52 protein-coding genes (2 of these 52 running past the window's edge) are annotated in these 56,692 nt (G+C 62.2%); 38 read left to right on the top strand and 14 right to left on the bottom strand.

Features of this window, described 5'->3' with window-relative positions:
• Window positions 1-607, top strand: partial view of an anti-sigma factor domain-containing protein gene (locus ACIPO9_RS06020; protein ID WP_400606863.1) — the 3' portion only. Its footprint begins 101 nt before the window's first position; 607 of the gene's 708 nt are visible here — the last part of the coding sequence; the start codon falls outside the window, past its left edge; the stop codon is at window positions 605-607.
• Window positions 608-959: 352 nt separating this feature from the next.
• Here the strand turns inward: ACIPO9_RS06020 and ACIPO9_RS06015 are convergent, their stop codons facing one another.
• From ACIPO9_RS06015 to ACIPO9_RS06000, 4 genes are all read right to left on the bottom strand, one after another.
• Window positions 960-1,181, bottom strand: a complete 222-nt coding sequence (locus ACIPO9_RS06015) for a hypothetical protein (protein ID WP_274130976.1) — start codon at window positions 1,179-1,181, stop codon at window positions 960-962.
• Window positions 1,182-1,294: 113 nt separating this feature from the next.
• A complete protein-coding gene (locus ACIPO9_RS06010; RefSeq protein WP_274130975.1) occupies window positions 1,295-1,843 on the bottom strand; it encodes a cupin domain-containing protein in 549 nt (182 codons plus the stop codon).
• Window positions 1,844-1,989: 146 nt separating this feature from the next.
• Window positions 1,990-2,970: a D-erythronate dehydrogenase gene (denD, locus tag ACIPO9_RS06005; RefSeq protein WP_400779344.1), complete on the bottom strand. Its 981-nt coding sequence runs from the start codon at window positions 2,968-2,970 to the stop codon at window positions 1,990-1,992.
• 16 nt (window positions 2,971-2,986) lie between these two features.
• Window positions 2,987-4,297, bottom strand: coding sequence for an MFS transporter (locus ACIPO9_RS06000; RefSeq protein ID WP_400779342.1), 1,311 nt, complete (start codon window positions 4,295-4,297; stop codon window positions 2,987-2,989).
• 165 nt (window positions 4,298-4,462) lie between these two features.
• On the opposite strand from ACIPO9_RS06000, the gene ACIPO9_RS05995 reads away from it, so the two are divergent.
• Both ACIPO9_RS05995 and ACIPO9_RS05990 read left to right on the top strand, forming a co-directional pair.
• Complete coding sequence (locus ACIPO9_RS05995; RefSeq protein WP_274130971.1) at window positions 4,463-5,239, top strand: FadR/GntR family transcriptional regulator; 777 nt, start codon at window positions 4,463-4,465, stop codon at window positions 5,237-5,239.
• A 271-nt stretch (window positions 5,240-5,510) separates the two neighbouring features.
• Window positions 5,511-7,076 (top strand): methyl-accepting chemotaxis protein, encoded by a 1,566-nt coding sequence (locus tag ACIPO9_RS05990; protein WP_400779341.1) that lies wholly within the window; start codon window positions 5,511-5,513, stop codon window positions 7,074-7,076.
• Here the strand turns inward: ACIPO9_RS05990 and ACIPO9_RS05985 are convergent.
• From ACIPO9_RS05985 to ACIPO9_RS05975, 3 genes are all read right to left on the bottom strand, one after another.
• Window positions 7,073-8,992 (bottom strand): PAS domain S-box protein, encoded by a 1,920-nt coding sequence (locus ACIPO9_RS05985; RefSeq protein WP_400779339.1) that lies wholly within the window; start codon window positions 8,990-8,992, stop codon window positions 7,073-7,075. The genes ACIPO9_RS05990 and ACIPO9_RS05985 overlap by 4 nt on opposite strands.
• A gap of 66 nt (window positions 8,993-9,058) precedes the next feature.
• On the bottom strand, window positions 9,059-9,433 hold the full coding sequence (locus ACIPO9_RS05980; RefSeq protein ID WP_274130967.1) for a response regulator: 375 nt from the start codon (window positions 9,431-9,433) through the stop codon (window positions 9,059-9,061).
• Window positions 9,434-9,484: 51 nt separating this feature from the next.
• Window positions 9,485-10,906, bottom strand: coding sequence for an ATPase domain-containing protein (locus ACIPO9_RS05975; protein WP_400606877.1), 1,422 nt, complete (start codon window positions 10,904-10,906; stop codon window positions 9,485-9,487).
• 788 nt (window positions 10,907-11,694) lie between these two features.
• Between ACIPO9_RS05975 and arnB the strand changes: the two genes are divergently transcribed.
• The 8 genes from arnB to ACIPO9_RS05935 are packed head-to-tail and all read left to right on the top strand — an operon-like array spanning window position 11,695 to window position 20,519.
• Window positions 11,695-12,843: a UDP-4-amino-4-deoxy-L-arabinose aminotransferase gene (gene arnB, locus ACIPO9_RS05970; protein ID WP_400779337.1), complete on the top strand. Its 1,149-nt coding sequence runs from the start codon at window positions 11,695-11,697 to the stop codon at window positions 12,841-12,843.
• A complete protein-coding gene (gene arnC, locus ACIPO9_RS05965; protein ID WP_274130964.1) occupies window positions 12,840-13,850 on the top strand; it encodes an undecaprenyl-phosphate 4-deoxy-4-formamido-L-arabinose transferase in 1,011 nt (336 codons plus the stop codon). The genes arnB and arnC overlap by 4 nt, the downstream gene beginning before the upstream one ends.
• Window positions 13,847-15,838 carry a bifunctional UDP-4-amino-4-deoxy-L-arabinose formyltransferase/UDP-glucuronic acid oxidase ArnA gene (arnA, locus tag ACIPO9_RS05960; protein WP_400779336.1) on the top strand — a complete coding sequence of 664 codons (1,992 nt, stop codon included), beginning with the start codon at window positions 13,847-13,849 and terminating at the stop codon, window positions 15,836-15,838. The genes arnC and arnA overlap by 4 nt, the downstream gene beginning before the upstream one ends.
• A complete protein-coding gene (arnD, locus tag ACIPO9_RS05955) occupies window positions 15,838-16,722 on the top strand; it encodes a 4-deoxy-4-formamido-L-arabinose-phosphoundecaprenol deformylase (protein ID WP_400779335.1) in 885 nt (294 codons plus the stop codon). The genes arnA and arnD overlap by 1 nt, the downstream gene beginning before the upstream one ends.
• Window positions 16,719-18,365 (top strand): lipid IV(A) 4-amino-4-deoxy-L-arabinosyltransferase, encoded by a 1,647-nt coding sequence (gene arnT / locus ACIPO9_RS05950; RefSeq protein ID WP_400779333.1) that lies wholly within the window; start codon window positions 16,719-16,721, stop codon window positions 18,363-18,365. The genes arnD and arnT overlap by 4 nt, the downstream gene beginning before the upstream one ends.
• Window positions 18,362-18,706, top strand: coding sequence for a 4-amino-4-deoxy-L-arabinose-phosphoundecaprenol flippase subunit ArnE (arnE, locus tag ACIPO9_RS05945; protein WP_400779331.1), 345 nt, complete (start codon window positions 18,362-18,364; stop codon window positions 18,704-18,706). The genes arnT and arnE overlap by 4 nt, the downstream gene beginning before the upstream one ends.
• Window positions 18,703-19,128 carry a 4-amino-4-deoxy-L-arabinose-phosphoundecaprenol flippase subunit ArnF gene (arnF, locus tag ACIPO9_RS05940; RefSeq protein ID WP_400779329.1) on the top strand — a complete coding sequence of 142 codons (426 nt, stop codon included), beginning with the start codon at window positions 18,703-18,705 and terminating at the stop codon, window positions 19,126-19,128. Before arnE ends, arnF begins: the two co-directional genes overlap by 4 nt.
• Window positions 19,125-20,519, top strand: a complete 1,395-nt coding sequence (locus tag ACIPO9_RS05935; protein WP_274130958.1) for a UDP-glucose/GDP-mannose dehydrogenase family protein — start codon at window positions 19,125-19,127, stop codon at window positions 20,517-20,519. Before arnF ends, ACIPO9_RS05935 begins: the two co-directional genes overlap by 4 nt.
• Before the next feature lie 49 nt (window positions 20,520-20,568).
• On the opposite strand, the gene ACIPO9_RS05930 is transcribed toward ACIPO9_RS05935, so the two are convergent.
• Window positions 20,569-22,194, bottom strand: coding sequence for an ArnT family glycosyltransferase (locus ACIPO9_RS05930; protein ID WP_400779328.1), 1,626 nt, complete (start codon window positions 22,192-22,194; stop codon window positions 20,569-20,571).
• A gap of 529 nt (window positions 22,195-22,723) precedes the next feature.
• Between ACIPO9_RS05930 and ACIPO9_RS05925 the strand changes: the two genes are divergently transcribed.
• The gene (locus tag ACIPO9_RS05925) at window positions 22,724-23,407 is read left to right on the top strand and encodes a histidine phosphatase family protein (protein ID WP_400779326.1); all 684 of its coding nucleotides are present in this window, start codon (window positions 22,724-22,726) and stop codon (window positions 23,405-23,407) included.
• Complete coding sequence (locus ACIPO9_RS05920) at window positions 23,404-24,294, top strand: phosphatase PAP2 family protein (RefSeq protein WP_400779325.1); 891 nt, start codon at window positions 23,404-23,406, stop codon at window positions 24,292-24,294. Before ACIPO9_RS05925 ends, ACIPO9_RS05920 begins: the two co-directional genes overlap by 4 nt.
• Here the strand turns inward: ACIPO9_RS05920 and ACIPO9_RS05915 are convergent.
• Window positions 24,254-25,546: a sensor histidine kinase gene (locus ACIPO9_RS05915; RefSeq protein ID WP_400779324.1), complete on the bottom strand. Its 1,293-nt coding sequence runs from the start codon at window positions 25,544-25,546 to the stop codon at window positions 24,254-24,256. The two genes, ACIPO9_RS05920 and ACIPO9_RS05915, sit on opposite strands and share 41 nt — an antisense overlap.
• A 441-nt stretch (window positions 25,547-25,987) precedes the next feature.
• Between ACIPO9_RS05915 and ACIPO9_RS05910 the strand changes: the two genes are divergently transcribed.
• The 4 genes from ACIPO9_RS05910 to ACIPO9_RS05895 all read left to right on the top strand — a co-directional run bounded on the left by ACIPO9_RS05910 (window position 25,988) and on the right by ACIPO9_RS05895 (window position 31,791).
• The gene (locus tag ACIPO9_RS05910; protein ID WP_400779322.1) at window positions 25,988-27,910 is read left to right on the top strand and encodes an LTA synthase family protein; all 1,923 of its coding nucleotides are present in this window, start codon (window positions 25,988-25,990) and stop codon (window positions 27,908-27,910) included.
• Between the two features lie 208 nt (window positions 27,911-28,118).
• Window positions 28,119-29,126: an iron ABC transporter substrate-binding protein gene (locus tag ACIPO9_RS05905; protein ID WP_400779320.1), complete on the top strand. Its 1,008-nt coding sequence runs from the start codon at window positions 28,119-28,121 to the stop codon at window positions 29,124-29,126.
• A gap of 95 nt (window positions 29,127-29,221) precedes the next feature.
• Window positions 29,222-30,736 (top strand): ABC transporter permease, encoded by a 1,515-nt coding sequence (locus ACIPO9_RS05900; RefSeq protein WP_400779319.1) that lies wholly within the window; start codon window positions 29,222-29,224, stop codon window positions 30,734-30,736.
• Window positions 30,733-31,791 carry an ABC transporter ATP-binding protein gene (locus tag ACIPO9_RS05895; protein ID WP_400779317.1) on the top strand — a complete coding sequence of 353 codons (1,059 nt, stop codon included), beginning with the start codon at window positions 30,733-30,735 and terminating at the stop codon, window positions 31,789-31,791. Before ACIPO9_RS05900 ends, ACIPO9_RS05895 begins: the two co-directional genes overlap by 4 nt.
• 3 nt (window positions 31,792-31,794) lie before the next feature.
• Here ACIPO9_RS05895 and ACIPO9_RS05890 read toward each other — a convergent pair whose 3' ends face one another.
• Window positions 31,795-33,039: an MFS transporter gene (locus ACIPO9_RS05890; protein ID WP_400779316.1), complete on the bottom strand. Its 1,245-nt coding sequence runs from the start codon at window positions 33,037-33,039 to the stop codon at window positions 31,795-31,797.
• Window positions 33,040-33,305: 266 nt separating this feature from the next.
• Between ACIPO9_RS05890 and ACIPO9_RS05885 the strand changes: the two genes are divergently transcribed.
• From ACIPO9_RS05885 to ACIPO9_RS05875, 3 genes are all read left to right on the top strand, one after another.
• Window positions 33,306-33,578: a DUF2790 domain-containing protein gene (locus ACIPO9_RS05885; protein WP_274130950.1), complete on the top strand. Its 273-nt coding sequence runs from the start codon at window positions 33,306-33,308 to the stop codon at window positions 33,576-33,578.
• Between the two features lie 228 nt (window positions 33,579-33,806).
• Window positions 33,807-34,079, top strand: a complete 273-nt coding sequence (locus ACIPO9_RS05880; RefSeq protein WP_274130949.1) for a DUF2790 domain-containing protein — start codon at window positions 33,807-33,809, stop codon at window positions 34,077-34,079.
• A 236-nt stretch (window positions 34,080-34,315) separates the two neighbouring features.
• The gene (locus ACIPO9_RS05875; protein WP_274130948.1) at window positions 34,316-35,083 is read left to right on the top strand and encodes a 2-keto-4-pentenoate hydratase; all 768 of its coding nucleotides are present in this window, start codon (window positions 34,316-34,318) and stop codon (window positions 35,081-35,083) included.
• A 108-nt stretch (window positions 35,084-35,191) separates the two neighbouring features.
• Here ACIPO9_RS05875 and ACIPO9_RS05870 read toward each other — a convergent pair whose 3' ends face one another.
• Window positions 35,192-36,100: a LysR family transcriptional regulator gene (locus ACIPO9_RS05870; RefSeq protein WP_400779314.1), complete on the bottom strand. Its 909-nt coding sequence runs from the start codon at window positions 36,098-36,100 to the stop codon at window positions 35,192-35,194.
• A gap of 111 nt (window positions 36,101-36,211) precedes the next feature.
• On the opposite strand from ACIPO9_RS05870, the gene gcl reads away from it, so the two are divergent.
• From gcl to ACIPO9_RS05855, 3 genes are all read left to right on the top strand, one after another.
• A complete protein-coding gene (gcl, locus tag ACIPO9_RS05865; RefSeq protein ID WP_274130946.1) occupies window positions 36,212-37,987 on the top strand; it encodes a glyoxylate carboligase in 1,776 nt (591 codons plus the stop codon).
• A gap of 36 nt (window positions 37,988-38,023) precedes the next feature.
• Entirely contained in the window at window positions 38,024-38,806 is a 783-nt protein-coding gene (gene hyi, locus ACIPO9_RS05860; protein ID WP_400779312.1) for a hydroxypyruvate isomerase, read from the top strand.
• 127 nt (window positions 38,807-38,933) lie between these two features.
• Window positions 38,934-39,836 (top strand): 2-hydroxy-3-oxopropionate reductase, encoded by a 903-nt coding sequence (locus ACIPO9_RS05855; RefSeq protein WP_274130944.1) that lies wholly within the window; start codon window positions 38,934-38,936, stop codon window positions 39,834-39,836.
• Window positions 39,837-39,899: 63 nt separating this feature from the next.
• Here ACIPO9_RS05855 and ACIPO9_RS05850 read toward each other — a convergent pair whose 3' ends face one another.
• Window positions 39,900-41,228 (bottom strand): OprD family porin, encoded by a 1,329-nt coding sequence (locus ACIPO9_RS05850; RefSeq protein WP_274130943.1) that lies wholly within the window; start codon window positions 41,226-41,228, stop codon window positions 39,900-39,902.
• Between the two features lie 750 nt (window positions 41,229-41,978).
• Here ACIPO9_RS05850 and ACIPO9_RS05845 point away from each other — a divergent pair.
• From ACIPO9_RS05845 to ACIPO9_RS05805, 9 genes are all read left to right on the top strand, one after another.
• Window positions 41,979-42,560: a cytochrome b gene (locus ACIPO9_RS05845; protein ID WP_400779310.1), complete on the top strand. Its 582-nt coding sequence runs from the start codon at window positions 41,979-41,981 to the stop codon at window positions 42,558-42,560.
• Between the two features lie 152 nt (window positions 42,561-42,712).
• Window positions 42,713-43,213 (top strand): tetratricopeptide repeat protein, encoded by a 501-nt coding sequence (locus ACIPO9_RS05840; protein ID WP_400779854.1) that lies wholly within the window; start codon window positions 42,713-42,715, stop codon window positions 43,211-43,213.
• A gap of 65 nt (window positions 43,214-43,278) precedes the next feature.
• Window positions 43,279-43,776 carry an RNA polymerase sigma factor gene (locus ACIPO9_RS05835; RefSeq protein ID WP_274131141.1) on the top strand — a complete coding sequence of 166 codons (498 nt, stop codon included), beginning with the start codon at window positions 43,279-43,281 and terminating at the stop codon, window positions 43,774-43,776.
• On the top strand, window positions 43,773-44,561 hold the full coding sequence (locus ACIPO9_RS05830) for an anti-sigma factor (protein ID WP_274130941.1): 789 nt from the start codon (window positions 43,773-43,775) through the stop codon (window positions 44,559-44,561). The genes ACIPO9_RS05835 and ACIPO9_RS05830 overlap by 4 nt, the downstream gene beginning before the upstream one ends.
• Before the next feature lie 276 nt (window positions 44,562-44,837).
• A complete protein-coding gene (gene copC, locus ACIPO9_RS05825) occupies window positions 44,838-45,224 on the top strand; it encodes a copper homeostasis periplasmic binding protein CopC (protein WP_274130940.1) in 387 nt (128 codons plus the stop codon).
• 4 nt (window positions 45,225-45,228) lie between these two features.
• A complete protein-coding gene (copD, locus tag ACIPO9_RS05820; protein ID WP_400779308.1) occupies window positions 45,229-46,098 on the top strand; it encodes a copper homeostasis membrane protein CopD in 870 nt (289 codons plus the stop codon).
• 111 nt (window positions 46,099-46,209) lie between these two features.
• Window positions 46,210-47,316, top strand: a complete 1,107-nt coding sequence (ada, locus tag ACIPO9_RS05815; RefSeq protein ID WP_400779306.1) for a bifunctional DNA-binding transcriptional regulator/O6-methylguanine-DNA methyltransferase Ada — start codon at window positions 46,210-46,212, stop codon at window positions 47,314-47,316.
• A gap of 50 nt (window positions 47,317-47,366) precedes the next feature.
• The gene (locus tag ACIPO9_RS05810) at window positions 47,367-47,816 is read left to right on the top strand and encodes an antitoxin Xre/MbcA/ParS toxin-binding domain-containing protein (protein ID WP_274130935.1); all 450 of its coding nucleotides are present in this window, start codon (window positions 47,367-47,369) and stop codon (window positions 47,814-47,816) included.
• The gene (locus ACIPO9_RS05805; protein ID WP_400779305.1) at window positions 47,816-48,283 is read left to right on the top strand and encodes an RES family NAD+ phosphorylase; all 468 of its coding nucleotides are present in this window, start codon (window positions 47,816-47,818) and stop codon (window positions 48,281-48,283) included. Before ACIPO9_RS05810 ends, ACIPO9_RS05805 begins: the two co-directional genes overlap by 1 nt.
• Window positions 48,284-48,289: 6 nt before the next feature.
• On the opposite strand, the gene ACIPO9_RS05800 is transcribed toward ACIPO9_RS05805, so the two are convergent.
• Window positions 48,290-49,273, bottom strand: a complete 984-nt coding sequence (locus tag ACIPO9_RS05800; protein ID WP_400779304.1) for an MDR family oxidoreductase — start codon at window positions 49,271-49,273, stop codon at window positions 48,290-48,292.
• 60 nt (window positions 49,274-49,333) lie between these two features.
• Window positions 49,334-49,972, bottom strand: a complete 639-nt coding sequence (locus ACIPO9_RS05795) for a TetR/AcrR family transcriptional regulator (protein ID WP_400779302.1) — start codon at window positions 49,970-49,972, stop codon at window positions 49,334-49,336.
• Window positions 49,973-50,072: 100 nt separating this feature from the next.
• Between ACIPO9_RS05795 and ACIPO9_RS05790 the strand changes: the two genes are divergently transcribed.
• The 6 genes from ACIPO9_RS05790 to ACIPO9_RS05765 all read left to right on the top strand — a co-directional run.
• A complete protein-coding gene (locus ACIPO9_RS05790) occupies window positions 50,073-51,155 on the top strand; it encodes a nitronate monooxygenase family protein (RefSeq protein ID WP_274130930.1) in 1,083 nt (360 codons plus the stop codon).
• A gap of 142 nt (window positions 51,156-51,297) precedes the next feature.
• Window positions 51,298-52,065, top strand: a complete 768-nt coding sequence (gene modA, locus ACIPO9_RS05785) for a molybdate ABC transporter substrate-binding protein (protein ID WP_400779300.1) — start codon at window positions 51,298-51,300, stop codon at window positions 52,063-52,065.
• Window positions 52,066-52,746 carry a molybdate ABC transporter permease subunit gene (gene modB, locus ACIPO9_RS05780; RefSeq protein ID WP_274130927.1) on the top strand — a complete coding sequence of 227 codons (681 nt, stop codon included), beginning with the start codon at window positions 52,066-52,068 and terminating at the stop codon, window positions 52,744-52,746. It begins immediately after the preceding gene.
• A 3-nt stretch (window positions 52,747-52,749) separates the two neighbouring features.
• The gene (gene modC / locus ACIPO9_RS05775; RefSeq protein ID WP_400779298.1) at window positions 52,750-53,838 is read left to right on the top strand and encodes a molybdenum ABC transporter ATP-binding protein; all 1,089 of its coding nucleotides are present in this window, start codon (window positions 52,750-52,752) and stop codon (window positions 53,836-53,838) included.
• A 66-nt stretch (window positions 53,839-53,904) separates the two neighbouring features.
• Entirely contained in the window at window positions 53,905-54,963 is a 1,059-nt protein-coding gene (locus tag ACIPO9_RS05770) for a DNA topoisomerase IB (RefSeq protein WP_400779296.1), read from the top strand.
• A 64-nt stretch (window positions 54,964-55,027) separates the two neighbouring features.
• Window positions 55,028-56,692, top strand: the 5' portion of a protein-coding gene (locus ACIPO9_RS05765; protein WP_400779295.1) for an excinuclease ABC subunit A. The gene runs 912 nt beyond the window's last position; only the first 1,665 of its 2,577 coding nucleotides appear in the window; its start codon is at window positions 55,028-55,030; its stop codon lies beyond the right edge, outside the window.

The following is a 56,692-nucleotide window of genomic DNA, read 5'->3' as shown; positions in this document are numbered from 1 at the left end:
GATGCTGGTGCAGAGTGCGCCGGATCGGGCGTTATTGGCGGCCTGGCAGTCTCATTTTGCCGGTTGGCTCGCTCGCTTGCCCGCTGTCGAACCTCCGGACGGGGTCTGGCTGGCGATTCAGCAAGAGTTGTTTCCCGCAGAAGTTTCGCCGAACCAGCGGACAACGCCGGGCAACAATGCCGGGATCTGGCGCTGGACGACGGCCATCGCGCTGGCCGCTTCGCTGCTGTTGGCGGTGTTCATTCTCGTGCGGCCTGCCCCGCTTGCGCCGCCATCCATGATCGCACGCCTGGCGCAGGACGACGGCGCCGTGCTGTTCACCGCCACGGTGCAATCTCAAGGACGGCAAGTGTTGCTGGTGCCTACACGCAAGGCAGAGTGGCAGGACAGGAGCGCGCAAGCCTGGGTCATCGGCGGCGACGGCAAACCGCACTCGCTGGGGCTGCTGCCGACCGACAATGCCGTTGCGCTGTCGGTGCCTGCGGATCTGGCGGAGTTGTTGGCAAGCGGCGCGGTGCTGGCGGTATCGCTCGAGCCCCCAGCCGGCTCACCGACAGGATTGCCGACCGGCCCCGTCATCGCCACCGGCAGGATAACCGCCCTCTGATCATGCCCCTGTAGGAGCGCGCTTGCCCGCGACGGCGGTGTGTCAGGCACATCATCGTCGTCTGTTGTACCGCAATCGCGGGCAAGCGCGCTCCTACGGGGATCGTGGCGTTCGACGACTTTCGTTCAGACCACGATCAAACGGACATTGTGGCGTTCGACGATCTTCGTTCAGACCACGATCATACGGGCATTGTGTCGGTCGACGAATTTTGTTCAAACCCTAATCCGCTGTAGGAGCGCGCTTGCCCGCGACGGCGGTGGGTCAGGCACATCATCGTCGTCTGCCATACCGCAATCGCGGGCAAGCGCGCTCCTACGGGTGGTGGCATTTGGGCGATGGAGCAACAGGCTCAGATTTCGCCCGGATGCTCCGGCATCGGGGAATTGTTGCGCTCGACCTTTTCGACGTCCTTCTCCAGCGGCGCCTCATCATCGGGATCGAGGGGGATATCGTCGTCGCCGCCCACGGTGTCGGGCGGCATAGGAATGACATCCGGTCTGCCGGGTTCCAGTGGCTGGATGGAGTCCACTGCGTTTTCTGTACCGCCGGGTATGCCTGATGAAGCGTTCATGTTCACCTCGCCTGGTCACGAATCAGTCGCAACCTTTAAGGTTCGAATTCGCAGTTCACCCAGGGTTCGATGATTTTCCCGAACGGACTCCGGGCACGCCTCACCCGACAGCCTCAGAAGTTGGCCGGGGTGTTGGCGCTGATGATTTCTGCTTCGTCCTGGCCGATGTTGCGAAACCGGTGCGGCAACGTGGTCGGGAAATAGTAGCCGTCACCTGCGGTCAGGATGCTGATCTGGCCATCGACGGTAAGTTCGATGGTGCCGCGCGTCACCAACCCGCACTCCTCGCCCTGGGCATGCACGATGGGCTCTGCGCCGGAGCTGGCGCCGGGGGCGTACTGCTCGCGCAGCATGCGCATCTGGCGGCTGGGAACCGACGCGCCGATCAGCAACAGACGCAGGCCATCGCGGCCCAGGTCCGGCTGCTCACCGGCGCGGAAGATGTAGCGCTGTTCCTGTGGCGGCTGGTCGAACGAGAAAAAGTCCGCCAGGGTCATGGGGAAGCCTTCGAGCAGTTTCTTCAGGGAACTGACCGACGGGCTGACGCGATTCAACTCAATCAACGAGATCGTGCCATTGGCGACGCCGCTGCGTCTGGCCAGCTCTCGCTGGGACATCTTGTAGCTTTCCCGCACTAACTTGAGTCGTGACCCCGTATCCATGACAGCCCTTTGTTAAAGCCCGAGGGTATCGAGGGACGCGCCTTGACCGGGCACCTCCCCCACTTGATTGGGGGTGATTAGAGCACGTTTGGGCGCCGTGAACCTATACGCGCAAGCGACATCCACAGGTCGCTTGCGCACAGGCCCTACTCCACCTGCGGCGGATACTCGGCGATGAATTGCCCGATCACGTCGGCGAAGTCGTGGTCGGCGGTAAAGCCCAGGTCCTTGGCGTATCTGGCCGTGAATGATCCGGGCCAGGAGCCGACGATGCGCTCGATGGCCGGGTTTCGCTCATGACGAATACGGCTGACGACCTCGTCCTCTGCGGTGCGGCGCAGGGCGTCGATCATCTGCTGAACCGTGATCGACAGGCCAGGCATATTGATGACCCGACCCTGGGTCAACAGATCAGCCTTGAGCTCATGGCCGTGAATCAGGTTGGCAATGGCCTGGGCGGGTGACATCAGCCACAACGGCATGTCCAGCGCGACCGGGCAGACGCTCTCCTGTCCGTTGAGCGGTTCACGAATGATGCCGCTGGCAAAACTCGACGCCGCCATGTTCGGCTTGCCGGGGCGCACCACGATGGTCGGCATGCGCAGGCTGCGTCCATCGACGAAACCCCGGCGGCTGTAGTCGGCCAGCAGCAAGTCGTTCATGGCCTTTTGCGTGCCATAGGAGCTTTGCGGCGCCCAGACTTGATCGTCCTCGACCTGCGTCGGCAGTTGCCCGCCAAACACCGCCACCGAACTGGTCATCACCCACTTGGGGCACGTGCCAACCTTGCGGATGCGCTCGAGCAACTGCTGCGTGGCGCTGAAGTTGATGCGCATCCCCAGGTCGAAGTCCTGCTCGGCCTGGCTCGACACCACCGCTGCCAGATGGAAAATACTGTCAGTGTCGGCGTCGACCAGGCCTTCGAGCACCTGCGGGTCGGCGATGTCACCGCAAACCACTTTCACCCTCGCGTCATCGATGCCGGTCAGTGGCACTACATCGAACGCGACGATGCCGCGAATGCGCTGGGTCACGCCCTGGCGGTCTGTCAGGGTGCCGCGCTCAAGCAGCGCTTCGATCAGGCGGCGGCCCAGAAAGCCAGCCGCGCCAGTCACAAGAATGTTCATCAATAGCTCCTAATGCTCAGCGATTTACCAGTTTTGCAGGAATGCGGAAGACCAGTGCCGCGCCCAGAAACAGCGCGCTGGCCATGACGTACATGCCGATGGTGGTGCTTTGCGTCATGTCCTTGAGAAAGCCCATCAGGTACGGCGAGGCGAAACCGGCCAGGTTGCCGCAGGAGTTGATCAGCGCAATGCCAGCCGCTGCTGCGGTGCCACCCAGAAACGCAGTGGGCAACGGCCAGAACAGCGGCAGCGTGCTCAGAGCGCCCATCGCTCCCAGCGTCAGCCCGATCATCGACAGGGTGAAGTTGTCGCTCCAGGTCGCGGAAATGATCATCCCGATGCCGCCCACCACCGCGGTCAGCGCCAGGTGCCAGCGACGTTCGCGCAGCCGGTCGGCGTTGCGCGAGACCAGCAGCATGGTGACCACCGCCGCGCCATACGGAATGGCAGTCAGCAGACCGATTTGCAGGACATCGGTCACCCCGGCCTGACGCACCAGGGTCGGCAGCCAGAAGCCCACGGTGTAGAAACCGGCAATCAGGCAGAAGTAGATCGCGGTCAACAGCCAGATGCGTGGCTGGCGGAACACTTCACGCACGCTGTGCGCCTCGTGGCCATGGCTTTCGGCGTCGATGCGCGATTGCAACAGGTTCTTTTCTTCCTGGCTCAGCCAGCCGGCATGGGAAATCCGGTCGCTGAGGCAGAAGATCACCATGATCCCGACGAACACCGATGGCAGGCCTTCGATGAAGAACAGCCACTGCCAGCCGGCAAACCCGTGGGCGCCATGGAAGGCCGTCATCAGCCAGCCCGAGAGTGGCGCGCCGATCAAGCCGGACAGCGGCACGGCGGTGGCGAACAGCGCGAACATCTTTCCGCGCCGGTGCGTGGGGAACCAGTACGACAGGTACAGGATAACGCCCGGATAGAACCCCGCCTCGGCCAGGCCCAGCAGGAAGCGCATGATGTAGAAGGACATCGGCGTGGTGACGAAAGCCATGCACGAGGAAATCACGCCCCAACTGATCATGATCCGGGCGATCCACAGGCGTGCGCCGACCCGGTGCAGGATCAGGTTGCTGGGGATTTCCACGAGGAAGTAGGCAATGAAGAAGATGCCGGCGCCCAGGCCGTACACCGCTTCGGAGAAATGCAGGTCATCGGACATTTGCAGCTTGGCAAACCCGACGTTCACCCGGTCCAGATAGGCCACCAGGTAGCACAGCAACAGCAGCGGCAGAATCCGCCAGGCAGCCTTGCGGTAGGCCGCGTCTTCCGACACGACGGCCGAGGAGCCCGTCAGGTCCTGAGTCAGTGATTCACTCATGTCTTTCCCATCCCGTTGTTTTTGTAGTGGGGGTGATTTTTGGGGGTAGAACGGTGCGCGACGAAATAAGTAACATAATACGTCATACGAATTCAACAAGCGGTTGATGCGGGACGCTGGGACCGAAATGCAGTAACGTGCGCTGATTTGAAGCATGAGATCGCTATGGCTCACGTCGACCCTTTTTCTCTGCCCCCGCTTGCGCCGGCCCTCAAGGACGCATCCAAAGGCACCTTGGCCGATCAGGTGACGGCGGCGCTGAAAGCCCATATCGCCAGTGGCGAAGCCCTGCCCGGCTCGCGACTGCCGACGGAACCGGTGCTGTGCGAGCGCTATGGCGTGAGTCGCACGGTGGTGCGCGAGGCGATTTCCCGGCTCAAGTCCGCAGGCCTGGTCGAAGTGCGCCAAGGCAGCGGCACCGTGGTGTCGGAAGGCGCGCACATCAAGGCCTTCACCATCGACCTGGACGTGAGCGGCTCTATCGAGGCGGTGTTGCGGGTGACCGAACTGCGTCGCGGCATCGAAGGCGAAGCGGCGTCACTGGCGGCACAGCGTCACACCCCTGCCGGGCTTGAAGCCATCGAGCGCGCCCTCAAAGCCATCGACGAAGCCGAACAGGCCGGCCGCGACGGCGTCGAGGAGGACCTGGCGTTTCACTTGTCGATCTCCCACGCCACGGGCAACCCGCTGTTCCCGTCGCTGCACGACTTCATCGCCCAGTTCATCAAGGAAGCGATCCGCATCACCCGCTCCAACGAAGAGCGACGCAGCGAACTGGCCAGAACCGTGCGCATCGAGCACGTGGCGATCTACGACGCAATCGCCGCCAGCGACCCCAACGCCGCGCGCTTCGCCGCCCTCACTCACATCCACAACGCCGTCGAGCGGCTGAAAAGCGCGGACCCTGCTTTCTGGCAAAATCCAGGCTCGCGGGGGAGCTAAAAGACCGGAAATGACCGTTCGTCGTCATTTTCCAAATGAGAATTAGTTATACATTGGTTTTCACACAATCTTCACGTCCGAGGGTCCAGTCTGAACCCACTCCTTTTGATCCTCTTTAAAGCCCGTCTTCCCCAGCGGGCTTTTTTTCTGCGCGTTTTTTGCTTCATTTCCCAACGCTAAGCCCGCCCCGCCGCCTGTTTGCGCTCACCGATCAATGTTGTGCTACACCTATCAGCACGCACTGTTCAGCTATCAGGGATGACACGGTCTTATGCGTTTGAATATGCCGGTTACACAGCAGGAAAGGACTTTCGCTGCACATGAACGCCTGATCTCGACCACGGATCTGAGCAGCCGCATCACCTACTGCAATGACGCCTTTGTCGCCCTGAGCGGTTTTACCCGCGAAGAGCTGATCGGCCAGCCGCACAATCTGGTTCGTCACCCGGACATGCCGCCGTCGGTGTTCGCCCACATGTGGGAGACCATCAAACAGGGCAAGCCGTGGATGGGCGTGGTGAAAAATCGCGCCAAGAATGGCGACTTCTATTGGGTCAGTGCCTACGTCACCGCGATCTACGAGGACGGCAAGATCGCAGGTTTCGAATCGGTTCGCTCCTTGCCTACCCGCGATCAGGTGCGCCGCGCCCAGGCCCTGTACGCCCGGTTGCGTGACGGCAAGGCCGCTGTCTCCAGGGCGAGCACGGTGCGTTTTCACCTGCTGCGCCAGTTGCCGTTGCTCATCGCTGCGGTGGTGCTCGGCTTCTCGAATTACCTGCTCTCGGACCACGTCGAACTGGTGGTGATGCTGTTGACGCTGATCGCCCTGAGCGCCGTGCTGGAAATGCGCCAGAGCAAGTCCCTGCAGACCATTCTCAACGATCATCCCAAGGCCTTTACGGATCCTTTGATCGCCCTGACCTACAGCGACAACCGCGGGCCCCAGGCGCAACTGGATCTGGCGATGATCAGCGAAGAAGCGCGGTTGCAGGCGGCCTTGACCCGGCTTGCCGACGCCGGAGAAAGCGTCAAGCAACGTGCCGGGCAATCGGCGAGCCTGTCGTTGCTTCAGGCCGAGGCGCTGGATCAGCAGCGCAGCGAAACCGATCAGTCGGCCACCGCCATCACCCAGATGGCCGCGACCATTCAGGAAGTCACGCACAACGTACAGAATACCGCCCATGCGGCGCAGGAAGCCGACACCCTGGCCCAGCAAGGTCGCGGGCTGGCCGATGACAGCCTGCTGGCGATCCGGCACATGGCCAACTCCGTGACGGAGATCGGTCAGGCGGTGGGCGAACTGGCGGGCGCAACCCAGTCCATCGGCAGCGTGGTGGATGTCATCAACTCCATTGCCCAACAGACCAACCTGCTGGCACTCAACGCCGCCATCGAGGCGGCCCGCGCCGGTGAGCAAGGCCGGGGTTTTGCGGTGGTGGCCGACGAGGTGCGTTCCCTTGCCTCGCGTACACAGACTTCTACCGAACAGATTCAGGGCATCATCGGTGAACTGCGTGAAGGCGCAAGCCGTGCAGTGGCCACGGCAACCCGTGGCCAGGCGATGTCTCAGGACAGCGTGGCGAGCGTCGAGGCGGTGCAACAGGCGCTGAGTGGCATCAGCGAGGCCGTCACCCGCATCACCGGGATGAGCCAGCAGATGGCTTCGGCGTCCGAGCAACAAACCCATGTGGCCGAAAGCATCAACCAGCAGATCAACCGCATCGCCCAGTTGTGCGACCAGAGCGCAGGCCAGGCGCAGCAAGGCTCGACCATCAGCCGCGAGCTTGAGCAGATGGCGCAGTATCTGCACAGCCTGGCCGAGCGTTTTAACCGCTAACTGCGCAGTTGCGTGATCGCCCTGGCAAGTTCTGCCTGGCTGAACGGCTTGGGAAGACGTGAGAAGCCGGCAGCCGATGCCGGCGGTGTGTCGGTGAATGCCGAGCAGATGACGATGGCCAGAGCCGGAAACAGCTCACTGATCTGCGCGGCCAGTTCCGAGCCGCTCATGCCGGGCATGACCTGATCGGTGATGACCAGGTCGAAATCGTGCTCTTGCCGAATCAGCGCCAGCGCCTCTGCACCGTCGCCTGCGGCCATGGCCTGATGCCCGAGGTCCTCGATCATGGCCCGGGTGCTCAGCAGCACCAACGGGTCATCGTCCACCAGCAACACCTTGAGGCTGCGTGACGCCTTGGCGGTTTCGTCCGGCGCGGGCGCCCCGCTCCCGCCCTGCCCCAGCACGATGGTGGAAATCGGCAGCCACAGTTGCGCCGTGGTGCCCTTGCCCGGCTCGCTGCTCAGCACCAGTTTGCCACCGGACTGCGCCGCCAGCCCGTGGATCATCGACAACCCGAGCCCCGTCCCCTTGCCCAGCCCTTTGGTGGTGAAGAACGGCTCCATGGCCCGTTGCAGCACGGCCGGTTCCATCCCGGTACCGGTGTCGGCGACCGAGATGCAGACGAACGGATCGGCACACGCCGCAGTTGGCTCAAGGACGGCCTCGTTTGCGGATACGGTGATCTGTCCACCGTCGGGCATGGCGTCGCGGGCGTTGATCATGAGGTTCATGATCGCCATTTCCAGTTGCCCGGCATCGACGAACACCGGGCGCAGCATCAGCGGGAAACGGGTTTCCACACTGATGCGCGGCCCCAGGGAGCTGCCCAGCAGCTGCGACATGCCACGCACCAGCGCGACCACGTCCACGGGCTTGGGGTCCAGCTCCTGACGGCGGGCGAACGCCAGCATGCGCTGGGTCAACGATGAGCCGCGATGGGCCGCTGCCATGGCGTTGTCCAGCAGCGAATGGCTCTTGGGATCCTCGCCCAGGCGTTTCTTGACGATGCCCAGGCTGCCGAGGATCACTGTCAACAGGTTATTGAAGTCGTGGGCGATGCCGCCGGTAAGCTGGCCGATGGATTCCATCTTCTGCGCCTGGTACAGGGCTTCGCGGGCTTCCTTGAGCGCGGTCTGGGCCTGGACGCTGTCGGTGATGTCCCGGGTGATCTTGGCAAAACCGATGATCTGGCCAGCATCGTTGCGAATCGGGTCGATGACCACGTGCACCAGAAACCGCGTGCCGTCCTTGCGCACCCGCCAGCCCTGGCCTTCGTAGCGCCCTTCGCGCTCGGCGATGTCCAGCGAGCGCTGGGGCATTCCGGCCTCGGCGTCGGCGGGCTCGAAAAACAGCGAGAAGTGCTGGCCAATCACTTCTATAGGCTCGTAGCCCTTGATCCGCTGCGCACCGGCGTTCCAGGTGGTGATGATGCCCGTGGGGTCGAGCATGTACAGCGCATAGTCGGTCACGCCCTGTACCAGCAGGCTGAATTGCTGCTCGCTGTGGCGCAGTGCCTCCTGCGCCGCCCGACGTTCGGTGAGGTCACGGGTGACCTTGGCGAAACCGATCAGCGCGCCGTCCTGGTAGATAGGGTCGATGACCACCGACGCCCACAGCCGGCTGCCGTCCTTGCGCACGCGCCAGCCCTCGCCCTCGAACCGCCCCGAACTGGCAGCGATCCCCAGCGCCCGCGCGGGCATGCCGGCCTGGCGGTCTTCATCGGTGTAGAACAGGGAAAACGAACGCCCCAGGATCTCGGACTCTTCGTATTGCTTGATGCGTCGTGCGCCGGAATTCCAGCTGCGCACCAGGCCGTCGGTGTCGATCATGTAGATCGCATAATCGAAGACCGCATCGACCAGCAGGCGATAGCGGTCCTCTTGAGAAACCAGTACGGGTGACTCGGCTTGCTGCATGTCGGCCTCGGACAACGGGAATGGCGCGTGTTCGGTAGGTTGGCCTGATCCCGGACCGCTCCGGGATCAGTTCTTGTGACCGTCAGGCTTGACCAGCGCCGCGATGCTGGCCAGAACCGCCTGTATATCGAACGGCTTGTCGAACACTTCCACGAACAGGTCAGGCCGGGCGACACCCAGATGGCCCTGTGCACCGCTCATCAGCATGATCGGCAGCGACCCGAGCTTCTCGTGCTTGCGCACCTGTTCGGCCAGCTCGATGCCGTTCATGCCCGGCATCATGTAATCGGTGATGATCAGCTGCGGCTGTTCCCGCTCCAGGATACTCAACGCTCTCGCGCCGCTGCCTGCCGTCACGGTCAGATAGCCGACATCCTCCAGCGCGAAACTCAGGATATCGGCAATCAGGTACTCGTCATCGACAATCAATATCGTGGTCATGGCGCCCTCATTCCGCTCAATCGGTGACGAGCGTGCTGGCGAGCGCGACGGTTACGCGTTTGTGCTATCGCCAAGGGCATGGGTATCAACCTTCTTCACGTCCAGGCCTCGCGTACCGATGGTGACTTCAAGCAACGCGGGGTCGTAGGGATTGTCCCTGATTTTAAGAATGGAAAGCTGGCGCTTAAGTTCACGCGATGTCTGAACGAAACGCAGGAGCATCAGGTTATCGACGATGCACGAGAGGTCCGGGGCCGGGGCATCGATCTCCGAACCCAGCAACGTCAGCACTTCCCAGGAGGCGACGACAGTGACGTCCCGGGCCCGCAGCTCGTTCATCAGCGCCGTGTACAGGTCCAGCACCCGGGACTTGTCGGCGGCCGCGCGAGCCATGCCCGCCAGGCTGTCGATGAACACGCGCTTGACCGACCTCGCTTCCACGGTGCGCAGCAGGTCCAGTGCGATCTTGTCGATCGGCTCGGTGGTGATGGATTTCCAGACGATCGACAGAGCCCCGCTGTCTTCCAGGGCCTTGAAGTCCACACCCAGCGAGGCGGCCTTCATGCGCAGGCGCTGGGGCGACTCGTAGAAGCCGAAATACAGCCCCGGCTCCTCGAGCGTCGACTGCCCCAGGAAGCTGATGCCGAAAGAGGTCTTGCCTGAGCCCGATGGCCCGACCAGCAGCGATACCGAAGAGGTCATCAGCCCGCCGCCGATCAGCGGGTCCAGGGAGATCAGGCCACTGGAGACCATCGAAAAGGTCTCGCTGTCGCGAATCCCCGAGTGGGTGACAGTGCTTTCCAGCCGTGGGTAGACCACCAGGCCGTCTTCGGTGATTTCGCATTCATGGGCACCGGAAATCGCGCCGCTGCCGCGGGTCTTGCGCATCTTGATGCGGCGCACCGCCCTGCCGCCGACCAGCTCTTCGCCCAGTTCCAGCACGCCGTCGACCATGGTGTGCTCGGGGCTGCCGTCGTCCAGTTGCGAACTGGTGAGGAAAAACACCGTGCAGCCGGCGAAGGCGGCATGCCCCTGCAGATCGGAGATGAAACGCTTGGTGTTCAGCGGCGAGTCGGCCCGGGAGCGGGCGTTGAGCAGGCCGTCGAGAATCAGCACCGTGGACTTCTGCCGCACGATCTCGCGCCGCAGCAGCTTGACCACCTCGTCCAGACCGTCGTTTTCCATGGTGTCGAAGGCACTGACGAACTGGATCTGATCACCGACCTTGTCCTTGTCGAAGAAACTCAAGGTCGACAGGAACTGGAACAGGCGCTCGTGGGGCTCGGCCAGCAAGGTTGCAAACAGCACTCGCCCGCCGTTGCGGGCATGGTTAAAGCCTATCTGGTTCGCCAGGATCGTCTTGCCCGATCCAGGGCGCCCCTGAATGATGTACGAGGACCCTGCGACGAACCCTCCTTTCAACAGCTCATCCAGCCCTTCAATCCCGCTCTGAAGGCGTTTTAGCTGATTCAAATTTGCGTCCTCCACGTGAGGCGTTCGGCACGTCGTATCGTGCGGATCATGCGCACGCGTCATGCGGCCATTCTTTCGCGTTTGGAGGCGTATTCCAAGAACAATTATCTTTCGTGACGCAGGGTTGCGCGCGTTCAGGGCGAATGGCGGCTACCCGGGCGGGCATGAGGGGAAATCCGGCTTACATCGATTCGCATAACGCCCGCCGGCAACTTTTCAACTTTATGTTGCACCGTAACAAGTAGTGTGAGGCCTGGCGATACACTCCGCTCATCTGTATTACTTGGCGATTCTCTCTGTAACGGCTTTGTTATTTCGACGCATTTTCAGTTTTCGTTCAGCTTCATCGGCGTAGGCTCAATCGCATAGCCGAGAGAGGCCCGAGCGCATTCCAACGCCCTTTCGAAACCGCGCCCTGAAAGCTTGCAGCCCAGATAAACCGTGCCCTCAAGGAAAGCGGCGTAAAAGAATAGCCTGTTTTTATGACTTTTCCATTTCACTCGGTACAGTTGAGAAATACTTCGCAAAAAAATGGATTCTGGATGAAAAACCAACGCCCACTAAACGGAATTTTCATAAATAACCTTCTATCGTCTTAACCACAGTTCGGGATCAGCCTAATCCTCGACACGGATGTAACAGCAGTAATCCATGGAGCGGTCACTATTCACAGTTCTATTGCCTGGGCCTTCATTGCGCCCGCCTCATACCTATAACGAGCACCCTGATCACAGTGGCGCACGCGGTCTTCGTGCGCGCTGATTTTGAAGAACTGGCGGAGGATTTACATGAGTCTGGATTTTCTTCCTTTTTCCCGCCCCAGCATGGGCGACGAGGAAGTCGCGGCGGCAACCCGGGTCTTGCGTTCAGGCTGGATCACCACCGGCCCCGAATGCCAGCGCCTGGAGCAGGAGTTCGCCGAGCACTGTGGCGCGAAGCACGCGGTGGCGCTGTCTTCGGCCACCGGCGCCATGCACATCACCCTGCTCGCCCTGGGGATTGGCCCGGGCGATGAGGTCATCACGCCTTCGCAGACCTGGGTCTCGACCGCCAACATGATCTGCCTGCTGGGCGCCACGCCGGTGTTCGTCGACGTCGACCGCGACACGCTCATGACCGACGCCGCGCGCATCGAGCAGGCCATCACGCCACGCACCAAGGCCATCGTACCGGTGCACTACGCAGGCGCGGCCCTGGATCTCGACCCGATCTACGCCGTGGCACGCAAGCACGGCATCGCCGTGATCGAAGACGCCGCCCACGCCGCAGGCACCCGCTACAAGGGCCGCCCGGTAGGCAGCGCCGGCACGGCGATCTTTTCCTTTCATGCGATCAAGAACATGAGCTGCGCCGAAGGCGCGATGTTCACCAGCGACGACGAGCAACTGGCCGACCGGGTGCGCCGGCTGAAATTTCACGGCCTGGGCGTGGACGCCTATGACCGCCTGACCCACGGCCGCAAGCCCCAGGCCGAAGTGATCGAGCCCGGTTTCAAGTACAACCTGGCCGATATCAACGCCGCCGTCGCGCGGGTGCAACTGGAACGCCTTTCGGCGATCAACGCACGCCGAGCCGAGCTTGCCAACCACTACCTGGAGCGCCTGACGGGCAGCCCGGTGCTGCCGCTGGCACAACCGCGCTATGACCAGCAGCACGCCTGGCACCTGTTCATCCTGCGCATCGACGCTGCGCGCTGCGGCATTGACCGCGACGGCTTCATGAAAGCCCTGCAGGCGCAGAACATCGGCAGCGGCATCCATTTCATCGCCACCCACCTGCACAGCTACTACCGCCAGCGCTTTTCCGACGTGCACCTGCCCGACACCGAGTGGAACTCGTCGCGGCTGTGCTCCATTCCCCTGTTCCCGGACATGACCCTCGCCGATGTCGACCGCGTGGTCAGTGCCATTGAATCGATTGTGGAAGCCCGCTCGTGAAACCTTATCCCATCCAGCTCGTGTCGATCGTCATTCCGGTCTACAACGAAGCGCAAAGCCTTCCCGAACTGCTGCGCCGCACCGAAGCGGCCTGCGCACAGGTCACCCAACCCTGCGAAATCATCCTGGTGGACGACGGCAGCCGCGACGACTCCGCCGACCTGCTGCTTGAAGCAAGCCAGCGCCCGGGCAGCCCGGTGGTCGCGGTGATCCTCAACCGCAACTACGGCCAGCACGCTGCGATCATGGCCGGCTTCGGTCAGTGCAAGGGCGATCTGGTCATCACCCTGGACGCCGACCTGCAAAACCCGCCCGAAGAGATCCCGCGGCTGGTCAAGGTCGCCGAACAAGGCTACGACGTGGTCGGCACGGTGCGCGGCAACCGCCAGGACTCGGCCCTGCGCCGCTGGCCTTCGAAACTGATCAACCTGGCCGTGCAGCGCTCCACCGGTGTTGCCATGACCGACTACGGCTGCATGTTGCGCGCCTATCGACGCAGCATCGTCGACGCCATGCTCGCCTGCAGTGAGCGCAGCACGTTCATCCCTATTCTCGCCAACAGCTTCGCCCGTCACACAACGGAAGTATTGGTGACACATGCTGAGCGCGAGCACGGGGAATCCAAGTACAGCGCCATGAAACTGATCAATCTGATGTTCGACCTGGTCACCTGCATGACCACCACGCCCCTGCGGCTGTTGAGCATCATCGGTTTCAGCATGGCCTTTCTTGGCATCGCGTTCGCCACGCTGCTGATCGTGTTGCGCCTGATGTTCGGTGCCTCATGGGCCGGCCACGGCACCTTTGTCCTGTTTGCGGTGCTGTTCGTGTTCACCGGCGGCCAGTTCATCGGCATGGGCCTGCTCGGTGAATACCTGGGCCGCATGTACAGCGACGTGCGCGCCCGCCCACGGTTCTTCATCGAAAAAGTCGTGCGCAGTCAACCGGCTGCCGTCGCCACCACCGTTGATTCCCCCGCTCCTATTTTGAATAAGGTCGCACCATGAGCCTCAAAGCCGTAGTTTTTGCCTACCACGATATCGGTTGCGTCGGTATCGAAGCCCTGCTCAAAGCCGGTTACGAGATCTCGGCGGTCTTCACTCACGCCGATGACCCTGCCGAAAAGACCTTTTTCGCTTCCGTTGCGCAACTGTGCGCCCAACATGATATCCCCGTGCATGCCCCCGAGGATCCCAATCATCCGCTATGGATCGAGCGGATCGGCAAGCTGGCCCCTGACTTCATCTTCTCGTTCTACTACCGCCACCTGCTGGGCGAGCCGCTGCTGGCCTGTGCCAAACAGGGTGGTTTCAACCTGCATGGCTCGCTGCTGCCCCGCTATCGTGGCCGCGCACCGGCTAACTGGGTGCTGGTCAATGGCGAAACCGAAACCGGCGTCACCCTGCACCGCATGGTCAAACGCCCGGATGCGGGTGCCATCGTTGCCCAGCAGCGCATCGCGATCAGCGCCACCGACACCGCGCTGACCCTGCACGGCAAACTGCGCGCCGGTGCCGCCGACCTGCTGTCCGAAACCCTGCCGTTGCTGGGCAAGGGGCAATTGCCCGGCGTCGAGCAGGACGAATCCAAGGCCAGTTATTTCGGCCGTCGCACCGCCGCCGATGGCCTGATCGACTGGCAGCAGCCAGCCTCTGGCCTTTACAACCTGGTGCGCGCCGTCACCCAGCCTTACCCCGGCGCCTTCTGCCCGGTGGGTGAGCACAAGCTGATTGTCTGGAGCGCCAAGGTGCAGGCTGGCAACGACGGCCAGGCACCGGGCACAGTGATCAGTTGCGACCCGCTGCGTATTGCCTGCGGTGAAGACTCCCTGCTGATCACCGCCGGGCAACGAGGCAGCGAAGGCCTGTATCTGAGCGGCCCGCAACTGGCCCGGGAATTCGGCCTGGTGGACGGCTCGCGTTTGCTGGGCAGCGAGAAGCGCAAGTCGGTGCGCCGCACGCGGGTGCTGATCCTGGGCGTCAACGGCTTCATCGGCAACCACCTGTCCGAGCGCCTGCTGCGCGACGACCGCTACGAAATCTTCGGCATGGACATCGGCAGCGACGCCATCGAGCGCCTGCGCAGCCATCCCAATTTCAACTTCATCGAAGGCGACATCAGCATCCACACCGAGTGGATCGAGTACCACATCAAGAAGTGCGACGTGGTCCTGCCGCTGGTGGCCATCGCCACGCCTATCGAATACACGCGCAACCCGCTGCGGGTGTTCGAACTGGATTTCGAAGAGAACCTGAAAATCGTTCGCTACTGCGTGAAGTACAACAAGCGGGTGATCTTCCCTTCCACGTCGGAAGTCTACGGCATGTGCCAGGACAGTCATTTCGACGAAGACACCTCCAACCTGGTCGTCGGCCCGATCAACAAGCAACGCTGGATCTACTCGGTGTCCAAGCAACTGCTCGACCGGGTGATCTGGGCTTACGGCCAGAAAGGCCTGCAGTTCACCCTGTTCCGCCCCTTCAACTGGATGGGGCCGCGGCTGGACCGCCTGGATTCGGCACGCATCGGCAGTTCCCGCGCCATTACCCAGTTGATCCTGCACCTGGTGGAAGGCACGCCGATTCGCCTGGTCGATGGTGGCGCACAGAAGCGTTGCTTCACTGACGTGGTCGACGGCATCGAGGCGCTGGCGCGGATCATCGAGAACCGCGACGGCCTGTGTAACGGGCAGATCGTCAACATCGGCAACCCGGACAACGAAGCCAGCATCCGCCAGTTGGGCGAAGAACTGCTGCGTCAGTTCGAGGCGCATCCGCTGCGTGATAACTTCCCGCCGTTCGCAGGATTCCGCGAAGTGGAGAGCCAGTCGTTCTACGGCAAGGGCTATCAGGACGTCAGCCACCGCAAACCGAGCATCGACAACGCACGGCGCCTGATCGACTGGCAGCCGACCATCGAACTCAGTGAAACCATCGGCAAGACCCTGGACTTCTTCCTGCGCGAAGCCATGGCCGAGAAGGCGGAAGCGAACTGATGCGGGCCGGATTGCGCATCGACGTCGACACCTATCGCGGCACCCGTGACGGTGTGCCGCGGTTGCTCGACCTGCTGGACGAGGCGCGGATCAAGGCCACGTTCTTCTTCAGCGTCGGCCCTGACAACATGGGGCGCCATCTCTGGCGCCTCGCTCGCCCGCAGTTTCTCTACAAGATGCTGCGCTCGAAGGCCGCAAGCCTCTACGGCTGGGACATCCTGCTGGCCGGCACCGCCTGGCCGGGCAAACCGATCGGCCGCGACCTTGGGCCCTTGATGCGGCGTGCCCAGGAGGCCGGGCACGAGGTTGGCCTGCATGCCTGGGACCATCACGGCTGGCAGGCCAACGCCGGGCACTGGACGCCCACGCAACTCACCGCCCAGATCGCCCGTGGCGTGGATTGCCTGAATGACATCCTCGGCACGCCGGTCACCTGCTCGGCAGCGGCTGGCTGGCGCGCGGATGAACAGGTGGTGCAGGCCAAGCAGTCCTTCGGCTTTCGCTACAACAGCGATTGCCGGGGCCACAGCCTGTTCCGCCCGGTGCTCGCGGACGGCCGACCCGGCACGCCACAGATTCCGGTGGATCTGCCCACCTTCGATGAAGTGGTGGGCCCCAAAATCGCCCCCGAAGCGTTCAACGACTACCTGCTCGATCAGTTCAAGCCCGATCACCTCAACGTCTACACCGTCCATGCCGAGGTCGAAGGCATCGTCATGGCCGGTCAGTTCCGCCAGTTGCTCAGCCAGGCCAGTCTCAAGGGCGTCGAGTTCCAGCCCCTGGGCGAACTCCTGCCGCCAAGCCTGCGGTCCATCTCCCAAGGGCATCTGGTGCGCGGCGCGCTTGCCGGGCGCGAAGGCTGGCTGGGAGTGCAGCAACCATGAGCCGCCATCAATCCATCCTGTGGCTGGTGGCCGCGTTCGTGCTGGCCTACCTTCTGCCGCTGGGCACCCACGGCCTGTGGATTCCCGATGAAACCCGCTACGCGCAGATCAGCCAGGAAATGCTCCACAGCGGCAACTGGGTCGCGCCGCATTTCATGGGCCTGCGTTACTTCGAAAAACCCGCCGCCGGTTACTGGCTGATTGCCGTTGGCCAGGCCATTTTCGGCGAGAACCTGTTTGGCGTACGGATCGCCTCGGCGCTGGCCAGCGGCCTGACCGTGCTGCTGGTGTACCTGATCGCGCAAAAGCTCTGGAGCGACCCACGCAAGAGCTTCACCAGCGCTCTGCTGTTCATGAGCTACATGCTGATCGCCGGGCAGGCAGGCTACGCCAACCTCGACCCGCAGTTCATGTTCTGGGTCACGCTGTCCCTTGTCGCATTCTGGTACGCCACGCACAGTGTCGGCAGGCCGCGCCTGTTGAGCTGGGCGTTGCTGGGCCTGGCCTGCGGCATGGGCTTCATGACCAAGGGGTTCCTGGCCTGGGCACTGCCGGTGATCGTCGCCCTGCCCCACATGGTCTGGCAGCGTCGCCTGCGCGAATTGCTGACATTCGGCCCGCTGGCGATCCTGGTAGCGGCCATTGTCTGCCTGCCCTGGGTACTTGCAGTCCACGCGCGGGAGCCCGATTACTGGCGTTTCTTCTTCTGGCATGAACACATCCGCCGCTTTGCCGGCGATGACGCCCAGCATTCGCGGCCGTGGTGGTTCTACCTGCCGTTGCTGTTCGCGTCCAGCGCGCCGTGGGCCGTGTTGCTGCCCGGCACCCTGAAACAGGCCTGGCAGGAACGGCGCATGCCGCAAACCGGCTTCCTGCTGCTCTGGCTGGCGCTGCCGCTGGCGTTCCTGAGCATGAGCCGGGGCAAGCTGCCGACCTACATCATGCCGTGCATGATCCCGCTGGCCTTGATGATGGGCCACGTGCTGGTCGAGCGCCTGCGCCAGGCCCGCAGCGGGACGTTGCGCACCAACGGCGTACTCAACGCGGTGGTCGGTGTTGTCGCGCTGGTGGCACTGCTGGTCGTGCAGCATCGCCAGGATCTCTACGATCAGCAACCGCTGCACCTGACCCTGGCGGTGCTGATCCTGGTGGGCTGGATTCTGGCCAATGCCCTGCAAGGCCTGAAACCCCTGCGCTTCTGGGCCCTGCCTGCGGCAGGTGCGTGGCTGGGCATCGTGCTGATTCCCATCGCCCTGCCCGACAGTGTGGTGTTCAACAAGACGCCGGACCAGTTCGTGGTGCGCCACATCGATGAACTGACCTCGGCCAACCAGTTGCTGAGCAACGACCTGGGCGCCGCGGCCGCGCTGTCCTGGCGCCTCAAGCGCAAGGACGTCGTGCTCTACGACACCCAGGGCGAACTCAAGTACGGGCTCAACTACCCGCAGGCCAGCACCCGTGCGGTGGACTGGAATCAGGTTCAGGCCTGGATGACCCAGGCGCGTCGCGAGGGATCGGTGGCGGTGCTGATGCGCGGCGACGAAGCCGACAACGCCCACGAGTTCAGCCTGTTGCCTGCGGACGGCAAACGTTACGAGGAAGGCAACCTGACGTTGCTGATCTTCGACAGGACGCCGTCATGACGTTCGCCCTCCTGCTGTGCGCCTGCCTGCTGACTTGTCTGGGCCAGATCGCCCAGAAACTGGCGGTCGAGCAATGGCAGGGCCAGTTTCCCGGCATTGCGCTGATGCTGCGCACCCACTGGCTGTGGCTGGCGATCGCCCTGCTGGGCGCCGGCATGCTTCTGTGGCTGCTGGTGCTGCAGCGCCTGGAAGTGGGCATCGCCTATCCGATGCTGGCGCTCAACTTCGTGCTCATCACGCTGATTGGCCGTTACCTGTTCGACGAGGTCGTAGACCGGCGTCACTGGATGGGCGTGGCCATGATCCTGGCCGGCGTGATGCTGCTGGGGCAACAGTCATGAGCCTGGGCAGAGGCCTCGCCATGGCCGCCGGCAGCGTGGCGCTGGTCAGCGCGGCACAACTGGGCATGCGCTGGAGCATGCTCAGGCTGCCGCAACCGGCGCAATGGCTCGCTGCGATACAGAGCGGCAGCGTCGACACCCAGGCCCTGGGCGTGGTCATGGCGGCCATCGTCGCCTATGGCCTGTCGATGCTCTGCTGGCTCGGCGCCCTGCGGGATCTGCCGCTCAGCCGGGCCTACTCGCTGCTCAGCATCAGCTACGCGCTGGTGTACCTGGCCGCAGCGTTCCTGCCTGTTTTCAACGAATCGCTCACCCCTGCAAAGACGGTGGGCGTCACCCTGATCGTGCTCGGTGTGGTGACGATCAATTACCGGCGTAGCCACAGCAATATCGCTCACAGCGACAAGGAGTTTTCCCGATGAAAATCAGCGTCTTCGGTAGTGGGTATGTGGGTCTGGTGCAGGCCACCGTGCTGGCGGAAGTCGGTCATGACGTGGTGTGCATGGACATCGATCCGGCCAAGGTCGAGCAACTGGGCAAAGGCCACGTGACCATCTATGAGCCGGGTCTCGAAAACCTGGTGCGGGAGAATCTGGAAGCCGGGCGGCTGCACTTCACCACCGACGAACGCCGTGCGGTGGTGCACGGCGAAGTGTTGTTCATCGCTGTCGGCACCCCTTCCCAGGCCGATGGCTCGGCGGACCTGCGCGGCTTCTTCGCGGTGGGTGAAGCCATTGCCCGGCATCGCGAGGCCCCGGTCATCATCGTCGAGAAATCCACGGTGCCGGTCGGCAGCGGCGATGCCCTGCGTGCCCACATCGAGCAGCAGTTGCGCCAGTCGGCCCGGCTGCTGAAATTCGATATCGTCTCCAACCCCGAATTCCTCAAGGAAGGCTCGGCGGTCAAGGACTGCCGGCGCCCGGACCGCATCGTCATCGGCTGCGGCAACCCTGATGTGTTCCCGGTGATGCGCGAACTCTATGCGCCTTTCAACCGCAACCACGACCGCATGATGTTCATGGACCTGCGCAGCGCCGAGCTGACCAAGTACGCGGCCAACTGCATGCTGGCGACCAAGATCAGCTTCATCAACCAGATCGCCGAACTGGCCGAGCACCTGGGGGCGGACGTGGAGTCCGTGCGCCTGGGTATCGGTGCCGATTCGCGCATCGGCTATGACTTCATCTACCCAGGCTGCGGCTATGGCGGCTCGTGCTTCGGCAAGGACATTCGCGCGCTGATCCACAGTGCCCGCGAAGCCGGCTGCTCGAACGACCTGCTCAACGTGGTGGAAGACATCAACGAGCGGCAGAAACACAAGCTGTTCGACCGGGTCAATGCGTTCTTCAAGGGCGAACTCAAGGGCAAGACCTTCGCCCTGTGGGGCCTGGCGTTCAAGCCCAACACCGACGACATGCGCGATGCACCCAGCCGCGTGCTGATGGAAGCACTATGGGCCGCAGGGGCAACGGTACGCGCATTCGACCCCGAAGCGATGCAGGAAACCCAGCGCCTGTACGCAGAGCAGCCGAACCTGATCCTGATGGGCACGCCTGAATCCGTGCTGCTGGGCGCCGATGCGCTGATCGTCTGCACCGAATGGCAGCAGTTCAAGGCGCCGGACTTCGACCTGATCGCCCAGCGCCTCAAAGCGCCGGTGATCTTCGACGGCCGCAACATGTATGACACCGAGCGCATGGCCAAGCGCGGCTTCCAGTATTTCCCGATCGGTCGCGGGGATTCCTGCAACCTGCCGATCCCGCAGCAGCAGTGGGCGCCCTACGAGTTGCTGGCCAACCACCCGGCTGTGTGAACTGACCCACCCCGAAAGCGCGGCCTGATTCTGTCAGGCCGCGCTTTTTTCATTGCCCTTGCACCCGCAGCAACACGTAGTCTTCCTTGTCGAACCGCCCGGTCAGGGACACCGGCAGCCCGGCAAACCGCGTGCCTTGCAGGCGCTGGAAGTCACTGTTGCTCATCACCACGTTGGCCGGCCCCTGCACGGCGTTGAGCTGCTCGGGCGTTTCGGTGAACACCGGTAGCAGGTCCCGATCGACGTTGACCATGAACTTGATGGCCTTGGCATCCTTGCCCATCGAATGCAGCACCAGAGGCGCGTTGTCCCCTTGGGTCACTGCACGCACCGCCTCAGTGAAACGATGGGTGTCGTACAGGTTGCGCTGGACCTTCTCGTAGACCCCGATGTAGCAGATCCATACCGCCAGCACCGCGCAGGCCGGCAAGCCGTAGAGCCGCAAGCGCGGACGCATCAGCAGCGGCAATGCGATCAGTTGCAGCATGCCCAGCACCACCAGCACCGGGCCGATATCGCCCAGGGCTTCGGGAAACCTGGGGCGTACCGCCAGCAGCCCTGCCATCAGCGCCCCCGGGATGAAGCAGTAAAGGGTCAGGGTCATGCCGCGCAGCCACCAGAACTGGCGGCCGATACGCATCTGGAACGGGTAGCCGGCGATGATCGCCGCCATGGGTGCCATGGACAGGATGTAGCGCGATTTCTTGGCTTCGGGAATCGACAGCCCGACCATCACCGTCAGGGCGGCGAAGGCGCACAGCCACAACAATTGCTGGGCGGAACTGCGTTCGGCCCTGGCGGTGATCGCGACGGTTACCAGCACCAGCAGCGCCAGCGGGTACGCCAGTGCATAGTTGCCCAGTGAGCTGCTGAAGTACCACAGCATGGGGCTTGCACCTTCACTGCCGTCCATGCGGCCAGTGATCTGCATGCGGATCACCTCGGCCACCAGCGCCTGTCCGCCCTCGACGCGCGCCATCAGCAACAGCGCCAGCATGCACACCCCCAACAGCACCAGCGCGGCCACACCGGACAGCCACATCCGCTGGTATTGCCGGCTCAGCAGGTAGTAGCTGCACACCACTCCGGTAGGTACCACCAGGCCGATCGGCCCGCGGATGGCAAATCCCAACACCAGCAGGACGACCAACAGCCACAGCCGCCGGGACGAGCCGAAGTGGTCCCTGGCATAGGCCAGGTAGAACGCCGCGAAAGCGACGGTCGCCAGCATCTGGTCCAGGGACACGGCGCGGGTTTCGCTGATGAAGGTGTTGCTCAACAACAACGCCGCGATGCTCAGCCACGCCCAGCGCCGGGAATAAGGTGCGAGCAGCCGGTACATCAGGCCGACCATGACGGCGCTGGCAATGCACGTGGGCAACCAGGCGGTAAAACTGGTGACTTGCCCCACGGGCAGTGAAGCCAGGTAGATCAGCCAGGTCGAGAATGCCGAATAGTCAGGGTAAGGCTCGCCATAGGTGGTGGGAAAAAAGCCAGGGCCGTGGCGCAGCATTTCCTGGGCAAACATCACGAACCGGGAATCGAAACCAATGATGGTCAGATGCCAGCTGGCGGCAATGAACAGCACAAAGGCCAGGCCACCGGCACTCCATGCCTGACGCCGGGCCTGCGCGGGGGTGACACCCGATAAAAACTCGGAAACGATCGATGTCAACGCAGGATCCTCTTGGCGGTTCGGCGGCACGCAGGGTGTTCAATGAATGACAGCATAGTAGACGGGGTTCTGGCGCCGAACCGGGGCGAGTCCATTGAAGCGGATGGTGGCATGATGATTACTACAACGTTTTGAAGAGTCGGCATCATAAAGTTGAATCAATTGCATTACACCTTCTTCAACTTATTAATTATTGCATCCGATGACAATGTAAAACTTTCGTGAAAATACCCTGCACAGTCCGTTGAATATTTAAACATTCATGTTCGCTGCCCGTAACATGCCGACCCACAAAAGCCTGACGCCGCCCATGGACCGCGCCACCCCTTGCAGATCAGGGCCTGCGCGGGCGATGCGGCAAATGTGAAAGCGTTTTTCACATGCACTTCACCCCGTCTTGACTCTTGCCTCTATAACCTGCGCTCACAATTCTGTTAGTGCCTGTCTTGTTCGACCACAGCACACTTTGCGTCGCGCGTACTGAAACAGTGTCAGTGCGAATCGTTTATAAAACCCAGACGGACCGATCATGAATTCATATTTCAGTCACACGCTGAACATGCTGACAGCGCGCTATTACGCGCGAAAAAAAACCGTGCGACTGCTGGCCCTGGTACTGGGGAGCCTGTTACTCGTTGGCGCGACAGCCTTTGCCGTGCGTCCGGCCCCGGTGACTGACCTTGCGGAGGCTCACCACGCCCTCAAGGCGGATTTCTATTCGCTCTGGGATCAGGGCAATCTGGTGGTGCTGATGCGCCATGTCGAGCGCTGCGATCGCTCCAGCAACCGCTGCCTTGACGAGCCCGACGGCATCACGGTCAAGGGGCGCGCGATGGCAGAACGGGTCGGGCAGTCCTTGCGCCAGTTGGGCCTGGGCCAGGTCGATATCTTCAACAGCCCGCTGCAACGCACCGAACAGACCTCCCGCTACGCCTTCAGTCAGAAGACCCAGGCCCAGGACTGGCTGATCAACTGCCGCCGCTCGATGCTCGATGACGTGCTCAAGCACAAGCTCGATCACCGCAACCTGGTACTGGTGACGCACAGCGAATGCATCACCGAACTGCAGAAGTCACTCAAGGTGAACTCACCCTGGTCTGCCGAGTACGGCTCGTCGCTGGTGGTCGAGGTCAACCCGGTCGACCACAGCACTCGAGTGCTGGGCTATGTCGAAGCGCAGGACTGGGGCAAGGTCCTGGCCAGACGCCCATGAATCCATCTTTCAACCACCCGACGGACGACCCAACCGTGTCTGACAGCAAAACCCGTTTTTATCTGAACCACGCCGGCGCCCCGCTGCTGCTGGCCTTGCTCCTGTTTGTCAGTTTCGACCTGACGGGCCTTGACGTGATTCTCAGTGACTGGATGTACAACACCACCACTCACGCCTTCCCGTTGCAGCACAGCAAGCTGTTCGAAACCATCACGCACAAATGGGCGCGGATCATCCCCAACTGGACCGGCGAAGCGGCGGTTGTCGGCGCGGTGCTGTCGTTTATCTGGCCGCTGCTCAAGGCCGAGAAACACCCGAGGCTGCTGGCCTGGCTTGAGAAAACCCGAATCGGGCCCGTGTTGCGCTTCTTGAGCCGCCATCGTCGGGATCTGCTGTTCGTGGTGTTCGCGTTCTCCCTCACGACGGGCGCCATTCACTATTTCAAGAGCCACACCAGCATCTATTGCCCGGTGGAAACCACGCTGTATGGCGGCACCGAGCAGAAAAAGGAATGGTTCGAGAACATCAACCTGCTGCACGACGCCGGCAAAGGCCGCTGCTGGCCGGGCGGACATGCGTCAGGCGGATTCACCATGATGGCGCTGTTTTTCGTGGCCCGTCGTTATCGCTGGCGCCACGCCCGCAAGTTGCTGGCGTTTTCCCTGGCGCTGGGCATGGTCTATGGCACCACACGGGTCCTGCAGGGCTGGCACTTCATGTCGCACACGTTCTGGGCAGGCATCATCGTCTGGTTCTCGATGTTCCTGACGGCCATGGCCTTTTATGGCCGCAGGCGGCTGGATCCGGCGATCCAGCCGTCACCTGCGGACACTGCCAGTTCCGCCTTCAAACCGGCAGCGTGCCCGGTGCCTCAAGCACAACCGTAAAGCAGCAGCCTGCCGGCTCACGGCTGGTCAGTGTCACGGTCCATCGCTGGTTGGCGCAGATGCGCTGAACCAGCGACAAGCCCAGGCCCAACCCCTCCCCGCGCTGCTCGTCACCCCGCACGAAAGGCTGGAACATCGCCTCCTGCTTCTCCAGCGGAATGCCGATGCCGCTGTCTTCGACCTGAAAACCGTTGGCGTTGAGGGTCAGGCTGATCGCGCCGTGATCGGTGTAGTGCCAGGCGTTGCGCAGCAGATTGCCCATCACCGAACGCAACAGCGGCGCGTTGTACAGCGTATCGTCCCCCGCTTCACAGCCGTGATAGACGAAGTGCAGACCCTTCTCTTCGATAGGCTGGCGCCAGGCTTCGATCAACTCTTCGGCGATCTGCGACAGCGTCGCTTGCTGGCCCTGCGGGGCGTTCTTGCCCTCGGTGCGCGCCAGCAGCAGGAACGTCTGAACCAACTGATTCATACCCGCCGTCGCCTTGCTGATGCGTTGCACCTGAGTGCGCGAACGCTCGTCCAGCCGCGGGTATTCCATCAGCAGTTCACAGGAGGTGGCGAGCACCATCAGCGGCGTGCGCAGTTCATGACTGACATCACTGGTGAACAGCTTTTCTCGCCCCAGCGCCGCCCGCAGGCGCCCCAGGGTATCGTCGAAGGAACGGGCCAGCGCACCGACCTCATCCTGGGCGTAATCGTTGGCGAGCACGGGCGCGCGCTCTAGCACCTGGTCGCGATGACGAACCTGCCCCGCAAGGCGAGACACCGGCGCCATCACCCTCGAAGCCAGCAAACGGCCCAGCAGGATGGCCAGCAATACACTGAGGATGAACCCCACCAGCACAATCCCCAGCAGGATACGCTCGCGCTTGGCGGATTTGCGCTGGTCGCGCAGCAGCACATAGCGGCGTTCACCCACCTGCTCGACCATGGCGTAATAGGATTTCTTGCCGCGCTCGAAGGTCTGGAATCCCGGTTGAAGGCCCTTGAGGTCATCGCTCATCGCCACTTCATCTAGGCCATCGTCGGCGTAGAACAACTCGTCCTTCTCGGGGCGGTGACGCCAGTCTTCGATGCGGTCCGAGGTCAGTTGCCGATGCAGATTGCCGCCCATGCTGATCATCGTGAGCCGGTTGCCCACCACATGCACGGTGGCGATGATCCCGACGGCGAATACCCCGGCCACCAATGCGCTCATCAACGCAAAAACGATGACAATCCGCTGTTTCAAGCTGTGTTTGATATCCATCAGTGTGCGCACATACCCAATGCCGACTTCGTGTCCTTATAACGAGGCGCCATTATCAAGGGCGGTATGTCATGGTTTTGTTAATTGCTGGATCGGAAGATGAAACAGCGGCCCCAGAACGCATTCGTGTTGAATCGAGTGATATAAAAAACACTTTTTTCACGGCCCTTTGACTGGTTTTTCATCTTTGCCTGATTGGCTGCCACGCCCCGGTTTCTGCGGATTGTGACCGTTTGACGAAGGCTGGCCAGGTAATCAATTCCGGATGTTTCAGCGCATGCCGCCGTACTCGAATGAATGGCACTATCCGCCGCTCTTGACCCGGCGCTTCATTCACGAATCGGCCCCCGACGGATGCTCGACAGCATGCAGGCCCCGGGTTGTTGTTCCAGGCCCAACCCTCGATGAATCAAGGGACTTCCCAATAACAAGGACCGTTCGATGCATTTCTTTCGTTTCGCGCCCGTGCGTTTTCTCACGTTGCTTGCCAGCGTCTGGCTGACGATCTTCCTGATCACCCGATGCGTGCTATGGCTCACCCACATGGATGATGCCGGCGGTGCGACCCTGGGCACCTTCGCCACTGGTTTGCTCTACGACCTGGCGTTTCTGGCCTACGCGCTGTTGCCAATGACCTTCTACCTGCTGCTCTGCCCTGCCAGGCTCTGGAAGACCAGGCTGCATCGCTGGATGTTGCAGGGCCTGACCTGCTTCAGCCTGTTCGTCATGCTGTTCACGGCGGTGGCCGAATGGTTGTTCTGGGACGAGTTCGGTGTGCGCTTCAACTTCATCGCCGTGGACTACCTGGTCTACTCGGACGAAGTGCTGAACAACATTCTCGAGTCGTATCCCATTGGCAAATTGCTCAGCACCCTGGCGATTATCGCCATTGGCTTGAGCCTGCTGCTGGCGCGCCCTGTTCGCCGGGCAGCAGAGGCGCCGATGCCTGCCGCACGCACCAAACTTGCGATGGGGCTGGGTGCCCTGGCACTGGCCGGATTGTGCGGGTTGGCCGTCAACCAGGACACGCCCCGGGGTCAGGGCGGCAATGCTTACCAGCGCGAACTGGCGAGCAACGGTCCTTATCAGTTCTTCGCTGCATTTCGTAACAATGAACTGGATTACGCGCAATTCTATGGCACGCTTCCCGCGACCCAGGCAGGCAATCAATTGCGCAGCGAGCTGCAGAGCGCGGACGTCTCGTTCGTGGGGCAGGACCCGCTGGACAATCGCCGGGCCATCGACAACCCGGGCACGCTACGCACGCCGAATATCGTGCTGGTGACCCTGGAAAGCTTCAGCGCCAAGTACATGGGCAGCAACGGCGACGCGCGCAACCTCACGCCCAACCTGGACGCACTGCGCAAGCAGAGCCTGTACTTCAACAACTTCTACGCCACGGGCACTCGTACCGACCGCGGCCTGGAAGCCATTACCCTGTCGATCCCGCCCACTCCGGGGCGCTCCATCGTCAAACGCACCGGTCGCGAGAGCGGCTATGCCAGCCTGGGCCAGCAACTGACCGCCAAAGGCTATGACGCCGTCTTCGTCTACGGCGGGCGCGGCTACTTCGACAACATGAACGCTTTCTTCTCCGGCAACGGCTATCGGGTCGTGGACCAGAGCAGCGTGGAAGAGTCGCAGATCTCGTTCAAGAACGCCTGGGGCATGGCCGACGAAGACCTCTATCGTCAGGCACTGAATGTGGCCGATGAAGACTTCGCCAAAAACCAGCCGTTTTTCCTGCAACTGCTGACCACCTCCAACCATCGCCCCTACACCTTCCCTGACGGTCGCATCGACATCGCCTCGGGCAATGGGCGCGACGGCGCGGTGAAGTACACCGACTGGGCCATCGGCGAGTTCCTGGCCCAGGCGCGCAACAAACCCTGGTTCAGCAACACCCTGTTCGTCTTCGTCGCCGACCACACCGCCGGCAGCGCGGGCAAGGAAGACCTGCCCATCGCCAACTATCACATCCCGCTGTTCATCTATGCCCCGGAGCTGTTGAAGGCCGGCGAAATGTCGCAACTGGCCAGCCAGATCGACCTGGCGCCCACCCTGCTCGGGCTGCTGAACCTGGACTACACCTCGACCTTCTACGGACGCGACCTGTTCCGCGAAGACGGCCTGGCGCCCCGCGTGCTGGTCGGCAACTACCAGCATCTGGGCCTGTTCGACGGCAAGGACATGGCCATCCTCAGCCCTCGCGCCGGCTTGCGTCGCCATGACGACGCCAAGGGCCAGAGCATCGAGCGTCACGTACAGATCGACGACCCGCTGATCCTGCGCACCATTGCCTACTATCAGGCGGCCAGTCATGGCTTCAAGCAGCAGCTCCTGAGCTGGAACGCCGGGAACTGACTGCCTGATTCGTTACACGGCGTGTTTCAGGCGGTGGATTAACGCCCTGTACACGCCGTTTTAACGAATTTTTCTCGCCGGCAACCCTAATTTGCCACTCCCTCCCATGCGCTAATGATTCGCATTGAGGGAATGAGGCCTACACTCACTGCACCGCCGCTTCAGGCGCCGGTTTCACGACTCCCACACTTCTTCGGGAAGCATAACAATGACTCGGCACACCCCCTCGTTCATCAAAGTCTCTCTGGCAGCCGCGCTGGCCTGGTCCTGCGCCAGCGCATATGCCGATGACGGTATCGTCGTGTACAACGCCCAACATGAAGGCCTGACCAAGGCCTGGGTCGAAGGCTTCACCAAGGACACGGGCATCAAGGTCACGTTGCGCAATGGCGACGACAGTGAAATGGCCAACCAGATCGTTCAGGAAGGCAAGGCGTCGCCGGCCGATGTGTTCCTGACCGAGAACTCGCCGTCGATGGTGCTGGTCGACAACGCAGGCCTGTTTGCGCCAATCGCACCGGCCACGCTGTCCCAGGTGGCAGCGCCTTACCGCCCGGCCCACGGCAACTGGGTGGGCATCGCCGCGCGTTCGACGGTGTTCGTCTACAACAAGGAAAAACTCTCTGAAGACAAGCTGCCTAAGTCGATGCTCGATCTGGCAAGCCCTGAATGGAAAGGCCGCTGGGCTGCATCGCCTGCCGGTGCCGACTTCCAGGCCATCGTCGGCGGCGTGATTGCGCTCAAGGGCGAAGCGGCCACGCTGGACTGGCTCAAGGGCATGAAAGCCAACTTCACTGCCTATCGCGGTAACAGCGCAGTGCTCAAGGCGGTGAACGCCGGGCAGATCGAAAGTGGCGTGATCTTCCACTACTACAGCTTCGTCGATCAGGCCAAGACCGGGGAAAACAGCAAGAACACCGCCCTGCACTACTTCAAGCACAAGGATCCGGGCGCGTTCGTGAGCATCTCCGGTGGTGGCGTGCTGGCTTCCAGCAAACATCAGGAGGAGGCCCAGAAGTTGATCGCGTGGATCACCAGCGCCAAAGGCCAGGCCGTGCTCAAGGATGGCAAGTCCTTTGAATACGCGGTGGGCCAGGGCGCGGCATCCAACCCCAAGCTGGTGCCACTGGCTGACCTGGACGCCCCGGCCGTTGACGCCTCCAAGCTCGACAGCAAGAAGGTGGTGGACCTGATGACTCAAGCAGGGCTGCTGTAACCGTGCAATCGGAACATTTGCCCACCCTGGCAAACAAAGCCACCGCAGGCGTGATTTCACCTGCGGCGGCCTTGCGCAGACGCCACGGACGGCGGATGGCGGCGTGGATCACCAGCAGCTCGCTGGTGGTTTCGCTGCTGGCGCTGTTGCCCCTGGGGTTCGTCATTTATATCGCCTTCGTCAGCGGCTGGGACAGCATTGTCCAGTTGGTGTTTCGCCCCCGCGTCGCCGAACTGCTGGTCAACACCCTGTTCCTGGTGCTGATTTCGTTGCCACTGTGCATTGTGCTGTCGGTGGCGCTTGCCTGGCTCACCGAGCGCAGTGATCTGCCCGGACGTCGCGCCTGGTCGTTGCTGGCCACTGCGCCGATTGCCGTTCCGGCGTTCGTTCACAGCTACGCCTGGGTCAGCCTGATGCCCTCCCTGCACGGTTTGCCCGGCGCGGTGCTGGTGTCGGTGCTGGCGTATTTCCCGTTTCTTTACCTGCCGGTGGCTGCGACCCTGCGCCGGCTGGATCCGGCCATCGAAGACGTTGGCCAATCCCTGGGGCTCAAGCCTGTGGCGGTGTTTTTCCGTGTGGTGCTGCCGCAACTGCGGCTGGCCCTGTGCGGCGGCTCGCTGTTGATCGGCCTGCACCTGCTCGCCGAGTACGGACTGTTCGCGATGATTCGTTATGACACCTTCACCACGGCGATTTTCGATCAGTTTCAGTCGTCCTTCAACGGGCCTGCGGCGAACATGCTGGCCGGTGTGCTGGCCCTGCTGTGCCTGGCGCTGTTGACCCTGGAAGCTGGTGCGCGAGGCAAAGCACGTTACGCCCGGGTCGGTTCGGGCAGCGCCCGGCAGCCGCAGATTCAGCGCCTGAGCCGCGTTGCCGCGCTGATCTGCCTGACATTGCCCTTGAGCGTGACCTTGTTGGCCCTCGGCGTGCCGTTGCTGACCCTGACCCGCTGGCTGATCGCAGGCGGCAGCGAGGTCTGGCAGCAGGAAGGGTTGCTCGATGCCGTGCGCCAGACCCTGGTGCTGGCCTCGACCGGTGCGATCCTGATTACCGCAGCGGCGTTTCCCGTTGCCTGGCTGTCGATTCGCTCGCCGGGACGCTTCAACCGTCTGCTCGAAAGCTGCAACTACATCACCAGCTCCTTGCCGGGTATCGTCGTCGCGCTGGCACTGGTGACTGTCACGATCAAGGTCGCACGGCCCATTTATCAGACTGCGATCACCGTACTGCTGGCCTATCTGCTGATGTTCCTGCCGCGTGCGCTGGTCAGCTTGCGAGCCGGTATCGCCCAGGCGCCGGTGGAGCTGGAAAACATCGCCCGCAGCCTGGGCCGGTCTCCCGCCCAGGCCCTGTGGTACGTGACCCTGCGTCTGGCCGCGCCGAGTGCGGCAGCAGGCGCGGCACTGGTGTTTCTGGCCATCACCAATGAACTGACCGCCACCCTGTTGCTTGCCCCCAGTGGCACGCGAACCCTGGCCACCGGCTTCTGGGCCATGACCAGCGAAATCGACTACGCCGCCGCAGCACCCTACGCCCTGATCATGGTGCTGCTGTCGCTGCCCCTCACCGCCCTTCTCTATCATCAATCCAGACGCACGGCAGGCCGATGAACGCCCTCGAATTGCACAACCTGCACAAAACCTTCGGCAACGTGGTTGCCCTGGACAACGTCAGCCTGTCGATTGCCCCCGGCAGCCGCACCGCCATTGTCGGGCCTTCGGGCTCCGGCAAGACCACCTTGCTGCGCATGATTGCAGGCTTCGAGTTTCCCGACAGCGGGCGCATTGCCATGCATGGCAAGCCGCTGGTGGACGACACCCGTGAGGTCGCGGCCCACCAACGCAATATCGGTTACGTGCCGCAGGATGGCGCGCTGTTCCCGCATCTGTCGGTGGCGGCCAATATCGGTTTCGGTCTGGCGGGTGATCGCGACAGCAAGCAACGACGCATCGCCGAGCTGATGGAGATGGTGTCGCTCGAAGCCTCGATGAGCCAGCGCTGGCCCCATGAATTGTCCGGCGGCCAGCAACAGCGTGTTGCGCTGGCCCGGGCCCTGGCGCAGAACCCGGCGATCATGTTGCTCGACGAGCCGTTTTCCGCACTGGACACTGGCTTGCGCGGCAACATGCGCCGCACCGTCAGCAAGCTGTTGTCCGATGCCGGCATCACCACCGTACTGGTCACCCATGACCAGGCCGAAGCGCTGTCGTTTGCCGATCAACTGGCGGTGATGCGTCAGGGCAGACTGGTACAGGCCGGCCCACCGATGGAGCTGTATCGTCACCCGGTCGATGAACAGACCGCCGTGTTTCTCGGCGAGGCGATCATCCTGCCGGCGTGGATTGAAGGCGATGTCGCCAACTGTGAGCTAGGCCCGATCCCGGTGCTCAAACCCCGTCGCCAGGGCGCCGCGCAGATTCTGCTGCGACCCGAGCAACTGATCGTCTCTACCCAGGCGCACGCCCAAGGCACCGCCGGCTGCGTCACCGACGTCGATTTTGCCGGTGGCACCTGCGTGCTCACTCTGGAGCTTGCGCCCCGGCTCGGCGCCAATGGCGAGCAGATTCCCCACCGAACCCTCAACGTGCGCAACCCCGGCATCGACATCCCGGCCATGGGCAGTGCTGTCAGCCTGTCCGCCGCCGGGCATGCCCATGTGCTGTGAGCGTCAGGCCTTGGTCGTCACCGGGCGCATGACCAGCATTACCACCGCGCAGCCTGCCATCAGCACGCAGGTGACGATGAACACGATCAACATGCCGAAATGCCCGCCCAGGTATCCGCCGGTCAGCGGCCCCAGCACCTGGCCGACGTACTGACTGGACGTGGAATAGCCGAGCATGCGCCCTGCCACGATGTCTGGCACCGAATGCCGGATGATCGCCGCAATGCACGGCAACAGCCCACCCAACGCAATGCCCATCAGAAAGCGCAGCACCACCAGTTGCCACTCGTTGCTCACGAACGCCTGGGGAACCAGCAGAACGGCCGCGGCCGTGAGGCAGCCCATGACCACCTTCCAGTGGCCGACGCGGTCCGCCAGTTTGCCGATACGCGAGGCCGACAACACGCTGGCCAGCGCCGTGGCCGACATCACCAGCCCCGCCATCAGCGTCACGTTTTTTGTGTGCAGTTGCGTCAGGTACACGGTGATGATCGGCTCGATGGACATGATCGAGAACATCACGAGGCTCGCCACCACGAACATGGTGAACACCGGTTTCTTGTCCGGGATCACGTCCCAGGCGCGTACCGTGACCTTCTTTGCGGCTCCGGCTACAGGTTTTGGACGCGGCGCCTCCTTCATCAGAAACAACGTCGCGAGGAAGGTCAGGAAGATCACCCCGCCGGCCAGGAAAAACGTGTTGCGGATCCCGATCAGCGGCGGCAGCAGCCCGCCGATCAAGGGGCCGGTGAGGTTGCCGGCCATGATCCCCGACGACAGCATGCCAAGGGCCCAACCCGAGCGCGCCTTGGGTGTCTGGGTGGCCACCAGGATCGTGGCGCCGGAGGCATAGCCGCCCAGCAGACCGGCGAGCAAACGCAAACCCACCAGTTGATAGATGTTTTCCGCAAGGCCGATCAGCGACATGGCGATGGCCATCCCCAGGCTTGCACGGATCAGCATCAGCTTGCGCCCGTAGCGATCGCCCAGCCGGCCCCACAGTGGCGCGGTGAGTGCGGCCGACAGAAAGGTCGCACCAAAGGCCACACCCGACCATTGCACGATGGCCGCAGGATCGCTCACGCCGAGATGCTCGACATACAGCGGCAGAAATGGCAGCAGCAGGGTCATGGCGATGATCGTGGTGAACGAACCCAGCACACAGACCAGCAAGTTGCGCTTCCAGTGCTCTTCGGCGGGGTTCTCGGTACGTGCCTCTTCTAGGGCGGCAGGCTGCTGGACGGTCATGGTGGCTCCACGGGTTCGGATGCACCTACGGTAAGACGCTGCACACCATAAATAAAATTCATGTTTTTCATGCAGTGGATTCCAGTCAGGAATACGGCCAATGCCGCAGTCCTCTCCCGGAACGTTTAAACGCCGCACATCAGCGCCAATGATGACGCCTATCGACAGACAGTATTTCTGTGACAACGACCGCCCTACTTAAACTTCTCCCATCAGCAAGCCCCGCCCTCGACCGCTTGCTCTAACCGGTAAGTTGGGAGTTCGTCATGAAATACGCATTGTTTGCCGCACTGTCGATGTTCAGCCTGTTGGCGTCGGCCAATGATTCTGCCGGTTCGACCGTCGCAGCCTCCGCCCAGAACAGCCAGTACGACTACACCCAGGACCTGGACATTGCCAAGGTCGTGCGTATCAGCAATGGCGCCAATGCAGGCAACGCCTGCGGTCCGCTCAAGGCTCAGATGGAATACGTGGACAGCAAGGGCGTGACTCACAAGCTCGAATACACACGGCTTGGCGACAGTTGCGAGAACGGCTGAGCCGGTCTGGCGCTGGTCGAAACTGGACCATTGAGGCGTATTTTTGCAACAGTCAATTACTGTGCAAGAAACAATTAACCTCAAAGTAACGCGCAAACGGCTTTTATCACTAATCGTGATTGCTCTAATCATTAACGACCATTTTTATCAATGGAACGACGCTCCTAAGATGACCCCTAACAGCAAGACACCTGGTAGTTTTGCTTGAAACTTTTGTGGAGTGAAATGATGAAATACGCACTGTTTGCCGCGCTGTCGATCTTCAGCGCACTCGCCTCGGCCAACGCGAGTGCTGACGCAGCGCCTGAGTCGACTCCCCCTGCCGTCGAGTACAACTATTCCCAGCATCTGGACATCGCCAAGGTCATCAGCATCACCAACGCTGGCAACATCGCGACCGAGTGCGGCCCGGTTGAATCGCACATGATCTACGTCGACAGCCAGGGCGTGACTCACAATCTGGAATACACCCGTTTGGGTGAAGGCTGTCAGAATGGCTGATGCCTTGCACCGCGATCCAATCGCAAGCAACAAGCTGAAATAAAAAACCGCTGCCTGCCCCGCAGCGGTTTTTTTATGGCCCGCAGGCCCCGCAGACCGGGACATTGAGCGTTTGAGGCAAGATGAGGGCTGCGCTGTGCCGGGCATTTGAGGTTAGAGTAAGGAATGCTGGCTTCGCGCAGATACCCCGGTCTAGCGTGGAGCACTCTCCATTCAACTGCCTGAAGGAAGTCCGCGTGAATCTACCGACCCAACCTGCGAACATTGCCGAACTGATCGTCGACGCCATGCGCCAAGGTCAGAAAATCTCCGAGATTCGCCCCGATTACGTGCCAGCCGACAGCGCCAGCGCCTATGCCTTGCAGCGGGAAATCCTGAAGCTGCGCGAGACGACGGTCGGTGGCTGGAAGGTGGGCTCCAAATCCACCAGTGGCGGCCCTATCAACGGCGCCCTGTTGCCCGAAGACGGTCTGTTTGCCAGTGGCAGCCAGCTGGAAAGTGTCGATTATCCGTCGCCGATCCTGGAGCTGGAAATTGCCTTTCGCCTGAACCGCACCTTCGAGGCACGCCAGGAGGCGTATTCAGACGAGGAAGTGTTGAGCAGCATTGGCTCGATGGGCGCGACCATCGAGGTGGTCAGCAGCCGTTTCATCGCCTGGCCGAAAATCGAGCCGCTGCTGGCGCTGGGTGACCTGCTCAACCATGGCGCACTGATTGTCGGGGATTTCATTCCCTACGACGAAAGCTTCCCTTTCCTGGAGCCGGCGCTGACCTTCACCTACGCCGACCAGGACATCGTGCCGGGCGACGGCGCCAACCCCGCCGGCGACCCGCGCCGCCTGCTGCCGTGGGTGGTCAATCACCACACCCAGAACGGCCAGAGCGTGTCGCCGGAACTGGTCATCACCACGGGCTCGTACACGGGCATGTACCTGACCAAGGAGCCGGGCCTGGCGGTGGGCGAGATCCGTGGCTTGCCACCGGTGTCGGTGGAGTTGATCTAACACGACCTGTAGGAGCGCGCTTGCCCGCGACGGCGATTTTTCCAACACCCATGTGGGGAATGACACACCGCTGTCGCGGGCAAGCGCGCTCCTACAACGGTCCGGGCCTTACTCCTGCTTCCAGTACCCCGGCCGGTTGTACACCTCCTTCAGGAACGCAATGAAAAACCGCACCTTCGCCGGCAGGTAATGCTGCTGCGGGTACACCCCCTGAATGTCGTAACTGGGCAAGGCAAACTCGTCCAGCACGGTAATCAACGCCCCGCTGTCGATCTCGTTCTGGATCTCCCAGGTCGAGCGCCAGCACAGTCCCAGCCCGCGCTTGGCCCAGTCATACAGCAGCTCGCCATCGTTGCAGTAGAGGTTGCCCGCCACCTTGATCGCCACCGGTTTGCCGTCGCGCTGGAACGTCCATCCACGGTGCTGGCCGCCCTGCAGGTTGAACGTCAGGCAGTTGTGTTCGGCCAGGTCTTCCAGCGTCTGCGGGTAGCCGCGCTCAGAGAAATACTGCGGCGAGCCACAGACCACCCGTTTATTGGCGAACAGCTTGATGGCCACGTAGTTGGGGTCGAGCACCTCGCCGATGCGAATGCTCATGTCATAACCCTCGCGCACCAGATCGACGACGTTGTCGGTGAGGTTGAACGACAGTTGCAGGTCCGGGAAACGCGCCTGGAATTCCGGCGCATGGGGCGCCACGTGCTGGCGGCCGAAGCCGGCCGGCGCAGACACCACCAAATGCCCGCGCACGCTGCTTTCGTTCTCGCTGATGCTGGCGTCCAGCTCTTCGAAAGACTGCAAGACAGCCTTGGCGTTTTCCAGATAGGACTCCCCGGCATCGGTCAGGGTCAGGCCGCGAGTCGAGCGGTGAATCAGCTTGACCCCCAGCCGCTCCTCCAGCGCGCTCAAACGCCGCCCCATGATCACCGGAGTCACCCCTTCCACCAGCGCCGCTGCGGCAAAACTGCCGCGCGTGGCCACCAGCACGTAGCTGCGAATTTCTGTATAGCGGTCCATTCGATACTCCTGATACCGATAGAACCGATAAAAACAGCCATTCACAAAAACTTCAATTCAAATCAGTCTGGATGTGTACAAAAACTACCGAGTTTCAGGAGAACAACAAAAATGACCATCATGAGAGCCATCGAAGCAGCCGTTCTGGTGATGCGTCGCGAAGGGGTCGATACCGCCTTTGGTATCCCCGGCGCTGCGATCAACCCTCTGTACGCCGCATTCAAGAAAATCGGCGGCATCGACCACGTGCTGGCCCGCCACGTCGAAGGCGCCTCGCACATGGCCGAGGGTTACACCCGCGCCATTGCCGGCAATATCGGCGTCTGCATCGGGACTTCCGGCCCTGCCGGCACCGACATGATTACCGGCCTCTATTCCGCCTCCGCCGACTCGATCCCGATCCTCTGCATCACAGGGCAGGCACCCCGCGCCCGCATGCACAAGGAAGACTTCCAGGCCGTCGATATCGCTTCGATTGCAGCCCCTGTTGCCAAATGGGCCACCACCGTCATGGAACCGGGCCAGGTGCCTTACGTGTTCCAGAAAGCTTTCCAGTTGATGCGCAGCGGTCGTCCGGGCCCTGTGCTGATCGACCTGCCGTTCGACGTGCAGATGGCCGAAATCGAATTCGACATCGACGCCTACGAGCCGCTGCCGGTCATCAAGCCGCAGGCCAGCCGCAACCAGGTCGAGAAGGCTTTGGCCATGCTCAACGCCTCGGAGCGTCCGCTGATCGTTGCCGGTGGCGGCATCATCAACGCCGATGCTTCCGATGCGCTGGTGGAATTCGCCGAACTGACTGGCATTCCGGTCATCCCGACCCTGATGGGCTGGGGCACTATCCCGGACGATCACCCGCAAATGGCCGGCATGGTGGGCTTGCAGACTTCGCACCGCTACGGCAACGCGACCATGCTTGAGTCGGACATGGTGCTGGGCATCGGCAACCGTTGGGCGAACCGTCACACCGGTACGGTTTCGGTCTACAGCGAAGGCCGCAAGTTCATCCACGTCGACATCGAACCGACCCAGATCGGTCGCGTGCTGACGCCAGACCTGGGCATCGTTTCCGACGCAGGCGCGGCGCTGGCGATGTTCCTCGAAGTGGCCCGCGAGTGGCACACCGCTGGCAAGCTTAAAGATCGCAGCCAGTGGCTGGCCAGTTGCCAGGAGCGCAAGCGCACCATGCAGCGCAAGACCCACTACGACAACGTGCCGGTCAAGCCGCAGCGCGTCTACGAGGAAATGAACCAGTTCTTCGGCAAGGACACCTGCTACGTCAGCACCATCGGCCTGTCGCAGATTGCCGGCGCGCAGTTCCTGCACGTGTACAAGCCGCGTCACTGGATCAACTGCGGTCAGGCAGGCCCGCTGGGCTGGACCATTCCGGCAGCACTGGGCGTGGCCAAGGCCGACCCGAGCCGCAAGGTTGTCGCGCTGTCCGGCGACTATGACTTCCAGTTCATGATCGAAGAGCTGGCCGTGGGCGCGCAGTTCAAGCTGCCGTACATCCACGTGGTGGTGAACAACTCGTACCTGGGCCTGATCCGTCAGGCGCAGCGCAACTTCGACATCGATTACTGCGTGCAACTGGCGTTCGACAACATCAACGCCCCTGAGCTGGAAGGCTACGGCGTGGACCACATCGCCGTCGCCGAAGGGCTGGGCTGCAAGGCGATTCGTGTCAGCGATCCAGCGCACATCCAGGCGGCTTTCGCCGAGGCGGCGAGCCTGATGCAACAGTACAGCGTTCCGGTTGTGGTTGAGGTCATTCTTGAGCGTGTCACCAACATCGCCATGGGCACCGAGATCAACGCGATCAACGAGTTCGAATCGCTGGCCGAAAGCCGCGACGACGCCCCGACCGCCATCAGCCTGCTGGACTGAACAGCCGCTCGCACGAGCCAGAACAAGGAGCCACCCATGCCACGTTTATGCGCCAACCTGTCCATGCTGTTCACCGAGCAGGACTTTCTGCGACGCTTCGAAGCGGCCGCCAACGCCGGTTTCAGCGGGGTCGAGTATCTGTTTCCGTACGATTTCAGCTCGGCGCAGATCAAGGCCGAACTCGATGCCCACGGCCTGACACAGGTGCTGTTCAACCTGCCCGCTGGCGACTGGGCCAAGGGTGAGCGCGGGATTGCCTGCCACCCGGACCGTGTCGAGGAGTTCTACGCCGGTGTCGATCTGGCCATTGCCTACGCCAAGGTGCTGGGCAACACCCAGGTCAACTGCCTGGCCGGTATCAAGCCACAGGGTTTCGATGATGCGCTGATCGAAAAGACCTTTATCGACAACCTCAAGTATGCCGCTGACAAGCTGCAGGCCCAGGGTATCGATCTGGTCATGGAAATGATCAACACCCTCGACATCCCCGGCTTCTACCTCAACACCACGGCCCAGGCCCTGGACATCCGCGAGAAGGTCGGCAGCCGCAACCTGTCGTTGCAGTACGACATCTACCACATGCAGATCATGGAGGGCGACCTTGCCCGCACCATCGAGAAAAACCTGCCGGTGATCCGTCACGTGCAACTGGCGGACAACCCGGGCCGGCATGAGCCGGGCACCGGGGAGATCAACTACGGCTTCCTGTTCGGGCATCTGGACAAGCTGGGTTACCGCGGCTGGATCGGTTGCGAATACAAGCCGCTGACCACCACCGAAGCAGGCCTTGGCTGGCTCAAGACCCATAACCTGATCTAACGCGCCCGCTGTAGGAGCGCGCTTGCCCGCGACGGCGGCGTGTCATTCAACACATCGATGACAGTCCCATCGCGGTCGCGGGCAAGCGCGCTCCTACGCAAACAGCATATAAAAAGAGGAACATCTCATGGCGAACATCGGCTTTATCGGCACCGGCATCATGGGTCTGCCCATGGCAGAGAACCTGCAGAAGGCAGGCCATCAACTCTTCCTGTCCAAACACTTCGTGGCACCGCCCGCCTCGCTGGTCTCCGGCGGCGCAACGGTGCTGGCCAACCCGCGCGAAGTGGCTCAGGAAGCCGAATTCATCATCGTCATGCTGCCCGACACCCCGCAGGTCAACGACGTACTGTTCGGCGAGAACGGCCTGAGCGAAGGCACTGGCGCAGGCAAGGTGGTGATCGACATGAGTTCGATCTCGCCTTCGGCGACCAAGGCATTTGCCGAGAAAATCAACGCCACCGGCGCGCAGTACCTCGACGCCCCGGTATCGGGTGGTGAAGTCGGCGCCAAGGCTGCGACCCTGAGCATCATGGTCGGTGGCAACCAGGGCACCTTCGACCGCGCCCTGCCCCTATTCCAGACCATGGGCAAGAACATCACCCTGGTCGGCGGCAACGGTGACGGCCAGACCGCCAAGGTTGCCAACCAGATCATCGTCGCCCTGAACATTCAGGCGGTGGCCGAAGCGCTGCTGTTCGCCTCCAAGAACGGTGCCGATCCTGCCAAGGTGCGTGAAGCGCTGATGGGCGGCTTCGCGTCCTCCAAGATCCTGGAAGTGCACGGCGAGCGCATGATCAAAGGCACCTTCAATCCTGGTTTCCGCATCGCCCTGCACCAGAAGGACCTGAACCTGGCGCTGGAAGGCGCCCGCGAACTGGGCCTGAACCTGCCCAACACCGCCAACGCGCAACAAGTGTTCAGCACCTGCGCGGCGCTGGGCGGCAGCGGCTGGGATCACTCGGGGCTGATCAAGGGGCTGGAACACATGTCCAACTTCTCGATCCGTGGCGATCACAAGCCTGAATGAGATCCGGATGCACGAACAAGAACGCCAGGCAGATGCCTGGCGTTTTCGTTTGCCTGCAGACGATCAGAACACGTTGATCGGGTAATCGGCGATCAGACGCAATTCGTTGTTATCGCCTTCAGCCTGATCGGCGTTGGCGCGGTGGAAAGACTGGCGCAAGCGCAGCGACAGGTCTTTGGCAGGGCCTGCCTGAACCACGTATTTGGCTTCGATATCGGTCTCGTGGTGTTTGCCGTCATCGCCGTAGCCGTAGTTCACGTAGGTGCTGTTGGCTGGCATGTGCGAGCCGTCGATATCATCACCGGTGATGTAACGCGCCATGAAACTGAGCCCCGGAACACCATAACTGGCCATGTTCAGATCATATCGGGCCTGCCACGACTTCTCGCCCGGGCCGTTGAAGTCCGAATATTGAACCGAGTTGGCAAGGAAGATCGAGTCGGCAGTATCGCCCGGGCCGTTAATCCCGAAAGCCACATAATCGAAGGGGGTATCGCCATGAACTTTCTGGTACGCAAGTGTCACTGTGTGCGCGGTGAGGAATGAATAAGCCGCTGCCAGCGACCAGGTGGTGTTGCTGATATCCCCGGCCTTGGCGGAACCGGCATCGTTGGTGCGGTAGATATTGAAATCGAAGTTCAGCGACTGATCGCTGGTGATCGGCTGGGTGTAATTGATATTGCCGTAGTACTGATCCCAGACATCCTTGAGGTTCGAGCCATAGAGGCTGGCGGTCAAGTTGTCGTTGAAGGTGTATTTGCCGCCCGCATAATCGATGCTAGATGCCGTAACGCCAGCATAGGATGCATAGATATCGTGATCATGGTTGGTGGTGACCGGGCCGTTGCCGCCGGTGAAGTGACCGCCATCGAGTTCCAGTCCGGCGATATCGCTGCTCAACAGGTTGAAGCCGGTGGCCGTTTGCGGGAACAGGCGCGAACCACCCGCTGCGAAGACTGGCGCGGCAGGCATCAGGTCGCCGTAGCGCAGTTCTGTCTTGGAAATCCGCATCTTGATGGCACCGCCCGCCGTGCCGTATTCATCTTCCGGGTCGCCGTGGCGGTCGACCGGCAGGTTACCGGTGCCCGCCGTTCCCGCACCGCCGTCCAGCTTGATGCCCCAGTAGCCGTAGGCGTCAACGCCGAAACCGACCGTGCCCTGAGTAAAACCGGAGCTGAAATTGCCCAGCACACCCTGGGTCCAGTCCTTGCGGTCGCCGCCGCCGTTCTTGCCATCGCGGTTGAAGTAATAGTTCTTCAGATGCACGGTCAGGCTACTGTCTTCGACAAACCCCTTGGCTTCGGACTGGTCGCTGACAACACCCGCCGATGCCAGTTGACTGACGCCCAGCGACACCGCGAGCGTCACCAGATTCCATTTTACGAAGGTCATTATTATCCCCTGTCTCAATTATGGCCCAACGTTCCGCGAACCCGGAATACGGGGCATCCCCTGAATTCAGGCGAAGTTCGAAACGTGTGGAATACGCGCTATGGCAGATGGGCTAACTACATCGAACCGTATTGACAAACACGGCAAAACTACAGGCTTTCAGCCCATTTCCTTATTGTTTCATGAGGCGCTGGACGCCCCGTTCTAGCGGGGTTGCTCCCCCGACGCGAAAAACTTTTAGCATTTTTCAGCCGGGCGGTTGATAAATGAGGGGTGATAGTCACTATCGATCTTCATAATAGTGAGATGCGCCGAACCGGTGTTACCGTTGTCGGCGATGAGGCAGTTGGCTCTATCGCCTGATGACTCCGCAGCATCAGGCAATCGAATCATGCTCCACTTCATCATTCCTTTGGTAAGACTTTTTAGCCACCTCACGTCAATGCGGTGGCTTTTTTTATTTTTAAATTATTGTTCATGTTCGCTGCTCTATCCGGTTAATTCACCCTGAACTAACACAGTTGCCAGCTTAGTTCAACAACCTGAAATCCCCCTCACACTTGTAGGAGCGCGCTTGCCCGCGACCAGCCCTTTCAGCCCCCACCAAGGCGTATGGGAGGATGCTTTCGCGGGCAAGCGCGCTCCTACACGGGGAGGCTGCGTCCATGACAATCAGCAAAATACTTTGCAACCTTGCGAATAACCCTCCCCCCTGAGGTGTTCATTTCGTGACACCCACAGGGATCTTTCATGAACAGTACGATTTCCGGCCTCGGCATTGCCGTTTCTCAACGTTATGACCGTCTGACCCGCGCCTTTCACTGGCTGACGGCCGCCCTGGTGGTTTTCATGTTCGCCAGTGCCCACATCTGGGAAACCCTGCCCAAAGGCACGCCGCTGCGCAAAGGGTTGCAATCGGTGCACATCTCGCTGGGCATCGCCATGGCGGTGTTGATCGTGGCGCGCATTGCCTGGCGTCTGCTGGGTACTCATCGCCCGCCAACCAACATTCATCCGGCGCTCAATCTGGCGGCCCGCCTCGGCCACGGGGCGCTGTACCTGCTGCTGGTGGCGCAAGTGGTGCTGGGATTTGCGTTTCGCTGGGCGCAAGGCGAGCCGTTCAGTTTTTTCGGGCTGTTCCCGATCCCTGCACCGTTTGCCATCAGTCACGATCTGCGCGGCACCCTGGGCGGCCTGCATGACAACGTTGCCTGGGCAATCATCCTGCTGGCCGGTCTGCACGCCGGCGCGGCGCTGTGGCATCACTACATCGTCGGCGACAGCACCTTGCGCAGCATGCTGCCGGGGCAACGGGGCGACATCCGAGGCTGAAGATTCAAATGCCGGGAATAAACCGGACCGATTGACTGTTTCATGTATGGCTGCTGCAGTTTTCCCGATCTGATTGGTTACGGAGCATGACAACAATGAGAACCTGCTACCCACACGCTTTCAGCTACCGCACATTGCTCGTCGGCGCCTGCATGGCCATGGCGCTGCTGAGCGGCCAGGCCCTTGCCTCTGGCGGGGGCAGCGACGATGAGGCACCGCGCAAGCCCAACTGCCCCAAAGGCCAGGTGTGGGACAGCAAGACCCACAAGTGCACGATGCAGACCAGCAAGGCGACCTCCGATGAGGATCGCACCGACTACGCCTACCGCCTGGCCAAGGATGGACGCTACGAAGAAGCGCTGTCGCTGCTCAATACGCTGAAAAATCCGGACACCGCCAAGGCGCTGAACTATCGTGGATATGCAACGCGCAAACTGGGCCGCACCGACGAGGGCATCGGCTACTACCTCAAATCTGTCGCGCTGGACCCCAAATACGCGCAAGTGCGCGAATACCTGGGCGAAGCGTACGTGATCAAGGGGCGCGTTGATCTGGCCAAGGAGCAACTGGCCACGATCGAAACGCTGTGCAGCAGGACGTGTGAAGAATACGAGGATCTGGCTGCGGCAATTGCCGCCGCGCCCAAGACCTGAGTCCCAGACCACTGGCGAGATTTCGGGAGGCTGCTATAGCCACAGACGCTGATTTTCGAAGCGAACTGGGCCAGTTGTTGCCACGTTTGTGGCGCTACGGGTTAGTGCTGTCCAGACAAAAGCACCTGGCCGACGATCTGGTACAGGCCACCTGCGTTCGGGCGCTGGAGCGTGCCGACCAGTTCATGGCTGGCACCCGGCTGGACCGCTGGTTGCTTTCGATCATGCATTCGATCTGGCTCAATGAAATCCGCTCGCAGCGGGTGCGTCAGGGCCAGGGTTTCGTCGATGCCGAGCAGGAACTGTCGTTTGACGGCGAAACCCTGGCGCAGGATCAGGTGTTGGCGGCGCAGGTGATCAAGCGCGTCAACGCCCTGCCCGAGGCACAACGGGAAACGGTCTTTCTGACGTACGTCGAAGGGCTTTCGTACAAAGAGGCTGCCGAGATTCTGCATATCCCGGTCGGCACGGTGATGAGCCGGCTGGCCGCTGCACGCTTGAAACTGGCTGAAACCGCAACACAACGCGCCATGTCGGATAAATCGACAGGAGAACGGCGATGACTCACAGCAACGCGCACTCCCCACCTTCGGACGAACTGCTGGTGGCCTATCTGGACGGCGAACTGGACCGGGAACAGCGCCAGGCCGTCGATCAATGGTTGCGCACAGATGCGCCGGTTGCCGAGCGCCTTGACCAGCTCAAGGGCGGGGATCTGCCATTTCGGGACGCCTTCGACTCGCTGCTCAAGGAAGCGCCGACCGACCGCCTGCAGGCCATGCTCGATTCACTGCCGCCTGCAGCAGCGCCACAGCACAGGGCAACCATGAGCCGTCGGGGTTTCCTGGCCACCGCGGCCAGCTTCGTGGTGGCCGGCATCGCCGCCGACCGGCTGTTTCTCAACTGGCAGAATGCCGAGCCCGATGACGGCTGGCGTGCGTCGGTGGCTGAGTACATGGCGCTTTATACCCCGCAGACGCTGGACAACCTCAACCTCGACGAGCGCACCCACAGCGCCCAGCTCAGTGCGGTGGGCAATCAACTGGGGCTGCCTTTGACGGCTACGGCGGTAACCCTGCCGGGCGCGGAATTCCGCCGCGCACAGATTCTCGACTACGAAGGCGTACTGATCGGACAGTTGACCTACCTGGACCCGCGCCATGGCCCGTTGGCCCTGTGCATCACCACCACCAAGGGCGGCACCGATTCGCTGACCAGCGAGGAGCGCTCCGGCATGCATGTGGTGTACTGGTCCAACCAGACCCACGCCTTCATGATCGTGGGCCGCAACCCGTACGAAGACCTGCGCATCATGGCCCGCAGCGCCCAGAAAGGTCTGCCGGCCTGACAAATGAGGTGATTCACGGGAGTCGGCAGTCCGTTTCTGGTCCAGGCTGCGTACGAAATGTCCTGACACTCGGCGATGCTGCGTTGAAAACAGCCTCGAAATGCTCATTTACAACCAGTAAACTCCGCTTTCTCGGCTGTTTTCGCCTTGCTTCACCTTCGCGTCAGAACTTTTCGTACGGAGCCTAGTATCCTTCGAATTTCGAGAATCGATGCCCATCGGTTCCTGCCATGAACGTTGCTGCAACACGCTGCCGCACAACCAGAGGTCCCCTTGATGTCTGCCCATCGCGTAAAGCAAGCCCTTTCCTGCCTCTCTCTGCTGGCCTGCCTCACCACCTCCTCCGCCTTCGCCCATGCCCATCTGGAAAGCCAGTTGCCTGCCGCCGACAGCGAGGTCACGTCGCCCAAGGAACTGCGCCTGAATTTTTCCGAAGGCGTGGAAGAGAAATTCACCAAGGTCGCCATCAGCCTCGACGGCCCCGGTGAAAGCACCGAAATCATTCAGACCCAGAGCGTCGCCACCGACCCTGCCAACAAGAAGGTGCTGATCGTCGTCCCGGCGGTGCCGCTGGCGCCGGGCAAGTACAAGGTCGAATGGCACGCGGTGTCGGTCGACACCCATAAGAGCGAAGGCACCTATCGCTTCAAGGTGACGCCATAACGCCATGCAAGATGGATTGATACTGTGTCGATTCGTGCATTTCGGCGCAGTCCTCCTAGTTTTTGGTATCGGCCTGTTTCGCCACCTGCTGTTCACCAGGGCCCTGCCAGCGTTCGAAGCCAGCCCCGCAAGCCGGCGCCTTGACCGGGCGCTGGGCTGGATGGCCGGCGTGGCGCTGCTCAGTGCGCTGAGCTGGCTGATGCTGACCGCTGCCAACATGACCGATAGCTGGCACGATGCAACGGACCCGCACACCCTCGCTCTGGTCCTGACCCACACTTTTTTCGGGCATGTGTGGATCCTGCACCTGTTGCTGAACGTACTGTTGGTGTTCTGTGCCCTTGCCTTGCGCAACCGGCCCCGGCTGACGCTGCTTTTGGCCGGCCTGCTGCTGTTGACGCTGGCCCCGGTCGGCCATGGGGCCATGTATGACGGCATTACCGGGCAACTGCTGATTTTCAACCAGATGTTGCACCTGATCGGTGTCGCCACCTGGCTCGGCGGCCTGGTCATGCTCGCGACGCTGCTCCTGGGTTCTGCTACGGTGGACCTGCGGGCCGTGCTGGGGCGATTCAGTGGCATCGGCTATGGCCTGGTGGCGCTGATTGTCGCCACCGGGATGATCAACGTGCGCGCCCTGAGCGGTGCGCTGTGGCCTGCGCCGGCCCTCTCGGGCTTTGGCCTGGTGCTGGGCGTCAAGGTCGCGATGGTGCTGTGCATGCTGGTTCTGGCGGGCATCAATCGCCAACTGGCGCGCAATCAGGTGCTGAACCTGGGCTGGCTTCGCATCAGCGTGCTGCTGGAATGCCTGTTCGGCGCCGCAGCGCTGGGCGCCGTGTCACTGTTGGGCACCCTGCCACCGATGCTGGCCTGAATTTGAGCGCAAGACTCGGAGTTTCACCCCCGGCGACCGGCGCTAAGCTGCGGCACATCAGGACCAATGCGGAGTAACACAGCGATGGGACGCAGCAAACCACAGCCAGCAATGAACGCAAAAAATCACGAAACCCAGCACGATCCGCGCTGGGCCGCAGTGCTCGCCCGTGACCCGGCCGCCGACGAACAGTTCGTCTACGCCGTGCGCACCACGGGCATCTACTGCCGGCCCAGCAGCGTTTCGCGCCTGCCTCGGCCCGAGAACGTGGTGTTCTTCGACAGCGCCGAGCAGGCCGAGGCCGCAGGCTTTCGTCCGAGCAAACGCGCGGCCACCGACCAGACCGATCTGGCCCGCCAGCACGCCGCGCTGGTCGAGCGTGCCTGTCGGCAGATCGCCCAGGCCGACCAGCCGCCAAGCCTGCATGAACTGGCCCTTGAATCGGGCATGAGCCCCTGGCACCTGCATCGCATCTTCAAAGCCGTGACCGGACTGACGCCCAAGGCCTGGGCCAACGCCAACCGGGCTGATCGGGTGCGCAGCCGACTGGTCCAGCCCCAGGCCCAGTCGGCCAGCATCACCGATGTCATGTATGACTCAGGCTTCAACTCCAACAGCCGGTTTTACGAAACCAGCGGCAAGTTGCTGGGCATGAAGCCATCGGACTACCGCAAGGGCGGCGCCAACGCCGATATTCATTTTGCGGTGGGCGAGTGCTTTCTCGGCGCGATTCTGGTCGCCCAGAGCCAGCGCGGCGTGTGCGCGATCCTGCTGGGCGATGACCCCAACCAACTGGTGCAGGACCTGCAGGACCAGTTCCACAGCGCCCGGCTGATCGGCGGCGATGCGCAGTTCGAGAGGCTAATCGCTCAGGTGGTCGGGTTCATCGAAGCGCCGGGCATCGGCCTGGATTTGCCGCTGGATCTGCAAGGCACGGCGTTCCAGCAGCGGGTGTGGCAGGCCCTGGCGCAGATTCCACCGGGCAGCACGGTCAGCTACGCCGAGATTGCCCAGCGCATCGGCGCGCCGAAATCGTTTCGCGCTGTGGCTCAGGCCTGTGGGGCGAACAGCCTGGCCGTGGCCATCCCTTGCCATCGTGTGGTGCGCAGCGACGGCGGTCTGTCGGGTTATCGCTGGGGCGCGGAGCGCAAACGCCAGTTGCTGGACCGCGAAGCACGGGAAAATGCCTGTAACAGCTTGGCGCTTGAGAAACCCTGACAGAGGCGTAACGTCCGGTGTTCTTGATACCTGCATCGAGGACTACGCAAGTGCCCGCCATCTCCCAAGCAGTGAACAACGAGGCAAGCTCGGCATTCTGGCTGATCGCCGACCAGCTCAACAACCGCAACGAAAGCGAACGCCTGGCCTATATGCGCACTGGCTTCCCGCCTGGATGGGTCAAGGCGGTGCGCAACGCCTTCCACCTGAGCAACGGCCAGCTCGAAGCGCTGCTCAGCAGTTCGGTTTCAACCCTCGAGCGGCGCCTGCGCCAACACCGTCCGCTGGACCTGGTGGGCTCCGAACGGCTGGACCGAGTCGCCGCCCTGGCTGTCCGGGCGGCCGAAGTCCTCGATGATCAACACGCCGCGCAACGCTGGATGGTGACGCCCAACCGGGCGCTGGACGACCAGATCCCCATCGTGTTGTGCATGACCGAAATTGGCGGCGCCCAGGCCAGCCGTGTGCTCGCGGCGCTGGAACATGGCGGAGTGCTCTGATGCTGGCCTGGAAAATCGGCAAGGCGGCGCAGATTCACGACCTGTCCGGCGCGGGCCCGGCTGTCATTGGCGGGCGCTGGAATCATCCCGATCATCCCGCGCTCTACCTCAGCCTGAGCCCCGCCGCAGGTGCTCTGGAACTGTTCATGCTGGCCGGCGAGATGCCGCGCCTGCCTCTCAGACTCATGCACCTGCGACTGCCCGGGGATCCGGCGCTGTACCAGCACATCGCCGCCGAATCTCTGCCGGCGGGCTGGAACGCATCGCCGGCAGACCAGCCCAGCATGGATTTCGGCACGCTGTGGCTGGAGCGCCGCGAACAGCTGGGTCTGATCCTGCCGTCGGTGGCGATGGAGCAGAACCGTTGTCTGCTCGTCAACCCGCTGCACCCGGCTGCAAGCCTTATCGAGGTGCTGCGCATCGACGATGTCGACCCGGGTCGGCATTGCGTCGCCAACAGCGGCTGAGGGGTGTCAGCATTGCAGATTGACCACCACCCGGCCGCGTACTTCGCCCTTCATCAGGCGCTCTGCGGTCTGCACCACGTCCTCCAGGCCGATTTCCTGAGTAATCAATGCCAGCGCGTCGCGATCCAGGTCGGTTGCCAGACGCGCCCAGGCGTCGATGCGGTCCTGACGGGGGCGCATCACACTGTCGATTCCCGCCAGGGTGACGCCGCGCAGGATGAAAGGGGCAACGGTGGCCGGAAACTCCATGCCCTGAGCCAGTCCGCACGCCGCGACCACACCCCGGTAGCGCGTACTGGCGCAAATATTGGCCAGGGTGTGGCTGCCCACCGAATCGATCGCCCCTGCCCAGCGCTCTTTGGCCAAAGGCCGGCCGGGCTCGGACAGGGTCGCCCGGTCAATGATCTCGGTAGCGCCCAGTTGCCTGAGGTAGTCGGCTTGCTCCGGTCTGCCGGTGGAGGCAACAACGCGGTATCCCAGCCGCGCCAGAATCGCGATGGAGAAACTGCCCACGCCGCCGTTGGCGCCGGTGACCAGGATCTCGCCCTTGTCAGGCGTTACCCCGTTCTTCTCCAGCGCCATCACCGCCAGCATCGCGGTGTACCCGGCCGTACCAATCGCCATGGCCTGCGACGCAGTGAACGCCTCCGGCAGCGGGATCAGCCATTTGCCCTCCAGGCGCGCCCGTTGCGCCAAGCCGCCCCAATGGCCCTCACCCACGCCCCAGCCGTTGAGCAACACCTGATCGCCAGGCTTGAAATCCGGGTCGCTGCTCTGCTCGACTGTTCCCGCCAGATCAACGCCCGGCACCATGGGAAACTTGCGCACGATCGGGCCCTTGTTGGTAATCGCCAGCGCGTCCTTGTAGTTGAGCGTGCTGTAGGCCACGTTCACGGTCACATCGCCGGAAGGCAACTGCGCGTCGTCGATGGTGCTGAGTTTGACGCTGTAACCGGCGTCGTCCTTGTCGATCAGAATTGCCTTGAACATATGAACCTACCTTTTAGACCGATCGTCTATAACCATCCGTTAAAAAACAGGGCCGTGATATCAGCGCGGCAGACCGCGCAGGAACCCGGCGATGAAGGTATTGAGTGGACTGTCGTTCTGCACCAGGCGCGCGCGCAACACTGCACCTTCCCAGCCGATCCAGAAATAGGCGGCCAATTCCGCGCAGTTGGCACTGCGCGGCAACTCACCCGCCTGCATGGCTGCGTCAAAACACGCGCTCAAGCGCCGTTGCCAGTCCAGAAAGATGGTTTCCAGGGCATCACGAAAGCCTTCGGGCAGCACCGTGACTTCCTGCCCCATATTGCCCACCAGGCAACCTCGGCGGTACCCGTAGCGCGCCATGCTGACCTTCGAGTGCTGGACGAAACCGGCCAGGCGCTCCAGCGGCGACAGCGTCTCATCGAGCAGCCAGCGGTCGAGGCGGCGAGCGAAATACGCGGCGTAACTGTCCAGAACGGCCAGACCGTAGACTTCCTTGCTGGAAAAATAATGGTAGAACGAGCCTTTGGGCACACCGACGCGCTTGAGAATGCCGTCGATGCCGGTGGCCATGAAGCCCTGCTCGGTGAGCACTTCAACGCCGCAACGGATCAGCGCTTCGCGGGTATCGAAGTCGTCAGGACGAGCGGTTTTCGGGGGGCGCCCCGGGCGTCTGGGTTTTGCGATCATGTCATTCATGGGGTTGCATATTAGACCGACCGTCTATTAAATCAACCCGAACGTTTGAAATGACCACAAATCATATTTGCACTCTTTCACTGCCCCGGAGAACCTGCCCATGATCGCCTGGCCTGACACCCGCATCCTCAAGCTGCTCGGCATCGAAGTCCCGATCCTGCTCGCGCCCATGGCGGGTGCCGCAGGGTCGGCCCTGGCGATTGCCGTCGGCAAGGCTGGCGGCCTGCCATCCCTGCCATGCGCCATGCTCAGCCATGAGCAGATCCGTGAAGAAGTCGCGCTGATCCGGGCCGGGACCCATGCGCCGCTGAACCTCAACTTCTTCAGCCACCAGAATCCGCAAGCCAACCCGGCGGCCGATGAGGCCTGGAAACAACTGCTCAAGCCCTACTACCAAGAGCTGGGCGCTGACTTCGACGCGCCGACACCCAAGTCTAACCGCGCGCCTTTCGACGAGGCCAGTTGCGCGCTGGTCGAAGAGCTCAAGCCTGAAGTCGTCAGTTTCCACTTTGGCCTGCCCAGCGAGGACTTCGTACGCAGGGTCAAGGCGGCTGGTGCCATCGTCATCTCCTCGGCGACCACCGTTGACGAAGCGATCTGGCTGGAGCAACGCGGTTGCGACGCGATCATCGCCATGGGCAACGAAGCAGGCGGACATCGCGGCATGTTCCTGAGTGACCAGCTCTACACCCAGGTCGGCACCATGGCGCTGGTACCGCAGATTGCCGACGCCGTGAGCGTGCCGGTGATCGCTGCAGGCGGCATTGCCGACAGTCGCGGCATCGCTGCAGCCTTCATGCTCGGCGCCTCGGCCGTACAACTGGGCACGACTTATCTGTTCAGCCCTGAGGCCAAGGTCTCCAAGCTGCATCAGGCCGCCCTTGCCAATGCCAAGGACAGCCAGACCGCCGTTACCAACCTGTTCACTGGCCGCCCTGCGCGGGGCATCGTCAACCGCATCATGCGCGAAATCGGCCCGATCAGCGCCGCTGCACCGGCCTTCCCTACCGCAGGCGGCGCACTGATGCCGCTGCGCGCCCAGGCCGAGCCTCAGGGCAACGACGGCTTCATGAACCTGTGGGCTGGCCAGGCGGTGGGCATCAAACACCAATTGCCTGCCGAGGAGCTGACCCGTCAGTTGGCGGTGCAAACCCTGGAGAAACTGGGTGGCCTGCGAAACTGATTGAAAAGCGCAACTGATTGAATGCGCAAAAGAACAGGCTTCCTTGAAGTGATGACTCGCTATATATTCGGGTGTATAGCGTTTGGCCGGTATCTGGCCGACATGAGTCATCACTTCATAAAAAACAACACGGAGCCGTTCCATGCGCGCAACATCCCTTCGCGTCACCCTCAACACCCTCGCCCTCACCTTTGCGGCCCTCTCGGCCAGCAGTGCCTTCGCTGATGAAGTCCAGGTGGCCGTCGCCGCCAACTTCACCGCCCCCATCCAGGCCATCGCCAAGGATTTCGAAAAGGACACCGGACACAAGCTGGTCGCCTCCTTTGGCGCCACCGGCCAGTTCTACACCCAGATCAAGAATGGCGCGCCGTTCGAGGTTTTCCTGGCGGCTGATGACACCACCCCGGCCAAACTGGAAAGCGAGAACGAGATCGTCAAGGGTTCGCGCTTCACCTACGCCGTCGGCACCCTGGCGCTGTGGTCGGCCAAAGACGGCTACGTCGACGACAAGGGCGAAGTCCTGAAGAAGAACGAATACCAGCACCTGTCCATCGCCAACCCGAAAGCTGCGCCTTACGGTCTGGCCGCCACTCAGGTCCTGGAAAAACTCGGCCTGACCGACGCCACCAAAGCGAAAATCGTCGAAGGCCAGAGCATCGCCCAGGCCTACCAGTTCGTGCAGACCGGCAACGCCGAGCTGGGCTTCGTCGCCCTGTCCCAGGTGTACAAGGATGGCAAGCTGACTGGCGGTTCCGCGTGGATCGTCCCGGCCAACCTGCATGAGCCGATCAAGCAGGACGCGGTCATCCTCAACAAAGGCAAGGACAACGCCGCAGCCAAGGCGCTGATGGAATACCTCAAGGGCCCGAAAGCCGCTGCCGTTATCAAGTCGTTCGGATACCAGCTGTAAATGCCTCTGGACAGTGCCGACCTCGCTGCGATCTGGCTGACGCTGAAACTGGCGTCGCTGACTACCGTGATCCTGTTGATCGTCGGCACGCCCATCGCGTTGTGGCTGGCGCACACCCGGTCCTGGCTCAAGGGACCGATTGGCGCGGTGGTGGCATTGCCACTGGTTCTGCCACCGACCGTCATCGGCTTCTACCTATTGCTGTTGCTCGGCCCCAACGGTGCGCTGGGTCAGTTCACCCAGAGCATTGGCCTGGGGACGCTGACCTTCAGCTTCACAGGGCTGGTGATCGGATCGGTGCTGTACTCCATGCCGTTCGTGGTGCAGCCGTTGCAGAATGCCTTCGTCGCCATCGGCCCGCGACCGCTTGAAGTCGCAGCCACCCTGCGCGCCAGCCCCTGGGACACGTTCTTTTCGGTGGTCTTGCCGCTGGCCCGCCCCGGCTTCATTACCGGCGCGATCCTTGGCTTTGCCCACACCGTGGGCGAGTTCGGCGTGGTGCTGATGATCGGTGGCAACATTCCGCAGAAAACCCGGGTCGTCTCGACGCAGATCTACAACCACGTCGAATCCCTGGAGTATGCCCAAGCCCACTGGCTGGCCGGTGCCATGCTGGTGTTCTCCTTCCTTGTTCTGTTGGCGCTCTACTCCAGCGGCAAGACCAAATCGGCCTGGAGCTGACCCATGAACACGGCACTCGAAGTCCGCCTGAAAGTGGACTTTGCTGAATTTTCCGTTGACGTCGATTTGCACCTGCCTGGGCGCGGCGTCACGGCGCTGTACGGCCACTCGGGCTCGGGCAAGACCACCTGCCTGCGCTGCATCGCCGGGCTGGAAAAAGCCTCGCAAGCGTTCATCCGCGTCAACGGCGAGGTCTGGCAAGACAGCGCCAAAGGTATCTTTCTGCCCACCCACAAGCGCCCGTTGGGCTATGTGTTTCAGGAAGCCAGCCTGTTCCCGCACCTCACTGTGCACAACAACCTGACGTTCGGGCTGAAACGCATCGCCCCCGGCGAACGCAAGGTCAACCTGGAACAGGCGACGACACTGCTGGGGATCGATCATCTGCTGGAGCGTCAGCCTGACAAACTCTCTGGCGGCGAACGCCAGCGGGTCGGCATCGCCCGCGCGCTGCTGACCAGCCCTCGCCTGCTGTTGCTCGATGAGCCACTGGCCGCACTGGATGCGCCGCGCAAGCGGGAAATCCTGCCGTATCTTGAGCGGCTGCACGATGAGCTGGATATCCCCATGCTCTACGTCAGCCATTCCCAGGACGAAGTGGCGCGGCTGGCCGATCATCTGGTGCTGCTCAGCAACGGCCAGGCGCTGGCGAGTGGGCCGATTGGCGAAACCCTGGCGCGGCTGGACCTGCCCCTGGCGATGGACGATGACGCCGGGGTCATCATCGAAGGCGCGGTGAGTGCCTACGACAGCGCCTACCACCTGGTGACCGTCAAGCTGCCGGGCAGCGACCTGACGATCCGCGTCGCCCACGCGCCCCTGCAGGCAGACAAGCCCCTGCGCCTGAAAGTCCAGGCCCGCGACGTCAGCCTCAGCCTGCAACCCGACAGCCAGAGCAGCATCCTCAATCGCCTGCCCGTCACCGTGGTCAGCGAGGCCGCCGCCGACAACGCCGCCCACGTGCTGGTACGTCTGGATGCCCAAGGCACGCCGCTGCTGGCACGCATCACCCGCTATTCCCGGGATCAGTTGCAACTGCATCCGGGGCAAATGCTGTGGGCGCAGATCAAGTCGGTGGCGTTGTTGGCTTGAAAGATACTCGGCACTGCGGCGCTCCGGCATGGTCAACGTTAAGACCAGCCCCAAGGATTGCCGCCGATGCCCGATGCCACCTCAAGGGAAGACCTGCCCAAGGATCTGCACTATGTCGACGACAGCCAGCCGGGGCTGACGCGCAAGATCCTGCGCGGCAAGTTTGTCTACTTCGACCGCGACGGCGAGCGCATCCGCGATGAGGCTGAAATCAAGCGCATCAACGCTCTGGTGATCCCGCCGGCCTACACCGATGTGTGGATCTGCGCCGACCCGCGCGGTCATTTGCAGGCCACCGGTCGCGATGCCCGGGGCCGCAAGCAGTACCGCTATCACCCGCGCTGGCGGGAGGTGCGCGACGAGAACAAATACTCGCGCATGATCGCCTTCGGGCTGGTGCTGCCCAAGGTGCGCAAGCAACTGGAGGCGCAACTGGCGCTGCCAGGCATGGGCCGCGAGAAAGTCATGGCGGCGGTGGTGTCACTGCTGGACCAGACGCTGATCCGCATCGGCAACAGCCAGTATGCCCGCGACAACCGCTCCTACGGGCTGACCACCCTGCGCAACAAACACGTCGATGTCCACGGCAGCAAGATCCTCTTCGAGTTTCGCGGCAAGAGCGGCGTCGAACACCGGGTCAGCGTCACCGACCGGCGCCTGGCCAACATCATCAAACGCTGCATGGAGCTGCCCGGCCAGAACCTGTTCCAGTATCTGGACGACGAAGGCCAGCGCCACAGCGTCAGCTCCTCAGACATCAATCAGTACCTGCACGACCTGACCGGCGCCGACTTCACCGCCAAGGACTACCGCACCTGGGCCGGCAGCGCCATGGCCCTGGCCACCCTGCGCAAACTCGACTGGGAGCCCGAGGCCGATGCCAAGAAGCACATCGTCGCCATGGTCAAGGAAGTCGCGCGTCTGCTGGGCAATACCCCCGCCGTCTGCCGCAAATGCTATATCCATCCGGCGGTTCTGGAGGCCTTCGTGGTGGGCGAACTGGCTAAACTGCCCCGCCTGCGACAACGCAAGGGCCTACGCCTTGAGGAGGCGGCACTGGCCGGGTTTCTCAAGGGCTTGCAGGCCGCCGAGGCACTGCAAATGGCCAGCGAAAAGAAAACATGAACCTGCACGCTGCCCACTCAACCGGTAAGCTGCGTGCTGAAATCCTTCGACCCTGGGCCCTTCGATGACCACTGCGCCACACCTGCCTGACGACGCCACCCGATCATCCGCTTCCTTCACCGTTGCCCCTGACCTGCCCGGTTTTGTGCGAGTGCGCGGCGCCCGGGAGCACAACCTCAAGGACGTGGACATCGACATTCCGCGCGATGCTCTGGTGGTGTTCACCGGCGTTTCGGGCTCGGGCAAGTCATCGCTGGCGTTTTCGACGCTGTACGCCGAAGCCCAGCGCCGCTATTTCGAATCGGTCGCGCCCTATGCGCGGCGCCTGATCGATCAGGTCGGCGTACCCGACGTGGACTCCATCGAAGGCCTGCCGCCGGCCGTCGCGCTGCAACAGCAACGGGGAACGCCCAGCACGCGCTCCTCGGTGGGCAGTGTGACCACCTTGTCGAGCCTGATTCGCATGCTCTACTCCCGCGCCGGTCAGTACCCGGACGGCCAGCCGATGCTCTACGCCGAAGACTTCTCGCCCAACCTGCCCCAGGGCGCATGCCCTGAGTGTCACGGCCTGGGCCGGGTCTATGAGGTGCCGGAAGAGCTCATGGTGCCCGATGATTCCTTGACTATCCGCCAGCGGGCCGTGGCTTCCTGGCCGCTGGCGTGGCAGGGCCAGAACCAGCGTGACATCCTGGTCACCCTCGGCTACGACGTCGACATCCCCTGGCGCGATCTGCCGAAAAAACAGCGCGACTGGATTCTGTTCACCGAAGAACAACCCACCGCTCCGGTCTACGCAGGCCTGACACCGGCAGAAACACGTACCGCCCTCAAGCGTAAACTTGAGCCCAGTTATCAAGGCACCTTCATCGGCGCCCGACGCTACGTCCTGCACACCTTCACCCACTCGCAAAGCGCGCTGATGAAAAAGCGCGTATCGCAATTCATGCGCGGCAGCCCCTGCCCGCTTTGCGACGGCAAGCGCCTGAAACGCGAAGCCCTGTCAGTGACCTTCGCCGGGCTGGACATCGGCGAGCTGTCGCAGATGCCGCTGCTGCGCCTGGCCGAAGTGCTGCGTCCAGTGGCCATGGAAAGCGCCTGCGACGACCCGGCCAACCCCAGCCTGTCTATCGAAAAACGCCTGGCGGCCCAGCGCATCGCCCAGGACTTGCTGGCGCGGGTCAGCACCCTGACCGACCTTGGCCTGGGCTATCTGGCGCTGGATCGCAGCACGCCGACGCTGTCATCGGGCGAGCTGCAGCGTCTGCGCCTGGCGACACAATTGGGGTCGCAGTTGTTCGGTGTGATCTACGTGCTCGATGAGCCCTCCGCCGGCCTGCACCCGGCCGACAGCGAAGCCCTGTTCGCGGCACTGCAACAGCTCAAGGCCAGCGGCAATTCGCTGTTCGTGGTCGAGCACGATCTGGAAACCATGCGCCGCGCCGATTGGCTGGTCGATGTCGGCCCCGCAGCTGGCGAGCATGGCGGTCGGGTGCTGTACAGCGGCCCGCCGGCAGGTCTCGCACAGATCGAGGCTTCACGCACCCGCCTGCACCTGTTCGCCGAGCACAGCCAGTTGCGCACAGAACGGCGCAAGGCCAGGCACTGGCTGCGCCTGGAAAGCATCACCCGCAATAACCTCACGGACCTTTCTGCCGAGTTTCCGCTGGGCTGCTTCACCTCGGTCACCGGCGTTTCCGGCTCAGGCAAATCCAGCCTGGTCAGCCAGGCC

This window comes from Pseudomonas sp. NPDC090203 (assembly GCF_044746765.1).
Classification (GTDB): domain Bacteria; phylum Pseudomonadota; class Gammaproteobacteria; order Pseudomonadales; family Pseudomonadaceae; genus Aquipseudomonas; species Aquipseudomonas putida_AD.
This window is presented reverse-complemented; position numbering and strand designations above follow the sequence as displayed.

Coding starts and splice junctions, on each gene's coding strand:
- ACIPO9_RS05890 (WP_400779316.1), bottom strand. CDS start 33,039: ATGACCGTCCAGCAGCCTGCCGCCCTAGAAGAGGCACGTACCGAGAAC.
- ACIPO9_RS05885 (WP_274130950.1), top strand. CDS start 33,306: ATGAAATACGCATTGTTTGCCGCACTGTCGATGTTCAGCCTGTTGGCG.
- hyi (WP_400779312.1), top strand. CDS start 38,024: ATGCCACGTTTATGCGCCAACCTGTCCATGCTGTTCACCGAGCAGGAC.
- ACIPO9_RS05830 (WP_274130941.1), top strand. CDS start 43,773: ATGACTCACAGCAACGCGCACTCCCCACCTTCGGACGAACTGCTGGTG.
- ACIPO9_RS05995 (WP_274130971.1), top strand. CDS start 4,463: ATGGCTCACGTCGACCCTTTTTCTCTGCCCCCGCTTGCGCCGGCCCTC.
- gcl (WP_274130946.1), top strand. CDS start 36,212: ATGACCATCATGAGAGCCATCGAAGCAGCCGTTCTGGTGATGCGTCGC.
- ACIPO9_RS05905 (WP_400779320.1), top strand. CDS start 28,119: ATGACTCGGCACACCCCCTCGTTCATCAAAGTCTCTCTGGCAGCCGCG.
- ACIPO9_RS05845 (WP_400779310.1), top strand. CDS start 41,979: ATGAACAGTACGATTTCCGGCCTCGGCATTGCCGTTTCTCAACGTTAT.
- ACIPO9_RS05915 (WP_400779324.1), bottom strand. CDS start 25,546: ATGGATATCAAACACAGCTTGAAACAGCGGATTGTCATCGTTTTTGCG.
- ACIPO9_RS05850 (WP_274130943.1), bottom strand. CDS start 41,228: ATGACCTTCGTAAAATGGAATCTGGTGACGCTCGCGGTGTCGCTGGGC.
- ACIPO9_RS05920 (WP_400779325.1), top strand. CDS start 23,404: ATGAATCCATCTTTCAACCACCCGACGGACGACCCAACCGTGTCTGAC.
- ACIPO9_RS05880 (WP_274130949.1), top strand. CDS start 33,807: ATGAAATACGCACTGTTTGCCGCGCTGTCGATCTTCAGCGCACTCGCC.
- ACIPO9_RS05790 (WP_274130930.1), top strand. CDS start 50,073: ATGATCGCCTGGCCTGACACCCGCATCCTCAAGCTGCTCGGCATCGAA.
- arnT (WP_400779333.1), top strand. CDS start 16,719: ATGAGCCGCCATCAATCCATCCTGTGGCTGGTGGCCGCGTTCGTGCTG.
- ACIPO9_RS05770 (WP_400779296.1), top strand. CDS start 53,905: ATGCCCGATGCCACCTCAAGGGAAGACCTGCCCAAGGATCTGCACTAT.
- ACIPO9_RS06015 (WP_274130976.1), bottom strand. CDS start 1,181: ATGAACGCTTCATCAGGCATACCCGGCGGTACAGAAAACGCAGTGGAC.
- arnD (WP_400779335.1), top strand. CDS start 15,838: ATGCGGGCCGGATTGCGCATCGACGTCGACACCTATCGCGGCACCCGT.
- ACIPO9_RS05910 (WP_400779322.1), top strand. CDS start 25,988: ATGCATTTCTTTCGTTTCGCGCCCGTGCGTTTTCTCACGTTGCTTGCC.
- copC (WP_274130940.1), top strand. CDS start 44,838: ATGTCTGCCCATCGCGTAAAGCAAGCCCTTTCCTGCCTCTCTCTGCTG.
- copD (WP_400779308.1), top strand. CDS start 45,229: ATGCAAGATGGATTGATACTGTGTCGATTCGTGCATTTCGGCGCAGTC.
- arnE (WP_400779331.1), top strand. CDS start 18,362: ATGACGTTCGCCCTCCTGCTGTGCGCCTGCCTGCTGACTTGTCTGGGC.
- ACIPO9_RS05980 (WP_274130967.1), bottom strand. CDS start 9,433: ATGACCACGATATTGATTGTCGATGACGAGTACCTGATTGCCGATATC.
- ada (WP_400779306.1), top strand. CDS start 46,210: ATGAACGCAAAAAATCACGAAACCCAGCACGATCCGCGCTGGGCCGCA.
- ACIPO9_RS05900 (WP_400779319.1), top strand. CDS start 29,222: ATGGCGGCGTGGATCACCAGCAGCTCGCTGGTGGTTTCGCTGCTGGCG.
- modB (WP_274130927.1), top strand. CDS start 52,066: ATGCCTCTGGACAGTGCCGACCTCGCTGCGATCTGGCTGACGCTGAAA.
- ACIPO9_RS05840 (WP_400779854.1), top strand. CDS start 42,713: ATGGCCATGGCGCTGCTGAGCGGCCAGGCCCTTGCCTCTGGCGGGGGC.
- arnF (WP_400779329.1), top strand. CDS start 18,703: ATGAGCCTGGGCAGAGGCCTCGCCATGGCCGCCGGCAGCGTGGCGCTG.
- modC (WP_400779298.1), top strand. CDS start 52,750: ATGAACACGGCACTCGAAGTCCGCCTGAAAGTGGACTTTGCTGAATTT.
- ACIPO9_RS05795 (WP_400779302.1), bottom strand. CDS start 49,972: ATGAATGACATGATCGCAAAACCCAGACGCCCGGGGCGCCCCCCGAAA.
- arnB (WP_400779337.1), top strand. CDS start 11,695: ATGAGTCTGGATTTTCTTCCTTTTTCCCGCCCCAGCATGGGCGACGAG.
- ACIPO9_RS06010 (WP_274130975.1), bottom strand. CDS start 1,843: ATGGATACGGGGTCACGACTCAAGTTAGTGCGGGAAAGCTACAAGATG.
- ACIPO9_RS05895 (WP_400779317.1), top strand. CDS start 30,733: ATGAACGCCCTCGAATTGCACAACCTGCACAAAACCTTCGGCAACGTG.
- ACIPO9_RS05805 (WP_400779305.1), top strand. CDS start 47,816: ATGCTGGCCTGGAAAATCGGCAAGGCGGCGCAGATTCACGACCTGTCC.
- arnA (WP_400779336.1), top strand. CDS start 13,847: ATGAGCCTCAAAGCCGTAGTTTTTGCCTACCACGATATCGGTTGCGTC.
- denD (WP_400779344.1), bottom strand. CDS start 2,970: ATGAACATTCTTGTGACTGGCGCGGCTGGCTTTCTGGGCCGCCGCCTG.
- ACIPO9_RS05935 (WP_274130958.1), top strand. CDS start 19,125: ATGAAAATCAGCGTCTTCGGTAGTGGGTATGTGGGTCTGGTGCAGGCC.
- ACIPO9_RS05985 (WP_400779339.1), bottom strand. CDS start 8,992: ATGCAGCAAGCCGAGTCACCCGTACTGGTTTCTCAAGAGGACCGCTAT.
- modA (WP_400779300.1), top strand. CDS start 51,298: ATGCGCGCAACATCCCTTCGCGTCACCCTCAACACCCTCGCCCTCACC.
- ACIPO9_RS05870 (WP_400779314.1), bottom strand. CDS start 36,100: ATGGACCGCTATACAGAAATTCGCAGCTACGTGCTGGTGGCCACGCGC.
- ACIPO9_RS05925 (WP_400779326.1), top strand. CDS start 22,724: ATGAATTCATATTTCAGTCACACGCTGAACATGCTGACAGCGCGCTAT.
- ACIPO9_RS06000 (WP_400779342.1), bottom strand. CDS start 4,297: ATGAGTGAATCACTGACTCAGGACCTGACGGGCTCCTCGGCCGTCGTG.
- ACIPO9_RS05990 (WP_400779341.1), top strand. CDS start 5,511: ATGCGTTTGAATATGCCGGTTACACAGCAGGAAAGGACTTTCGCTGCA.
- ACIPO9_RS05800 (WP_400779304.1), bottom strand. CDS start 49,273: ATGTTCAAGGCAATTCTGATCGACAAGGACGACGCCGGTTACAGCGTC.
- ACIPO9_RS05855 (WP_274130944.1), top strand. CDS start 38,934: ATGGCGAACATCGGCTTTATCGGCACCGGCATCATGGGTCTGCCCATG.